Source organism: Halocynthiibacter sp. SDUM655004 (assembly GCF_026015885.1).
Taxonomy (GTDB): Bacteria; Pseudomonadota; Alphaproteobacteria; order Rhodobacterales; family Rhodobacteraceae; genus Falsihalocynthiibacter; species Falsihalocynthiibacter halioticoli.
The window spans coordinates 339,205-392,446 of the sequence record NZ_JAPDUG010000001.1; the positions used below are offsets into that span (position 1 = coordinate 339,205).

The following is a 53,242-nucleotide window of genomic DNA, read 5'->3' on the forward strand; positions in this document are numbered from 1 at the left end:
GTCCAGACGCGTCCCGCAGGGTTATGCGGAGAGCAGAGGATCAGCATTTTCTCCTTGCCCGTCATTTGAGCGTCATAGGCTTCGAAATCCATGACGTATTTATCGCCATCGCGAACCAGCGGGCACTCAACCACCGTTCTGCCTTGTGCTTTGATAACTTTTGCAAACGCGTGGTACACGGGTGTGAATAGCACTACGCCGTCGTCTTTTTCAGTAAATGTATCAAGCGCGATCGCCACCGCATTAACAAGGCCACTGGTGGTCAAAAGCCACTCTGGCTCGATTTTCCAGCCATGGCGGTTTTCCATCCACCAGCACACTGCGTCTTTGTAAGGCTTGGTGGCATCAGAATAGCCCAAAATCCCGTGATCTACTAATTTCTGCATCGCATCGAGCGCAACTTGCGGTACGCGGAAATCAGTGTCTGCGACCCACATGGCGAGACCATCGTCCGGCGACACATCGAACAAGGACTCCATTTGGTCCCATTTGTCAGAACCAGTGCCGCGGCGGTCGATAATTTCGTCAAAATTCATGATGAGGGTCCTCTGGATGTGCAACGACGGCAAGCTATCAAAATCAAAAGCGCGTGCAACAAGATTGCAACGACGCTGGAGTTGGCCTACATGACGCCTATGAGTATTCGACCGATCCTGATCCACCCCGACCCGCGCCTGAAAAAGGTTGCTGATGCTGTCGAGACTGTCACGCCTGAGCTGAAAGGCTTGGCTGAAGACATGCTCGAAACCATGTATGACGCGCCCGGCATTGGCCTTGCTGCGCCGCAAATCGGCATTCTGAAGCGGCTGATTGTGCTTGATTGCGTGAAAGAAGAAGACGCCAAGCCCGAGCCAATGGTGATGTTCAACCCAGAGGTTGTCTGGGAGAGTGAGGCGCTCAATACATATGAAGAGGGCTGTCTTTCGATCCCCGATCAGTATGGAGAGGTCGAGCGTCCGGCGGAAGTTGGCGTGAAGTGGATCGATATTGAAGGCGAGGCTCGCGAGGCAAAGTTTGATGCACTCTGGGCGACTTGTGTTCAACACGAAATCGACCACCTGAACGGCAAACTGTTTATTGACTATCTCAAGCCGCTGCGCCGCCAAATGATTACCCGCAAGATGCAAAAGCTCAAACGAGAGCGAGCCCGCGCATGACGGTTCGTCCGTTCGTTCCGTGGCCGGACAAGCGTCTGCGCACACCTGCCGAAGTGGTGAGCGAGATCACTGATGAGGTCCGTGCCATCTGGGCGGATATGGTTGAAACCATGGATGCGATGCCGGGGTATGGTCTTGCGGCGGTTCAGATCGGCGTGATGCAGCGCCTTGCGGTTGTGGATTGTAGCGAGGAGCGCGGTAAGGCAGTTTTGCTCGCCAATCCAGAAGTTCTTCATGCCAGTGCCAAGCTGCGCGAACATCAGGAAGCCAGTCCTAACCTTCCCGGCGTGTCGGCGGTCGTTTCGCGCCCGCGTGCGGTGACAGTTCGGTTTCTGAATGAGAATGGCGAGATGGAAGAGCGCGATTTTGTCGGGCTTTGGGCGACTTCGGTTCAGCATCAGATCGACCACCTGAACGGCAAGATGTATTTCGATAATCTATCCAAGATGAAGCGCGATATGCTTGTGCGCAAAGCGCGGAAGTTGCGCAGCTAAGGAGGCGTTATGCGCGTTGTTTTCATGGGAACGCCGGAGTTTTCGGTACCTGTTCTGGATGCGCTGGTTGATGCAGGTCATGAGATCGCTGCCGTCTACTGCCAGCCGCCACGGCCAGCAGGGCGCGGCAAGAAAGACCGCCCCAGCCCCGTTCATAGACGCGCAGAGGCGCTGGGCTTGCAAGTCCGTCACCCTGTTTCACTAAAGTCTGCAGAGGCGGTCGCGGAATTTGCGGCGCTTAATGCGGATATTGCTGTTGTCGTTGCTTATGGTTTGATCCTTCCGCAAGCGATTCTGGACGCGCCAAAACACGGATGTCTGAACATTCATGCGTCACTGCTTCCGCGTTGGCGGGGAGCGGCACCGATCCATCGCGCGATTATGGCGGGGGACAAGGCAACAGGCATTTGCATCATGCAGATGGATGCGGGGCTTGATACCGGAGATGTCTTGCTGCGCGAAGAATGTGAGATTGGGGAAGAGGAAACAACTGCTCAACTTCACGATCGCCTCTCAGAGCGGGGTGCAAAGCTGATCGTCGAGGCGCTTGCGCGATACTCTGAGTTAACGCCGGAGCCGCAACCCGAAGAAGGCGTGACCTACGCCAGCAAAATCGACAAAGCAGAAGCGCAAGTCGATTGGTCAGAACCTGCTGAAATTGTAGATCGAAAGATCCGCGGACTTTCGCCTTTTCCCGGTGCGTGGTGCGTGGTTGGTGAGGAGCGCCTGAAACTGCTGCAATCGCGTCTGTGTGAGGGCAGCGGAGAGGCTGGCGAGGTTCTTGGTGAGATGCGTATTGCGTGTGGGTCTGGTGCCATTGAAATCACGAAGGCGCAGCGGCAAGGCAAAAAGCCAATGACGGCCGAAGAAATCCTGCGTGGATTTACCCTCCCGGAAAAATTGACCTAAGGCGTTTCGGGGGAGAAACTCCGTCCTTTTCCCCTTCCCCTCATTCACAGTCCAAGCCATAGTGACCGCATGGTTATTTATCTTATCATTATTGGGGCTGCTGCCGGATTTATCGCGACGCGGCTCATGAAAGTCGAAGCCAATATCGTGATTACGATGGCGATCGGGATTGGCGGAGCGCTCATTGGCGGGCTGCTCCTGCGGGTTCTGCTATCGGTTCTGGGCATTGGGGCCGGCTTGGTTGGCGCAATTCTTGGCGCAGTGCTGCTGATCTGGCTATATCAGACCTATATTCAGAAAAACGGCCCGCGCTTCTAGGCTTCAGGTTTCGGCTTTTTGAACGGTTCCATGCCTTCGCGCGCCAGCTCGTCTGCCCGCTCATTCTCCGGATGCCCAGCGTGCCCCTTGACCCATTCCCAAGTGACGTCATGGCGTCGGTTGGCCTCGTCGAGCCGCTTCCAAAGGTCTTCGTTCTTAACCGGTTTCTTCTGGGCGTTCTTCCAGCCGTTCTTCTTCCAGCCGTGAATCCATTTGGTCAGCCCGTCTTTGACATAGGTGCTGTCGGTCACGATGGTGATTTTTGTTTTTCGGTCTAGAATTTCCAGCGCACTGATCGCTGCCATCAGTTCCATACGGTTGTTGGTCGTGTCTTCGGCGCCGCCGCACATCGGGCGCTCTTTGAGAACCGTTTCGCCATCGCGCGCGATCAATAAAACCCCCCATCCCCCAGGGCCGGGATTTCCGGAACAGGCTCCGTCGGTATAGGCAATAAATTCAGGCATAGGCGCGTATCATGATCCAAGGGGCGACTGTGCCATCAAGGCCTTTATCAGCGCCGGTGGCGAAATGGTTTGGGCGAAATCCGGCAGCTTTGAGCAAATCTACAAGCTCTTCCTTGCTGTAGTAAGCATAGAAGCGTCCAATCTTGTCACGCTGCTCACCTGTTCCGGTTTTCATCGAAATATGGAAGATACCGCCCGCTTTGATTGCGGTTTTGATCGCAGCGAGGTGGCGCGGAAGCTCGGCTTTTGGGGCGTGCAGAAGACTGAAGCTGGCCCAGATACCGTCATAGAGGTCGACCTTATCCAAGTCATCAAAGCTGCCAAGCGTTACATCGATATTGTAAGATTTCTTGGCCAGATCGACCATGGATTGCGAAGCATCCATTGCGTCCACAACTAGGCCGGCGTCGCGCATCGCCGCAGCTGTCCGCGCCGGGCCGCAGCCGAAATCAAGCACGCGGCCACCTTTAGGGACAAGCGCGATGAATTCATTTAGCGCGTGATAAGGGGCGTTTGGCGCGGCGAGTTTTGTATAGTCTCTTGCGCGCTCGTTGTAGGCGCTGACTGTCTCTGGATCGATACTCATTATGCCGTCCGAAGAACGCGGGGAACCTTGAACTCGACGTTTTCCTCGGCCGTTTCGATTGTCTCGACGGTCACGTCATACCGATCTTGAAAGGCGCCGATGACCTCATCCACCAGCACTTCTGGCGCGCTGGCTCCAGCAGTCAGCCCAATGGATTTAACCCCTTCGAGCGCACGCCAATCTATATCGGTGGCGCGCTGAACGAGCTGCGAATAACCACATCCCGCAGCCTTGGCGACCTCGACAAGCCTCTTCGAGTTCGAGCTGTTTGGTGCGCCGATCACGAGGATTGCGTCTGATTTCGGGGCCATCGCCTTGACCGCTTCTTGACGGTTGGTCGTGGCATAGCAGATGTCTTCTTTATGCGGTGCCTTGATCGCTGGGAAACGCTCTTTGAGGGCTTCGACGATCAGCGCCGTGTCATCAATAGAGAGTGTGGTCTGCGTGATATAGGCGAGCTTGTTTTCGTCGCGCACGTTAAGCGTGGCAACATCTTCGGGCGTTTCAACAAGCAAGACTTCGCCCTCGGGCAATTGCCCCATGGTGCCGACGGTTTCAGGGTGCCCCTTATGGCCGATCATAACCATTTGAAGTCCGTTTTCCGCGTGGCGTTCGGCTTCGATGTGAACCTTGCTCACGAGCGGGCAGGTCGCATCGACAAAAAGCATCTCGCGGGCTTCAGCAGCGGCAGGAACGGATTTGGCCACGCCATGGGCCGAGAAGATCACGGGACGATCATCTGGGCATTCCGCCAGCGTTTCGACGAAAACAGCGCCTTTTGCCCGTAAGCCGTCAACGACATATTTGTTGTGAACAATCTCGTGGCGCATATAGACAGGCGCGCCCCATTTTTCGAGCGCCATTTCTACGATCTTTATGGCGCGCACAACGCCCGCGCAGAATCCGCGCGGCGCAGCAAGGTAGAGTGTGAGGGGCGGGTGAGACATAGGGACCTCTTTTTCGCGTGCCTAAAGCATCCAGCCAAATACTTGAATTACTTTTTCGCGGCCGTGCACTTTGCTCAAACGCGAAACGTGAATTTGGATGCCCCGAGTTTTGGTCGGACGCTGTAAGAGGTAAGACTTTGACAGAGGACGGTAAAGCCCCTTGCCCGCACAAGTGGCGTTTTTGTGCGGGCAAGTTCGGCGTAGGTGGAGGCCCCAAGAGGCCTCGTCACATTAATTAGTCGTCGTCGACAGTGGCGAGCATCGGGTCAACGCCGCCAACATCTTCGCGCGGTGGGCGACCAACAACATCTTTTAACTCTTCGAGTTCGATGAAGTTGTCGGCCTGACGGCGCAGTTCATCAGAAATCATCGGCGGCTGGCTTCGGATGGTGGAAACAACCGATACCCGAACACCTTGGCGCTGTAGACTCTCGATCAGCGGGCGGAAGTCTCCGTCACCGGAAAAGAGCACGATGTGGTCAACATGCGGCGCAAGCTCCATAGCATCGACAGCAAGTTCGATGTCCATGTTGCCCTTTACCTTACGGCGACCCATTGAATCTGTGTACTCCTTGGCTGGCTTGGTCACCATGGAGAAACCGTTGTAGTGGAGCCAGTCTACGAGCGGGCGGATCGGGGAATAATCGTCGTTCTCCAGAAGCGCGGTGTAGTAGAACGCGCGAAGGAGCTTTCCGCGGCGCATGAATTCCTGACGGAGTAGTTTGTAATCGATGTCGAACCCAAGTGACTTTGCTGCTGCATAAAGGTTTGAACCATCGATAAAGAGCGCGAGGCGCTCGTCACGATAAAACATAATATGTCCTTCCTAAAACTTCGCACCCGTTTCCGTGAGTGAGTGAGTGGGGTAATGATAGATACGAAGATAATCTAAATTTAGGGATATTCGTGGATGCCGCAACCCATAGAGCGTCACAAAACGTTCACATTTGGCCTGATTTCGCTTGGATCCAATGTTTCGACGCAAGGTTACAAACCTTTAGACAGGTTGAAATCTGCTCTTTCTGACCTCCGGGACAGCGGTTTCACGATTCGTGCCACTAGCAAATATTATCACGCCCCGTTTTTCCCGCCGAATCAGGGGGCAGATTTCGTGAATGCCGTTGCAGAAGTCGCGGCGGACATCCCCGCGGAGGAGGCAATGCAGCGTTTTCATGAAGTCGAAAACAATCACAATCGCGAGAGGCCCTATCGTTGGTCTGATCGCACGTTGGATATTGATCTTTTGACTTGGACGCATGAGGGCGAAGAGTTGGTGCGGCCAGACCCGCAAAAACAGGCCGAATGGCGAAATTTGCCTTTGGAAGAACAGAAAAAACGAGCGCCAAAAGAGCTTATTCTGCCACATCCGCGCCTACAGGATCGTGCGTTTGTGCTGATTCCTCTAAGTGACATTGCGCCGGAGTTTCGACATCCCGTGACAGGAGAAACCCTGCGTCAGATGCTGGATGTGCTTCCAGAAAGTGATAAATCAGCGATATTTCCCCTGAAAACCTAGGGTTTTTGCCCTTGTCAATAGTTTCGCAAGCGCCTAAACAGACCTCTTCAAACCCCCGAATTGCTGAGGAGTCCTCATGGCCCGCGTTACGGTAGAAGATTGCGTTGATAAAGTTCCTAACCGCTTTGAGCTGGTGATGCTCGCGTCGCACCGTGCCCGTGAGATTTCATCCGGTGCAGAGATCACTGTTGATCGCGACAACGACAAGAACCCTGTTGTTTCCCTGCGTGAAATCGCAGAAGAGACACAGCTTGCCGATGACCTGCGCGAGCGCATGATCGAGAGCAACCAGACCCAGATCGAAGTCGACGAACCCGAAGCCGACGATATGGCGCTTCTTATGGGTGCAGAGACAGCTGACAAACCCGACGAAGACGAAGCAAATGACGAGATGCTCCTTCGCGCGTTGATGGAAGCTCAGGGACAACAGTAGAGGGCGCACGCGCGCCATAAAGGCGGATTGGATGATCGACGTCGACGACCTGATCCAGCTGGTCCGTAACTACAACCCCAACACCGATGCAGAGAAAATCGCCGCGGCCTATGCGTATGGCCGCGAGATGCACAAGGGGCAGTACCGCCAGTCTGGCGAGGAATATTTTACCCATCCGGTTGCCGTTGCTGCGATTCTGACCGAGCAACAGCTTGATGATGCAACAATCATCACGGCGCTCTTGCACGACACAATCGAAGACACAAAATCAACCTATACCGAGATCGCGGAGCGGTTCGGTAAAGAAGTTGCCGAGCTTGTTGATGGCGTCACGAAGCTGACCAACTTGCAGCTGTCCAGTTCGGAAACCAAGCAGTCAGAGAACTTTCGCAAGCTGTTTATGGCAATGTCGAAGGACATGCGGGTTATCCTGATCAAGCTTGCCGACCGCCTGCACAACATGCGCACGATCAAGGCTATGCGTCCGGAGAAGCAGGCTCAGAAGGCTCGCGAAACGATGGACATTTTTGCGCCGTTGGCAGGCCGTATGGGTATGCAATGGATGCGCGAGGAGCTTGAAGACCTCGCGTTCCGCGTTTTGAATCCAGAAGCGCGCAATTCTATTATCCGCCGCTTCATCATGCTTCAGCGTGAAACCGGCGATGTAATTCACAAGATTACGCACGACATCCGCGCCGAGCTAGAAGCCGAGGGCATAGACGCCGAAGTCTATGGCCGTGCGAAGAAGCCCTATTCCATCTGGCGCAAGATGGAAGAGAAAGGGATCGGCTTTTCCCGGTTGTCGGATATTTACGGGTTCCGCGTGATTACCCGTGTTGATTCCGATTGTTACCGTGTGCTGGGCGCAATTCACCGCCGCTGGCGCGCTGTGCCCGATCGGTTCAAGGATTACATCAGCCAGCCGAAGTCCAACGGATATCGCTCGATCCATACCACTGTTTCGGGTCGTGACGCTAAGCGCGTCGAAGTACAGATCCGAAGCCGCCAAATGCATGATGTGGCAGAAAGTGGCGTTGCGGCGCATTGGTCGTATCGCGACGGTGTGCGAGCTGAAAACCCATTTGCTGTTGACCCTGCGAAGTGGATTTCCGGCCTAACCGAGCGATTTGCCAATGCCGAGGATCATGACGAGTTTCTGGAGCATGTTAAGCTCGAAATGTATTCGGATCAGGTGTTCTGTTTTACGCCCAAAGGCGCGGTTGAAAAGCTGCCTAAGGGGGCGACGCCGCTTGATTTTGCCTATGCCATTCACACACGCATCGGCGACAGCTGTGTGGGCGCAAAGGTCGACGGTATCCGCGTGCCGCTCTGGACACGTTTGAAGAACGGCCAGTCGGTTGAGATTATCACAGCCGAAGGCCAACGCCCGCAACCAACGTGGCTTGATATCGTTGTTACCGGGCGAGCCAAGGCGGCTATTCGCCGAAGCCTGCGTGAAGAAGACCGTGAGCGGTTTATCAAGCTTGGCCGAGAGCTTGCGCGGGTTGCGTTCGAACATATCGGCAAGAAAGCGACGGAAAAAACTCTGTTGCGCGCGGCGAAGCAACTTGGGTTGGTCGATACGTCTGAACTACTTGCGCGTTTGGGAAGTGCAGAACTTGCTGGGCGCGATGTTGTTGAGGTTGTCTATCCCGAATTGGCCGCGCGTAGCGGTGAAGAGATCGACGAAGCACGCGCGGTCGTTGGCCTTTCGCCCGGGCAAAGCTTTCAGCGCGCGCAATGCTGTCAGCCGGTTCCCGGAGAGCGTATTGTCGGCATCACTTATCGCGGACAGGGCGTGGTTGTGCACGGCATCGATTGCCCCGTGCTCGGCGATTACGAAGAGCAAACAGAGCGTTGGGTCGACCTTCATTGGCATTCTGGTCGCCATCCTGCTGTGCATACCGTTACAATAGATGTAACGATAAGCAACGACGCAGGTGTGTTGGGTCGCATTTGCACATTGATCGGAGAACAGGGCGCGAATATCTCTGATATGCATTTCTCTGACAGGAAGCCTGATTTCTACCGCTTGATGATCGACGTTGATCTCAGGGATGCAGAACATCTTCATGCGGTCATAAATGCGCTTGAAGTTGATGAGAATGTTGCTTCAATCGAACGCCACAGGGATAAAACCCGAAAACCCGCCTAATCGGCTGTAAAGGAAGAGTACTTGGTATTTAAGCGCCGCGATAAACGCCCAATTTGGCAGGTCGTCGTGGACTTTTTCTATCCCAAGGGAGGATGGAAGCGCGCGTTTTACTATGTGCAGCACCGTCTTCACCGTCTTCCCGATCCTCCACATCGTATTGCGCGGGGTCTCTTTATTGGGGTTCTCATCAGCTTTACCCCGCTGTTTGGGATGCACTTCATCTTTGCGGCTCTTTTGGCCAAGGCCATCCGTGGAAACATCATGGCCGCGTTGCTCGGAACGTTTTTTGGTAATCCGCTGACTTTCCCGTTTATCGCGACTTTGAGCCTGCAGCTTGGGTATCTCATCATGGGGTATCCCCATGGTGACCCGCACCGAGGGAACGTGTTTGAATATTTCAAAAGCTCTGGAATAGAGATCAAACGCAATTTCGTAGCGCTGTTTACAAATGCAGACGCGAACTGGTCCAGCCTTAGCGGGTTCTACGAAAGCATCTTCCTGCCCTATCTGATTGGCGGGATCGTTCCCGGCGTTGTCTGTGGGCTTGTGGTTTACTATCTCTCTGTGCCGTTGATTACGGTGTATCAGAACCGCAGGCGCGGGCGACTTAAGAAAAAGCTGGACGAGCTTCGCAAGAAAGCCGCAAAGAAGGCTGACGGCGAGGTCTGATCCCGCTAGGTTACATTCGGAACAGATTGAGCCGCGCGATGACGGCTATGAAATAGAGGAAATGCCATGTCGACAGCAAACAAGCTGCGCCTCGGGGTGAACATTGATCACGTTGCAACGGTGCGAAATGCACGCGGAGGCAATACACCAGATCCGTTGCGCGCTGCGCTTCTGGCAGAGAAAGCAGGTGCGGATGGCATTACGGCTCATTTGCGGGAAGATCGCCGTCATATCGGTGACGCTGATATCGAAGGGCTGATGGAGGCGCTTTCGGTGCCACTCAATTTCGAGATGGCCGCCACAGAAGAGATGCAGGCCATTGCGCTTCGTCATAAGCCTCATGCGGTTTGTGTCGTGCCGGAAAAGCGCGAAGAGCGCACTACGGAAGGCGGGCTTGATGTAGCGCGCGAGGAAAACCGCTTAGCGCATTTCATCGCGCCGCTCAGTGATGCAGGATGCCGCGTTTCAATATTTATTGCCGCCGACAAACGCCAGATCGAGGCCGCGCACCGAATTGGTGCGGCAGTAATTGAATTGCACACGGGCGCTTACTGCGACGCTCATGCAGAGGGTGATTTCGCCACGCGAGACGCGGAGTTGGAAAGCTTGCGCGAGATGTCGACCTTTGCGCATTCTCTTGGGCTTGAAGTCCATGCTGGCCATGGCCTGACGTATGATACGGTACAGCCCATCGCAGAGTTTCCAGAAGTCGCAGAATTGAACATCGGTCATTTCCTCATCGGAGAGAGCATATTCCGTGGGCTAGAGCCTGCGATTGCCGAAATGCGGCGGCTTATGGATGAGGCGCGCGCATGACAGGGGCCGAGCTTGGCCTATTGTGGCTCGGTTGGGCGATTGCCGGTGCAAGCCCCGGACCAGCAACAATGGCGCTTGCGGGCACATCCATGAAACAAGGCCGCCAAGCGGGACTGGCTCTTGCGTTGGGAATCCTTGTCGGAAGCGCCACTTGGGGAATTGCGGCCGCTTTGGGAATGAGCGCGGTGATGGTTGGGAATGCGTGGATTTTCACGACCTTGCGATACGCGGGCGCCGCCTATCTCTTGTTCCTCGCATATAAGTCCATGCGCTCTGCCTTTTCGCGAAGCGATGCTAAATTACAGGCCGCAATCACGGGGACAACCAAGCAAGTTTTTCTAAAAGGCGTTCTGCTTCATCTAACGAACCCGAAGGCGATCCTTGCATGGGGCGCGATTTATGCCATCGTGCTGCCAGAGGGCGCGACAAGTGCCGAAGTGTTTAGCCTATTTGGGTTCTTGTATCTTGCATCACTCATTGTTTTTCCGAGCTATGCGATCCTGTTTTCAACGCGCGGTATGGTTAGCACCTATCAGCGCCTAAAACGGTGGTTTGAAGGGACATTTGCGGTGCTGTTTGGTGCTGCGAGCCTTAAGATTTTAACGACGAGGGGATTTGAATGAAATTATTAGCTTTTGTCGCTGCGCTGGCAGCGCCTGGAATTGCATCCGCGCAAGAGGTTCTTGATTGCGATTGGCAGGCATCGGCCCAATCGATTGCGGAACCATGGGAGGAGAACACGCGCACCTTTGCGAACGGCGATGTGCGTCTCGCATTGCTCGATACAATCGAACCTGCCGCTGGCTCAACTTATCTGCTTGTGCTTTCGCCTCCTTTTCACGAATTGGGCGATCGCCAGTGCAAAGTTATCGGCCTTTCAAGCGTCGTAGGCTTTACAAATCTAGAGTTCTCCACACTTCAGGCCGATTACGATCCTGCTGTTGGATTGGTCTTTACCATCGACGGATCAACCTACGTCCATGAGACTGGCGGCTCTGAGGGGGGCGTTCTGTCGTTTAGCCTGAACCAAGCAACAGGTGATATCAATCCAAGCTATGAGCCGGATCCGCAATGATCCTTGGCATTGGTACAGACCTTGCGAACATCGAGCGCATTCAAGGTACGCTTGATCGGTTCGGAACACGGTTCAAAAATCGTGTGTTCACCGAAACCGAGCAAGCCAAAGCCGAGCGTCGACGCGATGTTGCGGGAACCTATGCCAAGCGTTGGGCAGCCAAAGAGGCCTGCTCAAAAGCGCTGGGAACTGGGCTTGCTATGGGGATCAGTTGGAAGGATATGGCTGTTCGAAACATGCGAAGCGGCCAACCTGTAATGGAAGTCACGGGCTGGGCCAAAGAGCGGCTCGAACAAATGACACCAGCAGGCCACGAAGCGATTATCCATGTAACCCTTACCGACGATCACCCATGGGCGCAGGCCTTTGTCGTGATCGAAGCACGCCCCGCTAAGCCAGAGACACCAGCGTAAAACTTGACTCTCCCCGCCTTGCGCCTCATGTAGCGCACAACCCATATTTCAAGGAACTACAGGCGAATGAAAACGACCGAGAAAAAAGAAGACGGCATCGTCGAAACCATCAAAACAGTGGTCTGGGCGCTTGTGATCGCAGGGATCTTCCGCACGCTGTTCTTCCAGCCGTTCTGGATTCCGTCTGGCTCTATGAAAGACACGCTTTTGATTGGCGATTTTCTCTTCGTCAACAAAATGGCCTATGGCTATTCCGCCGTATCTTGCCCATTCGGAATTTGCCCGATTTCGGGGCGTATTCTTGGATCGGAACCAGAGCGCGGCGACGTTGTTGTGTTCCGGCACCCGACATCCGGTCAGGATTACATCAAGCGCGTGATCGGTCTTCCCGGTGATAAGATTCAAATGAAAAACGGTGTTCTTTTCATCAACGGTGAAGAGGCGAAACAGACTCCGGACGGCGTATTTGTTGAAGAGTACGAGCCTCAAGGTTCGGTCGGAAATATGCCGGCCTGTATGGAAAGCCGTACAGAGGCGGTGAACTCCTGTACCAAAGAAAAATTCATCGAAACCCTGCCAAATGGTGTTTCGCATTCCATTCTGAATGTGGGCAATACATTTGTGGACAACACACCGGTCTTTACTGTTCCGTTGGAGCATTACTTCTTTATGGGTGACAACCGCGATAACTCGAACGACAGTCGTCAGGGTGTTGGCTTTGTCCCGTACGAGAACCTAATCGGTCGTGCGGATCGCGTTATCTTTTCCTCCGCTGGTAAATCGCTGTTCTTCTTCTGGACGTGGCGCGGCGACCGTTTCTTTAAGGCGATTGAGTGAAGCTGGCGGCCGAACTCAAGGCCTTCTGTGGCCAGATCGGACATGAGTTTGCCGATCCCTCGCTCTTGGTGCGGGCGGTTACGCACAGCTCCATGTCCTCACCCACTCGCGCGGACAACCAGCGCGATGAGTTTCTGGGCGACCGTGTTCTTGGCCTTGTGATTGCCGAGGCGCTTCTGAAGCATGACCAAAAGGCGAGTGAAGGGTTGCTTGCGCCGCGGTTCAACGCGCTTGTCCGTAAGGAAACCTGTGCGGATGTGGCGCGAGAAATCGGGCTGGGCAGTGTTCTGAAGCTTGGTCGGTCTGAAATGATCTCTGGTGGTCGGCGTAAAGAGGCGCTTCTTGCGGATGCAATGGAAGCTCTTATCGCTGCGATCTATCAGGACGCTGGATTTGATGTTGCGCGCGATTTTGTGCTGCGGCTGTGGGGCGATCGGATCACCAAAGTTGAAGCCGATGCCCGCGATTCAAAAACGGCGCTTCAGGAATGGGCGCAGGCCCGCAAGCTTAACCCGCCAAAATACATCGAGATTTCGCGCAGTGGGCCGGATCATGCTCCGGTTTTCACAATCGAGGTCCGGCTTGAAAATGGCAAAAGCGAAAAAGCCACAGCAGGCTCCAAACGCAATGCCGAACAGGCCGCCGCAACCGCGCTCCTTGCGCGTCTGGAAGGAAAATCATGACCGACACACGTGCAGGTTTCGTCGCCCTTATTGGTGAACCCAACGCAGGGAAATCCACACTCCTGAACTATATGGTCGGGGCCAAGGTTTCGATCGTGACCCATAAGGTTCAGACAACGCGCGCCCGCATACGGGGCGTGACGGTTGAGGGGCAAAGCCAGATTGTTTTTGTCGACACTCCCGGCGTATTCCGCCCACGCCGTCGGCTTGATCGTGCGATGGTTGCCGCAGCATGGGGCGGCGCGGCGGACGCGGATGTCGTTGTGCTTCTGATCGAGGCGCATCGCGGCGTAACCGAAGGCGTTGAGCAGATCATCGAGACGCTTCAAGAGCTTGCAGACGGTCGCAGCATCGCGCTTGCGATCAACAAAATTGATCGGGTTAAGTCCGAAGTGCTGCTTGGTTTGGCCGCGAAGATGAACGAGATGTTCCCCTTTGACGAGACTTTCATGATCTCTGCGGAAAAAGGCCACGGCGTTGAAACGCTACGCCACTGGCTTGCCAAAGAGGTGCCTGCTGGCCCGTGGCTTTATCCTGAAGACCAGATCGCGGATCTGCCTCTTCGTATGATTGCAGCGGAAATTACGCGCGAGAAACTGACTCTAAGAATGCATCAGGAGCTTCCGTATCAGCTCACAGTCGAGACGGAAAAATGGGAAGACCGTAAAGATGGCTCGGTCAAGATTGACCAGCTGATTTACGTAATGCGCGACGGGCATAAGGGTATTGTGCTGGGCAATAAAGGCGAGTCGATCAAAGCGATTGGCAAGGCCGCGCGTGAGGAGCTTGAAGAGTTTCTTGGGCGTAAGGTGCATCTTTTCCTTCAGGTCAAAGTGCGGCCCAACTGGCTTGAGGAATCCGAGCGCTATGACGAGATGGGCCTGAATTTCAAAGACGGAAATTCATGAGCCGACTGACGGCGGAAATTTGGGTTTCGGCCTATCTCACGCGACTTCGTCTTGCGGATATTCCAGCGTTTGTCGTTACAAAAGGTGACCTTACGGCGGGCGCTGTGTTGGTGAAACTTAACACGCTCGATGGCAATGCCGAGGCCTTCCAAAAGAGTTTTGACCTTATGACGGGCGAGCGGACTTGGATTAGCCTGCATGCGGGCCCCGAAGCAGACGTTGACGCTTCTATCGCCAAACAACGCAGTTTTGATCCCGATCTATGGGTTATAGAGGTCGAGGATCGCGCGGGGCGGCATTTGCTCGACGAACCGGGTTTGGCCGATTAACCTCTCCTCATGGAATGGCGCGATCAAGGCACACTTCTTTCGGTACGTAGGCACGGTGAAACATCCGTGATTATCGACGTTTTCACCCCGAGCAAAGGGCGTTTTGCGGGAGTTGTCAGAGGTGGGACCAGCCGCAAACTTGCGCCAATTCTTCAACCAGGTGCAGAGCTTTCGGTTGCTTGGAGAGCGCGGCTAGAAGCGCACCTCGGCGCATTTACGGTGGAGCCAGTGCGCACCCGCGCGGCCCTTGTGATGGGAGACAGGCTCGCACTCGCAGGGCTGAACTCGATCACGGCACTTCTTGGCTTTTGCGTTCCGGAACGTGAGCCGCATCCGTCTATTCATCAATCTTCCTCCAACCTGCTTGATCTGCTCTCCAAGACAGACGCGTGGCCGCTTGCTTACCTTAGGTGGGAGGCCGATTTGCTTGAGGAAATGGGATATGGTCTCGATTTACGACGCTGCGCGGTTACCGGTAGCCGCGATAACCTCGTTTTTGTTTCGCCTAAGTCCGGCAAAGCAGTGAGCCGCGAAGGCGCGGGCGAATGGGCAGACAGGCTGCTGCCGCTACCACAGTGCATGCTCGGACAAGGCCCTGCTAGCGATGCCGACATTGTCGATGGCCTGCGCACTACAGGGTATTTTCTGGCGAATGGATTGGCCGCAAGTGTGGGCGATAGGCCGCTACCGGCAGCGCGGCAACGGCTTATCGATTTACTTGCGCGTTAGTCTTCGGTCTTGGTCGTCGCCTCGAACACCATTTCGCCACCATCCTCATTTGAGAGGATCATTGTGTCGCCGACGACTTCAGCAATTGTCATAGCATCAAGCGCGCGAAGATAAGCGGTCTCTGCTTCCAGTTCGGGACAAGCCTTTTGCGTTGCTGCGATTGGACCTGTTTCAAACCACGGGTAATCCGCCGTTTGCGTGCCGTTGTAGACGTTGCACGGAGCGTTGCCAAAGAACTTGCCTTCTTCGCCAAACTCAAGAGTTGCTTCGGCCGTAAATTCAGCGCCGTTAAGGGATGTAAGTTTCCAAACGGACCCCGCAGCGCCGTAGCCTGTGACGGTTTCGTCGCTTTCGCAAAAGGACAAACCGAATAATAGGAGAAATGAATAACGTAACATTCCCCAAATATGGGGGGATGTTTAACTTTCTGCAAGAGCGATAAAAGCAGCAAGGAGTGTGGAGATAATTGAAGCCTGATCTACATCGGATTTACCTCGGCTCTCGTTGAGGCCGATAAATGTGGCGTACATTGCCTCGGTGATTTCAGGGTTTGATAACCCAATACTACTTAACAATACGCTAGCGTATGTTTTGCGAACGCTATCCACTTCGGCGATTGCTGCCTCTGCAATCGGCTCTTCCAAAGCCCACGCACGTATCGCGCGCTCAGCACGGGCTTCTTGCGTCGGTTCTTCGATTGCGCACATGGATTTGGCGAGTTTTTCAAGTTTGCGCGGTGCGGCATTGTCTTCTTGCTTCAACTCATCCAAGTATTGAATAACGTCGCTTTTCCAATGGTCTAGAAGTGTAGACTTGTAGTCAGTTAGGACTTTGAAGTGCCAGTAGAAAGAGCCTTTGGTGGTTCCAGCTGATTTACAAAGAGACTCTGCGCGTAGGGCGGAATAGCCACTCTCAATGAGCGCGTTAAGGCCGATTCCAATCCAATCTTCTTCGGTAAAACGTTGTTTGGCCATGCTCGGACGAACCTTTTGAAGTTGTGAATGAAGTCGCTTCGATACACATAACATACGCTATCGTATGTTATGATGAAACGCAAAATGTAAGGTCTCGAAATACAGCAACAGTCGATGCAATAATGCGTTGAAAAGATATCGCAGTCTGCCGAGTTTGGCGGTTTTGCGCTTGTCTTGTGATGTTCTAATCGCACAAACTTGCCGCATGGTTTTGTTTAAACAGTTGCTTGCGTCTATCCGGCCCTATCAATGGGTGTCCCTTGCGTTTTTAGTTTGTTTCGTGGCGCTGATCCAAACGATGAAGCCAGAAAAAAACCGTACCGGAGTTAGCACCGATACGGCTGTGATTGTGTCGCAGTAATTGTAGCCCGCTTAGGGGCGTTGCAATTAGATGCCGGTTTTAACGATAGCCTCTGCCAAGACGGGAACGGTGTTTTTGTTTAGGCCTGCAATGTTCAGGCGGCTGTCAGAGACCATGTAAATGCCGTGATCCTCGCGCAGTTTTTGCACCAACTCAGGTGTGGTGCCGAGGCGAGAGAACATGCCGCGATGTTGAGCGAGGAAGCCAAAACGGTCGCTGCCCGAAAGGCGCTGAAGTTCGCTAGCCAGCTGTTCGCGCAGTCCAAGCATACCAACACGAACCTCTTCAAGCTCCGCTTTCCAGTCAGCGCGCAATGCGTCGTCCGTCAGAACCATAGTCACAAGCCGCGCGCCATGATCGGGTGGGAAGCTGAAGTTCTGGCGGTTGAGATAGGCGAGGTTGGCTTGTGTCACGCCTGTGTTCTTCGCGGTTTCGCTGATGGCCATCAGGATGCCGGTCCGCTCGCGGTATACGCCAAAGTTTTTGGAGCAACTGGCCGCGATAAGGCATTCGGGCATTTCCGAAGCAACCATACGCAGGCCGGCTGCGTCCTCTTCAAGGCCGTCGCCAAATCCTTGGTATGCGATGTCGATGAGCGGCGTTGCGCCCGTGTCTTGGAGGATCGAGATTACTTCGGCCCATTCGGCGAGTGTAAGGTTCGCGCCCGTCGGGTTGTGGCAGCAGCCATGAAGCAACACGATATCGCCCGCCTTAACACCGGCCAAGTCTTCGGCCATACCCGCGAAATCAACTGCGCGCGTTTCGCTATCGAAATAGCGGTATTCCTTAAGCGGGAGTCCGAGGTGTTTGATGATCGACAGGTGGTTTGGCCATGTCGGATGCGAAACCCAGATCGTTGCCTCGGGGCTGGCAAGCATCACCAGTTCCATCGCCTGACGGATAGCGCCTGTCCCGCCTGGGGTGGCAGCGGCAGCAATACGGTCGCGTTCCACAGAGGTTCCCAGAACCAGTTCGATCATAGCGTCGTGGAAGGCAGGTTCGCCCGCAAGGCCCGTGTAAGATTTGGTTGTTTCCGCTTCCCAGAGCTGTTTTTCGGCAGCTTTGATCGCGCGCATCACTGGGGTTACGCCCTCTGCGTTTTTGTAAACACCCACGCCAAGATCAATTTTGTTGGGGCGCGGGTCGGCGCGGTACATGCCGATCAATTCAAGGATTTTATCGGCGGGTTGCGGTTTTAGATTGGTCAACATTGTTAAGAACCTGTTTCGGCTTTGAGATAGTCAAACATCCCCCATTCGGCCCATGAGCCATCATAGAGGGAGTGGTTTCGGTGTCCGATGGATTCAAGCGCGAGCGAAAGGATCGCGGCAGTGACGCCCGAGCCGCAGCTTGTGATGATCGGTTTTGAGAGGTCAACGCCAGCAGCTTCAAAGGTCGCTTTGATTGCGGCGAGATCTTTCATCGTGCCATCGGGATTAAGAAGCGTGGCGTAATGCACGTTTTTGGCGTTGGGAATATGTCCGGCGCGCAAACCTTCGCGTGGCTCGGGAGAATCGCCGCGGAAACGAGCGGGGCCACGTGCATCGACAATTTCGTGGTCCATCAGTTTGGAGGCTGACGCAACTTGGGTCACGTCGCGCACGAGATGGTCTTGGCGATTCACAATCATGTGACGGTCGCGGATTACGGGAGGGAGGTCATCTACGGGTTTCCCCTCGGCTTTCCACTTTGCGAAACCGCCATCCAATACGGCAACATCCGTCTTGCCCATTAGCCGGAACAGCCACCAAACGCGAGCGGCAGAGAAAAGCCCCGCGCCATCATAGACGACAACTTGATGGCCATCGCCCACGCCCATCGCGCGTAGGCGGCTCATGAACTTTTCGACTGTCGGTGCCATATGAGGGAGGTCGCTGCGCTGGTCGCTGATCTCTTCGATATCAAAGAACCGTGCGCCTGGAATATGCGCTTCGGCGTATTCGGCCTTGGCGTCGCGGTTCATATCGGGAAGATACCAAGATGCGTCCAGAATCCGAAGATCAGGATCTTTCAGGTGCTGTTCAAGCCAGTCTGTGGAAACGAGCGTTTTTGGATCGTTATATGGCATAAGCTCCCCCGCGCATGTTGCCATGCCTGACTAGCGAGGGGCGCTTGTATTTGCAAGCCCTGTGCCTATCCGCGATCACGCAAGAGGCGCTGCTTTTGGCGGCCCCAATCGCGTTTGGCCTCAGTGGCGCGTTTGTCGTGGCTTTTCTTACCCTTGGCGATGCCGATTTTGATCTTCACCAAGCCTTTATGGTTGAAGTACATCACAAGCGGCACAAGCGTCATGCCCTGACGTTGTGTGGCGTTCCAGAGTTTGGAAAGCTCTCGTTTTGAAACCAGAAGCTTGCGGCGGCGCTTTTCTTCGTGTCCCCAAGTCACGGCGGGCTTGTAGGGCGCGATGTAAGAGTTAACCAGCCAAAGCTCTTCGTCCTCAACGGCGGCATAGCTTTCGGCAATATTGCTTTGGCCCACGCGCAGGGATTTCACCTCGGAGCCCATGAGCTGGATACCGCACTCGATATCGTCCTCAATCGCATAGTCATACCGCGCGCGGCGGTTTTCCGAGATGACTTTATAGTTCTTGTCTGCTGCTGTTTCTTTTTTGGCCATTGCGCTGATGTAATGAGGCAAATGGTACTTGTCTAGGGATCGGCGCGAAACATCCGCCGCTCACCAGAAGAAATTGCCCGCTACGTGGTCGCAGCGGGCAAGCTCAATTAGTTCAGGATGCCAGCGTGGCGCATCGCGGCTTTGATCTGCTCTTTTGTGTCGTCAAGCAGTCCGGTAAGTGGCGAGCGTACCTCTTCGGAGCATTTACCGATAAGTGACATGCCGTATTTCGCGCCAACAAGGCCTGGTTCGACAAAGATTGCTTCGTGTAGCGGCATCAGGCGATCTTGATACTCAAGTGCTGTCGCAAAATCGCCCTTTGCCATTGCTGCTTGGAATTCTGCACAGAGGCGCGGCGCTACGTTTGCGGTAACCGAGATACAACCAACTGCGCCGTGGGCCGTATAACCAAGCGCCATTGCGTCTTCGCCAGAAAGCTGGATGAAGTCTTTGCCGCAAGCTGCGCGTGTTTGCGAAATGCGGGCAACGTCGCCGGTGCTGTCTTTGACGCCGACGATGTTCTTGTGCTTCGCCAGTTCGCCCATAGTTTCGGGTGACATATCAACAACCGAACGGCCAGGAATGTTATAGATCACGATCGGCAGATCGGTGCTTTCCGCAACGGCCAAGAAATGCGCGTGCAATCCGCGCTGAGTTGGCTTGTTGTAATAGGGCGTCACGACAAGGGCCCCGTCCGCGCCAACATTCTTGGCGTGTTGCACAAAACGGATTGCTTCGGTTGTGCTGTTCGAGCCTGCGCCCGCAATTACAGGTACGCGGCCCGCTGCGGCTTTCACCACTTCTTCGACAACCTGCTCGTGCTCTTCGTGGCTCAGTGTCGGGCTTTCACCTGTGGTGCCGACGGGAACGAGGCCGTTGGAGCCTTCTTCGATGTGCCACTCAACAAGGTGTTTGAGCGCGTCAATATCCAGTTGGCCGTTTTTGAACGGCGTCACCAGAGCTGGGAGGGACCCCTTGAACATGACACGTCTCCTTGTAATTGAGGGCTGAGTCGCCCGTTAATCGTGTGTAATCGCGGCGGAACCTAGCCGTGTTGGAGGCGATTGCCAAGTTGTGTGTTGTCGTGATCGACGAATCCGATACAGTTTTGTCAAAACATACCCCTGAAGGAATATTTCGCATGCTTCGCGCCCTCCGAATTCTGATTTTCGCGGCTTTGGTATCTGTTACCTCATTTGTCGCCGCCAAAGCCCAAACGCAGCAGCAGGGCGAAGCGCTCGCGCGGGCGATGGATCTGGTTCGTGCGCAGGATTGGGACGGGGCAACAGCCGAGGCCCGTAAAGCAGGAAAAATTGGCGCTGCAGTAGTTGAATGGCACCGTTTGCGCGCGGGGGAAGGGGCATTCTCGGAGTATCAGTCTTTTCTTGCGGTTTATCCGGATTGGCCGGGGCTTGATTACCTTCGCAAATTCGGGGAATCGAGCTTGCCCCGCGAAGGCGCAGAAGGCCAGATCATCGGATACTTCGTACAGAAGCTCCCGCAAACTGGAACCGGCGCCTTGGCGCTTTCGCGCGCGTTGCGGTCTGGTGGAGATGGGGACGCAGCCGATGCGTTAATAGTTGATGCATGGCGCAAGATGTCGATGACCAAAGAGGAACAGGCATTATTCCTTGCAAATTTCGGCAAGCTGTTGGCGCCCCACCATGAGGCGCGGCTTGATATGTTGCTTTGGCGCGGGCTGTCCGGCGAGGCAACGGCAATGTTGCCCTATGTCGAAGATGGTTGGCAGAAGTTGGCCAAGGCAAGAATAACGCTGCGCAAGCTTGGGCAGGGTGTTGATTCATTCATCGCGGCGGTTCCCGCGCGGCTCGCTGATGATCCGGGGCTGGCCTATGAGCGGTTTGTCTGGCGCGCGCGCAAAGACCGGTATCCGGATGCGATCGAACTTATCAAAGAGCGGTCGGTTTCGGCGGAGTTTCTTGGGCAACCCGAAGACTGGGCGCGCCGTCGGGCGATCCTCGCGCGCTGGGAAATGCGCGCTGGGCGGTATGCCTCGGCCTATGAGGTTGCGGCGAACCACTACCTGACCGAGGGCAGCCACTACATCGATCTTGAATGGCTCGCAGGTTATATTTCTCTACGATATCTCAACAAACCAAGCCGAGCGGTCACGCATTTCCGCAACCTTGAAGCGGCCGTGGATACACCGATCAGCCTTGGGCGGGCGTTCTATTGGCAGGGGCGCGCCCATGAAGCGATGGCGGAGCCCGAAAAAGCCCAAGCCGCTTATCAACGCGGTGGCGCGTACCAAACAAGTTTTTATGGGCAGTTGGCCGCGGAAAAGGCAGGAATGGCTATGGATCCGGCATTGCTCGGAACAGAGCCATTTCCTAACTGGCAGAATACAAACATTGCCAACTCAACCGTTTTTCAAGCGGGCCTGCTTCTTCATGCCGCGCGTGAAGGGCGGCTGACGGCGCGGTTTATGTCGCATCTGGCCGAAACGCTCCCGCGTGAAGAACGTGGCGCGCTGGCGGCTTGGGCGATGGCAATTGATAATCCCTATGTCGCGCTGCATGTGGCCAAACGTTCGGTGCAATACGGTGATACGCTACATAGTGCATATTACCCTATGCATCCTGTTCATCAGATGCAGGGGCTTCCGGTACGGCCGGAGCTAGCCCTCGCGATTGCGCGACGGGAAAGCGAGTTTAACCCGCGGGTCATTTCGGGCGCAGGTGCGCGCGGCCTGATGCAGGTTATGCCAGGTACGGCGAGCGATGTGTCGAAGAAACTTGGTATTGGCTATGACAAGTCAAAGCTCACTGGCGATTGGCGTTATAATGCCAAGCTTGGAACAGCGTATCTTGACGGGCTGAACAAACGGTTTGATGGCAACGTCATCCTCGTTGCGGCGGGCTATAACGCTGGGCCGGGGCGCCCGAACCGTTGGCTCAAGGAATTCGGCGATCCGCGCAACAGCACCGAAGCGATGATCGACTGGATCGAACATATACCGTTTACCGAAACGCGGAACTATGTGATGCGTGTTTCCGAGGCGTTGCTTCCTTATCGGGCTCAACTTGCGGGGCAGGCCGTACCTCTTCAGCTTTCAAAGGATATCATTCAGAGATAGCCCGCCTGCGCTCGCGCCAGAACGTAAACAGCCCTGCGCAAATCACAATTGCAGCGCCAATCGCGACGTTGAGCGGTAGCGTTTCACCAAGGAATGTGATCCCGATTGCAGAGGCAAACACAAGCTGTAGATATGCAAAGGGCTGAACTGCGCTCGCCTCGGCGACTTCATAGGTGCGGATAAGAAACCAGTGCCCGAGTGCTCCAAACATGCAAAGCGATGCCATCCAAAGCCAGTCCGAAGGAGCCATCGATTCCCAAAACCAGACGCCAGCGAGCGTAGCGAAAATAGCGCCCATCGTTCCGGTCCAGAAGAAGCTGGTCGCAGTCGTATCCTTGCGCGCGACAAAGCGGGTCAGCAAGCTGTAGAGCGCAAACATCAAAGCCGCGATGAATGGCACAATTGCGGCCGGAGAGAACACAGTAAACCCGGGTTTGAGAATGATCAAAATGCCAACAAACCCAACGCCAATTGCAATGATGCGGGGCCAACCGACCTTTTCGCCGAGAATAGGGCCAGAGAGCGCTGCGATGATAAGTGGGTAGCTCGCAAAGATCGCGTGGCTTTCTACGAGCCCAAGAAGCACAAATCCAGCGACCATCACACAGATTTCCGCAGCCAAAAGGAACCCACGGGTTGCTTGCAAAAACGGCTGTTGCGTTGCCGCCGCCGCCCGAAGCCCGCCCGCTTGCCGTGCGGCCACGGTTATCACGAAAGCCGCAAAAAACCAGTAACGGATCATAACGACCATCATCACGTTGTATTCCGTCGCCAGATACCGTGAAATGCCATCCTGGATAGCGAAAATCGCGGTTGTGATGACCATGAGCAAAATGCCCAGTTTCGTATTGTTTCCTGCGCTCACGTTTTGCTTTCCAATTTTCCGATTGTCATGTGGCGTTTGCGGCCAAATCCTTTGACCCTCTCCACAGCGAAGCCGCTCTCAGCCAGCGATTTGCGGACAAATCCAGCGGCGGTATAGGTGGCGAATGTTCCGTTTGGTGCTGTGTGTTGTGCGACCTCGGCCATGAGGTGGGGCTCCCACAACTCTGGGTTTTTCGCGGGTGAAAACCCGTCGAGGAACCACGCATCAGCCGCTCCGTTCCAGTCCTTGAGCGTGGTGCGGGCGTCACCGATGATGATATCCGCAATCAGTTCCTCTGTTTCGAATTGATAATTGCCTGCGGCGATCTCCTCCAACATCGGGCCCGCAACGCTCAGCGCCTCGGGAAAGGCAGCAAGCGCGCGCTCCATATCGTCGGCTGCCATCGGGAACGCCTCAAAACTCGTGAAACGAAACCGCCCGGATTGTCCGGACTTCCGCCACGCCAAGAGCGCCGCCAAGAGGTTTAGCCCCGTGCCAAACCCGAGTTCGGCGATCTGAAAACCGTCACAAAACCGCGCGGGCAGTTCATTTCCGTCAAGAAAGACATGGGTTGTCTCGGCAAGCCCGTCATTGAGCGAGAAATAGGGATCGTCGAATTTGCGGCTAATCGGCGTCTCCCCTTCGCGCCATTCCAGTTCTGCTTGCTGGTTCTTCATTCCCAAATGTCCTACATGTGCCGCAACGGCGCGACAATGAGCAAGGTCGAGGGGATTTGCAATGGCGGAAATTACCATTATGGGCGCGGGCGCTTTTGGCCTCTCCATTGCTTTTCTTTGTGCGAAGGCTGGCGCCAAGGTGCGCGTTCTTGAGAAAGATCATATTGGCGCAGGGTCTAGCGGCGGACTTGTTGGCGCACTGGCTCCACATACACCTGAGCGGTGGAACAGTAAGAAACAGTTTCAGTTTGAGAGCCTTGTTATGGCAGAGCCGTTCTGGCGCGAGGTTGAAGAAATTTCAAACGAAGCCACGGGCTATGGCCGTATTGGGCGATTGCAACCGATCAATACAGAGCGGATGCTGGAGCTTGCCCAAGAACGCGCCGAATTCGCCAAAGACCATTGGCGCGGCAAAGCGGAGTGGCGGGTTGTTTCTGCGGCTGAGTTTGGGGAATGGGCGCCCAAGAGTGAAACTGGGCTGCTTGTTCACGATACACTCTCTGCTCGGATGCATCCGCGGCTCGCAACCCGTGCACTCGCAAGCGCCATCCAGAAGCTTGGTGGTGAGATTACCCTTGGGCAAGACACCCCACCCGCGAACGCCAAAACCGTGATCTGGGCCACCGGTGCGGCAGGGTTAGAGGCGCTGTCATCTGAGTTTGATGCCCCCATTGGCGCGGGCGAAAAGGGGCAGGCGGCCCTGCTTGGCTTGAGTATAGAGGGGAAGCCGCAGCTTTACGCCAACAGCATACACGTCATTCCACATGCCAATGGGACAACCGCAATCGGTTCCACCACGGAACGCGATTTTAACGACGCAGGCGAAACCGACGATCTGCTTGATGACCTGCTCGCCAAAACGCGCGAGACGTTTCCTGTTTTAGCAAATGCGCCGGTAATTGAGCGTTGGGCGGGCGCGCGCCCGCGGAGCCAAACGCGCGCGCCGATTGTAGGGCGCTATCCGGGGCACGACGGGCAATTTATCGCGAATGGTGGCTTCAAGATCGGCTTTGGAATGGCGCCCAAGCTTGCGCAATGCATGGCGGAATTGGTCCTTGAGGGACGTGATGCCATCCCAGACGAATTCAAGCCGGAGCGTAGTATTCCGTCTGCTTCCGCCTAGTTTACCCGCGCCACAACGTAATCCGCGATGTCTGAAAGCATGTCTCGGATCGGATCGTTGGGAAGTGCTTCAAGGGCGGATTTCGCTTTTGCGGCCCAGTTGAGTGCATCTGCTCGAGTTGCCTCTAGTGCGCCGTGCTTTGCCAGAAGATCGAGCGCGTGCTCAAGATCGCCGTCACGCTGATTACCTTTTTCAATCGTACGCTCCCAGAACGCACGCTCCTCGGAGTCTGCCTTGGCCACGGCTTTGATCACAGGAAGCGTTAGTTTGCGCTCGCGGAAATCATCGCCGATGTTTTTGCCTGTGGCGTCGCTGCCCCAGTAATCCAGCAAATCATCAACGATCTGGAAGCAAATGCCGAGTGAATCGCCATAATCAAACAGTGCTTTGGTTACGGGGTCCGGTGCGCCAGCAATAACACCGCCAACTTCGGTCGCCGCTGAAAAAAGCGCGGCGGTTTTGCCGCGCACGACCTGTAGGTAAATTGCCTCATCGGTACGCAAATCTTGCGCCGCGGTAAGCTGTAGCACTTCACCTTCTGCGATGGTGGCCGAAGCGTTGGCGAGAATATCAAGAACCCGAAGACTCCCTGTTTCGACCATCAGCTGAAAGCTGCGGGAAAAGAGATAATCGCCGACGAGGATTGACGATTTATTGTCCCATAAGAGGTTCGCCGTAGGCCGCCCGCGCCGCTGTCCGCTTTCGTCAACGACATCGTCGTGCAAAAGGGTTGCTGTGTGGATGAACTCAACCGTGGCCGCGAGGTGGATGTGATAGGGGCCGTCATAGCCGCAGATCCGTGCCGCAGCGAGCGTCAGCATCGGGCGAAGTCGCTTGCCTCCAGCTTCGACAAGATGCGCCGTTACCTCTGGGATACGTGGCGCGTGTTCTGATGCCATCCGAGTTCGGATGAGCGAATTTACTTGCGAAAGTTCTGTTGCCAGCGCGGCACTTAGCCGTTCATGCGGCTTAACTGTGGCCTCGTCCAATCCCATCACGCTCTCGTCATCCCCCTCGACAAATGGATGCTTTGGGTCTTACATCCCCGATATGAAAGAGCTTCTTAGAACAAACGATCCGACAGTCATTGCCTTCGCGCAGGCGCTCCTTCAAGGGGAGGGTATAGACTGCTTTGAAATGGACGTAAATATAAGCATCCTCGAAGGGTCCATTGGCATATTGCCGCGCCGCTTGATGGTGCGCGATCAGGATCATTTCCGCGCAAGTGCCGTGATCCGAGATAACGAAATTCCGACCGGACAAGACTAATGGGCTTTGCCTCTGTCACAAAAGATGCCTTCCTCGGCGGGAAGCTCCAGATTTTGCAACCCGAAGTGGGCTATCGCGCAGGGGCGGATCCGGTGCTTTTGGCCGCATCGGTTCCGGCGTCGAGTGGCGAAAGCGTCTTGGAGCTTGGGTGTGGTGTTGGTACCGCGCTTTTGTGTCTGGGTGCTCGGGTGAGCGGGCTTGACCTGACGGGCGTTGAGCTACAGGCGGACTACGCTGACCTTGCGCGCAAGAATGCCGAAGCAAACGGACATGTTGCAGAGATCGTTTGTGCTGACCTGCGCGCGATGCCACTCAGTGTGCGAGATCGGCAATTTCATCATGTAATCGCAAACCCTCCCTATTACGTTGAAAAGCGCCGCAAGAAATCTGGGGACGCGGGCAAGGAAACCGCATTTACAGAAGACGCGCCGCTTGGGCTTTGGATTGAAACAGCGGCCAAGCGGCTTCGGCCTAAAGGTGTGCTTTCGGTTGTTCAGGATGTGGAGCGCTTGCCCGAGTTGCTCGCCGAAACGCGGGAACATCTTGGGAGTATTGAAGTCTTACCTGTGACTGGTCGTGTTGGGCGCGGGGCGCATCGCGTATTGATGCGCGCGCGCAAAGGGGGCAGGGCAGAGTTCAAACTACATGCTCCGCTTCACCTTCATGAAGGGCGGGATCACGTTAAGGATGCAGACAGTTACTTGCCAGAGATCAGAGCGATTCTCCGCGATGGGGCCGCGTTAAACTTTCCGTGAACTCCAGAAAATTAAGGGAATTCCGAGGGTTCCGTTAGGGAAGCGAAAAATAGCGACACTTGTAACGAGAAACGTGACAATTATGTAAAATTATGCTCCTCTAGGAGCGTAGCATTTCAACAAAAAAGGAGGACGACTATGACCATGAGTTCGCATTTGCAGGAGCTCCGGAGGAAACACGAAAACCTCTCCCATGACGTCGAAGCCGCACAGCGCAGCCCCTCGACGGATGACCTTGTCGTTGCGGAACTGAAGAAGCAAAAACTCCGGTTGAAAGAAGAAATCAACAGGTTGTCCGCTCAATAGCGAACCCAAAACTATGATTTTGCGCTGGCGCGTGCCGCCAGTGCAGCCCCGCCAGCGATCAGCGCAGATGCAAGCGCAAGCGACCAGCTTGGTGCAGCAATTCCAGCGAGAATAAGCGCCAGTGTCGACAGGATCGGGGCAGCGTAAGAGGCGACGCCAAGCAATTGGACGTCGCCTTTTTTCATGCCGATATCCCAAACGAAAAAAGCTATCCCAACAGGGCCAATTCCAAGTCCGATCAATGCGAGCCAAGTGAGGGGCGTTTCCGGCCAGATGGTTTCTTCGAAGGCAAGATGTGCAGTGAATGAAAGCGCAGAGGTCAGTAGGCAAAACACAGTGACAGAGGCCGTTGGCGTTGCGCTTAACCGCCGAGAAATCACGGAATAGCTCGCCCAGACCACAGCGCAACAAAGCGCAAGCGCGTAGCCGGTTAGATGCTCTGCTTCAAATCCTGTCCCGCCCCCAAGCAAAACCGCAGCGCCCGTAAAGCCAAGGGCGGCGCCGACCAGATGCATCGCGCGCAAGTTTTCTCCTGGCAATAGCCCGCTAAACAAAACAATGAGTAGAGGCCAAAGGTAAGCGATTAACCCTGCTTCTGCTGGAGGGGCCATGCGCAATGCTGAAAAGTAAAGAAAGTGGTAACCAAACAGCCCAGCAGTGCCGAAAGCATAGATTTTCCAACTGATACCGCGCAGAGCCGAAAATTCGCCATTCATCGCAATCCAGATCAACCCGAGCGCGCCACCAATCGCAAAGGCAACTGCATTGACTTGCAATGGAGGGAGCGGCGCTGTTCCGACGGTAAAAAGTGCCAGAAGCGCCCAAAGCAAAATGGCAATACTGCCGATTGCGGTTGCTGTAGCTTTGGTCATGTTGCGAGGTCTTCTTCGTCGATGAAGTCGTGTTTGTCTGAGAATGGTTGCATTTCCTTAACCTCATTAAACAGCCAAGTCTCAAATCGTGCGAGATGGGGGCGTGTTTCCGCACCCAACGGGCAAATGTAGCGGTAACGGTGCTTCGTGCGAATTGCGAGCCGGAATGGCGCTACAAGATGGCCGTCACGAATGGCCTGTTCGGCAAGAGAGTAGCGTCCGAAAACCACACCTGATCCGGCAAGTGCAGCGGAGTGGGCGTGATCTGCATCGGCGAAGCGCGGGCCATTTTCTGGTGGGTCGGGCAAGCCCTGAGCGGCAAACCAGCTGCTCCATGCCAGGCCATCTTTGCGGAACGGATAAATATCTTGGTGCAGCAAAGTCGCGCCAAGTAAGTCGCGGGGTGTGCGATACTGTTCCGCAAGCGCGGGTGTCATCATCGGCGTAACCCACTCGTTGATTAGAGTGCGCGAGTAAACACCTTTGTCGCCGCCAGGGCCGAAACGAATAGCGGCATCAACATCGTCACGCGCGAGGTCCATCATACGCAGCGTTGCAGAAAAACGGAGTTCGATATCCGGCTCCGCTTGCACAAAACCGTATAATCGCGGCGCGAGCCATTTTGTGGTGAACGCGGGGCCTGCTGTGATGATGAGTACACTATGGTCGGCCTGTCTGCGCGCTGTGCGCCAAGCGTGGTTCAGGTGGCTAAAGCCATCCGTAAGGCTCGGGGCAAGTGCGGCGCCTGCTTCTGTTAATTCAACGGCGCGATTAAGGCGCTTAAAAACTGGTGTGCCAAGATGAGCTTCCAGCGATTTGATCTGAAAGCTCAGGGCCGCAGGCGTGACGTGAAGCTCATCGGCGGCGCGTGCAAAGCTCATGTGGCGCGCAGCCGCTTCAAAGGCTCTTAGGGCTGTGAGTGGCGGGAGTGCGTCAGACATTTCAGATAAGTAAAACTTAACTGAAGGTATGAAAAGTCTCGTTTGTCAGTTTTTTCAGGCCGACTATGTTTGTTTGCAACAGGAAAACAAACCCAAAGGAGATGCCATGTATATCGTGACCTCAGACCCGCATCACCGCGAGATCATTGAGAGAGCCCATGTCGAGCGCGCCAAAGCGTTTCGGAAATTCTTCGGGCTTCAGCGTTTTGCCGCTCGAACCGCCCAAAACGGCAAGGTCGTTACGGCATAAAAAAGGGGCCGGAGATTCCGGCCCCTCAGTCATACATCCAAGATGATTAGGTAAAGTACTGGCCGCCGTTCGCGGAGATGGTCGAGCCGGTCACAAAGCCAGCGTCATCCGAAGCGAGGAAAACAACGCAACGCGCGATCTCGCTGGCTTCGCCCAAACGACCAACCGGAATCTGCGAGATGATTGCTTCGCGTACCTTTTCCGGAACGGCCATAACCATTTCAGTGGCGATATAACCGGGGCAAATGGCGTTAACCGTGATCCCCTTGAACGCACCTTCTTGCGCGAGTGCTTTGGTAAATCCAAGGTCGCCCGCTTTGGCGGCAGAATAGTTTGCCTGACCCATCTGGCCTTTTTGGCCGTTGATCGAGCTGATGTTGATGATCCGTCCAAATTTGCGGTCGCGCATGCCGTTCCAGAGCGGATGAGTCATGTTGAAGACGCCAGAGAGGTTTGTGTCGATCACTTCCTGCCACTGTTCGCGGGTCATTTTGTGGAACATGCCGTCGCGGGTGATGCCCGCGTTGTTCACCAGAATTTCGACCGGACCAAGATCGGCTTCGACCTTCGCAATGCCTTCAACGCAGGCGTCGTAATCAGCAACCGACCATTTGTATGTTTTGATACCGGTTTCTTCGGTGAACTTGGCCGCCGCTTCGTCGTTTCCGGCGTAATTGGCGGCAACGGTGTATCCGGCCTCTTTGAGTGCTACGGCAATAGCAGCGCCTATGCCTCTGCTTCCGCCTGTGACTAGTGCAACTCTCGACATGTGGTCTCCCTGAAATTTAATTTCTAATTTTTATGTAGGGGCGCAATTTAGTTGCGCCCCTAATTCACTCTTAGTCGCGTTCGACGCAAAGAGCAACGCCCATGCCGCCGCCAATACAAAGAGTCGCAAGGCCTTTCTTGGCGTCACGGCGCTTCATTTCGAACAACAAAGTGTTGAGAACACGTGCGCCGGATGCGCCAATCGGGTGGCCAATTGCGATGGCGCCGCCATTGACGTTTACGATTGCGGGATCCCAGCCCATGTCTTTGTTAACGGCACAAGCTTGAGCGGCAAACGCCTCGTTAGCTTCAACAAGATCGAGGTCGCTCGCTTTCCAGCCTGCCTTTTCAAGCGCTTTGCGGCTGGCGTGCACCGGACCCATACCCATGATCGATGGGTCAAGACCCGCGGTTGCGTAGCTTGCGATGCGGGCGAGTGGTTCGATGCCGCGCTTTTCGGCGTTTTCTGCGGTCATAAGCAATGCGCCAGCAGCGCCGTCGTTAAGGCCAGACGCGTTTGCGGCAGTAACCGTGCCTTCGCGATCAAATGCAGGACGCAGTTTTTGCATGGCTTCGATGGTCGCGCCGTGGCGGATGTATTCATCGGCGTCCACAGTGATCTCGCCTTTGCGTGTCTTGACGATGAACGGTACGATCTCGTCAACAAACTTGCCCGCTTTCTGTGCGGCTTCGGCTTTATTCTGGCTTGCGACGGCGAATTCGTCCTGCATTTCGCGTGTGATTTCCCACTGCTTGGCAACATTTTCCGCCGTCGTGCCCATGTGGTACCCGTTGAACGCATCCCAAAGACCGTCGCGGATCATGCTGTCGATAAACTTCATGTCGCCCATTTTCTGACCTGGACGCAGGTTCGCGACGTGAGGGGACAGAGACATGTTTTCCTGACCGCCAGCGGCGACGATATCTGCATCACCAAGAAGAATGTGTTGCGCCCCAAGTGCAACCGCGCGCAGACCAGAGCCGCAAACTTGGTTAAGGCCCCAAGCGGCCGCTTCTTTGGGGAGCCCGGCGTTGATGTGGGCTTGGCGAGCGGGGTTTTGACCCTGACCTGCCGTTAGGACCTGACCGAGAATTGTCTCGGAGACTTCGGCTTTGTCGATACCGGCACGTTCAACAAGTGCTGAGAGCACGGTCGCGCCGAGGTCATGAGCCGGGGTGTTTGCGAAAGATCCACTAAAGCTGCCAACTGCTGTTCGTGCTGCAGAGGCGATAACGACATTGGTCATAAAACAGTCCTTTTCCGAATCTGAAAAAGGGACCTGCCGTATCGGAATCAGGCACGTCCCGTTCCTTGGAGAGAATCCTATGGAAAATCCCCGTCTTACTCAATGGACAGGGTGTCTCAGGTTAACGCAAGGGAAAGGTGATAAATTAGGCGATATTTTGCGATTCTGCCCGTTGCCAAGGCGGATTGATCGTAGGTGCGCCAAAATAGTAGCCCTGAAGGCAATTTACACCGATGGATTGCAAGAAGGCCAAATCCTCTTTGTTCTCTATGCTTTCGGCAACTGTGAACATTTCGAAATGCTCGGCGATGGATACGAGCGCTTTGGTCATAACCTGATTGTCGGAGTTGTTGGCGATGCCTCGGATGAACTGTCCGTCAATCTTGATGATGTCGAAGAAGAACTCTTTGAGGTAGCGGAAGGCAGTGTACCCCGCGCCGAAATCATCCAGCGCAAAGGCAATGCCGCGCGCTTGCAGGACATCCATGAAGGTGGTGACAAGCTCGGGCATGAGCATTGCCGAACTTTCTGTAATCTCAAGGATAAGACGTTCGCCGACAGTTGGATTTTCGTCTAGCCCCTGTTCGAGCGTTTTCATCCAGCGTTGATAACCAATCGAGCGCGCCGACATATTGATCGATAAGCGTAAACCCGGTTCGGACGCCAAGGCTTTAAGACCCATTTCAAGCGCAAGGCAATCGATGATGCGGCCCAGCTCTGTGTTCTCGATAGTGCCGATGAATTCATGGGCAGGAATAATGCGCCCAGTTTCGTCAAGAACGCGGACAAGCCCTTCGTAAAACGCAACTTTGCCAGGGTTGTTTGCTTGTACGACGGGTTGATAGGCGAGCACGGTTTGTTTGCGGTCAAGGGCACGGCGCACCATCGCAAGAATGTTCCGCTCTTGCTCTGCCATAGCTGCGGAAAACGGGCTATCCAGTCCGTCTTCGATATTGCGAATTGACCCTGACTCGTCTGAAATCATGTTTGCCTCCGTAGGGGAACGCTACTTTGGCATGCATTTCTTTAATAGCTGGTGAATGTTTTCATTTTGTTCTAGATTTTAATTGTTTCTGCAAGCGGGGGTGAAATGACAAAGCGTTGCGATTGGGTCGGTTCCGAATACATCTACATTACCTACCATGACGAGGAATGGGGGGTGCCCGTTTATGATAGCCGCGCTTTGTGGGAAAAGCTCATCCTTGATGGCTTTCAGGCGGGGTTAAGCTGGATCACGATCCTCAAAAAGCGCGAGAATTTTCAAGAGGCTTTTCAAGGGTTTGATCCAAATGTGATCGCTCAGTGGGGTGCGCCTGAAGTAGAGCGCCTGTTACAGAACGAAGGCATCATTCGTCATCGCGGCAAGATCGAAGCGACCATCTCCAACGCTCGCGTATGGCAGGAGATCGAGGCCGAGCAGGGGTTTTCCACCTACCTTTGGAATTACGTCGGCGGCACGCCAATTCAGAACAAATTTAACGAGATTTCCGAAGTCCCAGCATCTACGCCGCTCTCAGCCGAGATATCCAAAGACCTTAAGAAGCGCGGGTTCAAATTTTGCGGTCCGACAATTGTTTATGCGTTCATGCAAGCTGTTGGAATGGTCAATGATCATCTGACCGACTGCCCTTGCTACGAAAGAGTTCGCAAATCTGCCCAGACGTAATTATTCCGCGACCAGCGCGTTAAAGATTGCAAGGGCGCTTTCGGTATCCCATTCCGCGCCCCCTGTCAGCCGCGCGATCTCCTGACCGTTGCGATCAAGTACGACGGTGACTGGAAGACCCTCAACACCCATATCTTTGGCAAGTGCGCTTTTGGGATCGAGCAGGATCGGTAGTTCCTCTAACCCTTCTTCGGCAAAGAACTTTTCAATCATCGGAAGCCGGTTGCGGCCGGTTGCAATGGTGACAACCTCAAGATCACTGCGATCAAAGGCTTTCTGAAGGTGATCAAGGCTTGGCATTTCTACGCGGCATGGCGCGCACCATGTGGCCCAGAAATTCACAACGGCTATTTTCCCTTCATACTCAGCGAGCGTGTGTTCGCCATCGTCGGGGTCAAAGTAGATAGCTTGCGAAGCGGCGATGGGGGCGTCGTGGATTTGGAGCTTTTCCAACATACCTTCGCGCAGGTCCGCAATATTTGCCAAGGCAGCATTTGCGCTTAGGGCTGCGCCCGCGTATAGGGAAGCTAACCAAAGTAACCGCATGTTTTCCCTCCAAAGGGCCAAGGATTATGACAAACAAGACCTCGAACCAAATGTGGGGCGGCCGTTTTGCTGCCGGACCAGACGCTATCATGGAAGCGATCAACGCATCGATCGGATTTGATAAACGTATGGCTTCCCAAGACATCGAGGGGTCTCGTGCCCACGCCGCAATGCTGGCAAGCGCAGGCATCATCACAGATAGCGATGCCGAAGCGATCAGGGAAGGCCTTCTCACCGTTTTGTCAGAGATCGAGACAGGAGAGTTTCCGTTTTCTACCGCGCTCGAAGATATCCATATGAATGTGGAAAGCCGTTTGAAAGAAATCATTGGCGAGCCAGCGGGCCGTTTACACACGGGTCGGAGTCGTAACGATCAGGTTGCGACCGATTTCCGCCTTTGGGTCCGTGATCAGGTTGATGCGGCAATCGAGGGCCTCGAAGCTCTTATCCGTGCTCTATTGAAACAGGCAGAAGCAGGCGCAGATTGGGTCATGCCAGGATTTACGCACCTTCAGGTGGCGCAGCCGGTGACATGGGGGCATCACATGATGGCCTATGTCGAGATGTTCGGCCGCGATCTGAGCCGTTTCCGCGATGCACGGAAGCGGATGAATGAAAGCCCGCTTGGAAGTGCAGCACTTGCGGGTACGTCCTTTCCGATTGATCGCCACATGACGGCAGAGGCGCTGGGCTTTGATCGCCCCGCCGCCAACTCGCTTGATGCGGTGGCGGATCGGGACTTCGCACTGGAATTCCTCGCGACCTCCTCGATCACCGCAATGCATCTCAGCCGTTTTGCCGAGGAATTGGTCATCTGGTCCTCTGCGCAATTCCGGTTTGTGGCTTTGTCGGATCGCTTCTCAACCGGCTCCTCTATCATGCCGCAAAAGAAAAACCCCGATGCCGCCGAACTTATCCGCGCCAAAATTGGCCGTATCCTCGGGGCGATGGTTGGTTTGTTTACTGTGATGAAGGGCTTGCCGCTGACCTATTCGAAGGACATGCAGGAAGACAAAGAGCAGGTTTTTGACGCCGCCGATAGCCTGATGCTCGCGCTTGCGGCTATGACCGGTATGGTAGCCGATATGACGGCGAACCGCGAAAACCTCGAGATTGCGGCCGCTACAGGGTTCTCCACCGCGACGGACCTCGCGGATTGGCTGGTGCGTGAGCTGAATATGCCCTTCCGTGATGCACATCACGTGACAGGTACACTGGTTGCCCTGGCCGAGAGCAAATCTTGCGATCTGCCGGACCTGACCCTATCTGATATGCAATCCGTCCACGAACATATCACCGAAGATGTGTTTAACGTGCTTGGTGTACACAATTCTGTGGCGTCCCGCACATCCTATGGCGGCACCGCACCAAGTCTCGTGCGGGCGCAGATCGAACGTTGGAACACGACGCTGGATAACGGCGACGCATAAACAAAGGGTAGCGGATGAGAATCCTTGCTTTTCTTGCTGTGACTGCAACACTGTCTGCCTGTGGTGTGGACGGTCGCCCTACGCCACCCCCGTCGGTCAACGATAACCCGCCACCGGGGATTTCGATTTCGGGCGAGGCACGAATTGGCGTTGTGATGCGCTAGACGGCGCGTGCCGGTTGCGGGAAAGGAGCAAGGATGAAACAGGCTATTGTTGTGCTGCTTTGTGCTGCTGCGCTTGCCTCTTGCACGCGGCCTGATCCCTATCCTTATCCGGTAAACCCTGAAGACCCCTATATTCCTGATCCTTATTATGATGCGAACCGGCCAGTTGTCGGCGGTGACCTTTATATCGGTTCCGGCGGTATGGGCGGACGTGTCGGCATCTCTTCGGGGAATTTTGGCCTGTCGATCGGCTTCTAACACGCTCTCTTTGCTTTGTTTCAATTGAATTCCGTGCCGACTCTGCTAAGAGCGGCGCAAGGGCCCGATGATACAATCGTATGGGCAGGCAAAGGAAAGGCGCGACATGGATCATTTTCTCTATCGTAACGGCGAGCTCTACGCCGAAGACGTTCCGGTATCCGAGATAGCCAAATCTGTCGGTACACCTTGCTATATCTATTCTGCCGCAACGCTAACGCGCCATTTCAAGCTGTTTGACGAAGCGCTCGAAGGCACAGACCACCTCGTCTGTTTCGCGATGAAATCAAACTCCAACCAAGCGGTGTTGAAGCTCCTGGCGGGCCTTGGCGCTGGCATGGATGTGGTATCTGGCGGCGAATATGCGCGCGCTCGGGCCGCTGGTGTGTCGGGAGACAAGATTGTTTTTTCCGGTGTTGGGAAAACCCGCGAGGAAATGAGTGCGGCGCTAACGGGCGGCATCCGTCAGTTCAACGTCGAGAGCGAGCCAGAGATGTTGGCGCTGAACGAGGTGGCGCTTTCTCTTGGAACCGTCGCGCCGATTGCGATCCGTATCAACCCTGATGTCGACGCCAAGACCCATGAAAAAATCGCCACCGGTAAAAGCGAAAACAAGTTCGGCATTCCGATTTCACGAGCGCGGGAAGTCTATGCGCTGGCAGCTTCGCTGAAGGGGCTGAAAATCATGGGCATTGATGTTCATATCGGCTCGCAGCTTGTGGAGCTTGAGCCATTCGAACTGGCCTATCAAAAGGTGCGTGAGTTGACGGAAGTATTGCGCGCGGATGATCATGAAATCACGCGACTTGATCTTGGGGGTGGGCTAGGCATTCCTTACGAGCGCTCGAACGAAGCGCCGCCGCTGCCAATTGAATACGGTGAACTGATCAAGCGCACCCTCGGTGATTTGGGCTGTGAGATCGAGATCGAACCCGGGCGGCTTATCTCTGGCAATGCGGGGATTATGGTGAGCTCGGTGATTTATGTGAAATCTGGCGAGGACCGTGATTTCCTGATTATTGACGGTGCGATGAATGATCTCGTGCGCCCGTCTATGTATTCCGCGCACCATGATATTATCCCGCTGAAGGAGCCAGCAGCAGGAGCAGAACAGCAGCCTTATGATATTGTCGGCCCAGTCTGCGAAAGCGGTGATACCTTCGCGAAAGGGCGTAACATGCCCGTGCTAGAGGCAGGTGACGTTGTCGCGTTTCGCTCGGCGGGGGCCTATGGCGCTGTAATGGCGAGCGAGTATAATTCGCGCCCCCTGATCCCAGAGGTGCTCGTCTCGGGCGATCAATTCGCTGTCATTCGGTCCCGCCCGACCTTCCAAGAAATGATTGCGCGCGATACAGTTCCGGAGTGGCTCTAGGCTATTCGCGGAATTTAGGCGCGATGCCGCATGATTTCGGGCCACGAAGTTATTGCGGGAGCGATTGGTTTTGAAACAATCCCATGCGCCCAAACGCGCGCAACATTCCGTTCTGAAAGCCCTGCGTTGGCGGCTGCGCTGGACGTGGGTTGGAATGTGCGCCGATGCATTGCTGCAGGCGTTTTGGCCTTTGGTGTCGCTCGTTCTATTGGTGACGGGGCTTGGATTGCTCGGCGTTTCGGCGATGTTACCGGAAACGGTGTTTTTGATTGGCGCTGGTATCGTTGCTTTGCTTGGCCTCATCTTGTTGGTGGTCGGTGTTAGGGCATTCAAACCGCCAAGCCGCCGCGCCGCACTAGATCGGCTTGATGAAACTTTACAAGGTAGGCCACTCGCCGCTCTGACTGATAGTCAAACAATTGGTGCCGATGATCCTGCGTCCAAAGCCGTTTGGCAAACCCACCTTGCGCGCATGTCGATAGTTGCAAGGCAGGCCCGCGTGCCGCTCCCCGATCTTCGATTGGCGGATAAAGACCCATACGCGTTGCGCCTCATTGCTGTCCTTGTGTTTGCGGTTGCTGTGTTTTTCGGATCATTCGGAAACTTGACCACGGTTCCTGTAACGCGCGGTGCAATGGTGTCAGGGCCAATCGCATCCGGCGCGAAGTGGGAGGGGTGGATACAGCCGCCGCGCTACACAGGGCTTCCCAATCTCTATCTTAACGACCTTATCGGAGAAGAAGCGCTCGAAGTGGCGCAGGGGAGCCTTATCCAATTGCGTCTTTATGATCAGGACGGTGGGGTTCGCATCACCCATTCGCTTGATGAAACCGGACAGGATGGTGCGACGGAAAATAGCGATTTCGTTGTCAGCCGGTCCGGTTTGCTAGAGGTCTACGGCGATTTTCCAGCGCGATGGGACATCACAATGTTGCCCGATCAGACGCCAATTATCATTCTGCCGGAAACCGCAGAAACCACACTTGATGGTGAACTCGCCCAAACGTTTCACGGGATAGACGACTTTGGCGTTCTGCGCGGAAGCGTTGATGTCGAGCTTGATCTCGCGGCTGTGGATCGGCGCTATGGGCGCATGGTTGAGCCGGATCCGTTCGAGATTGAAACCTATGATCTACCGATGCCGTTGACGCGTTGGCGCGACGACTTCGAAGATGTTTTTGCCGAAGACTTCGCAGCGCACCCGTGGGCGGGGCTTCCGGTTCGGCTGGCGTATTCAGTTGAGGACGGCCTTGGTCAGCTTGGCCAAGAATTCGTTGCCATGAGCCTGCCGAAGCGAACGTTTTTCAATCCACTTGCGAGCGCGGTTGCAGAGTTGCGCCGCGATTTGCTTTGGGCGCGAGTCAACGGGCCGATGGTAGCGCAGGTTTTGCGCGCCGTGAGCAACCTTCCAGAAGAAATGGACGTTGATAGCAGCGGTTTTTTGATGCTCAAGGCGGCGCTGGCCGAGCTTGAAACCGCAAATGCGGATGGGCTTGATGAGGCCGAGCAGGAGAGTATTGCTAGTGCGCTTTGGGATGTTGCCCTTCGCCTTGAGGAAGGTGGATTAGATGATGCCAAGGCGCGCCTTGAACGTGCGCGGCAGCGGCTATCCGAAGCAATGGAACGCGGCGCGGGCGAGGAAGAGATCGCCGAGTTGATGGAGGAACTTCGCGACGCGATGGACGATTACATGCGCCAGTTGGCGGAGAATGCTCCAAATGCCGAAGATCAGCAGACTGCGCAGAACGATCAAGGCCAGGAAGTCACCCAAGACGAGATAGATGCCCTACTGGAGCAGATCGAGGCGCTCATGGAAGAGGGCCGCATGGCAGAGGCGCAGCAGCTCCTCGATATGTTGCTGGAGATGATGGAGAACATGCAAATCGCGCAGGGCCAAGGCGAAGGACGCGGCCAGACTCCAAGCGACCGTGCCATGGATGCACTCGAAGATACATTGCGCGAACAGCAGGAACTTTCTGACGAGGCTTTCCGAGAATTGCAGGAATCCTACAACCCATCCAACCCGAACGGTCAGCAGCAGGGCCAATCCGAGCAGCAAGGCCAAGCGCCGGGAGATGGTGGCGGAGAGTCGCGTTCCGAAGGCGGAGACTCTGATGACGGCGAGGCCGGTTCACGAGACGGTGGCGGCGGTGAGGGCGATGACCGTGGACAAGGTGGAGGATCGCTCGAAGACCGGCAACGTGCGTTGACAGATGCACTGCGCGATCAACAAAGCGGTGGCGCAGGCAGTGGTAACGATACGGTCGAGGATGCCATGCGAAGAGCAGAGCGCGCGATGGATGAAGCTGGCGATGCGCTCGGAGAGTCGAACATCCCCGGCGCTCTAAACCGTCAAGCCGAAGCGATTGATGCGCTTCGTGACGGTCTACGCGAATTGGGTGAAGCCCGCGCGGAAAATGGGCAAGGGTCTCAAAATGGGCAGGCCGGACGCTCTGCTCAGAACGAAGGGAACAACTCTGGTGATCCGCTTGGGCGCACGCCTGGAACGCGTGGTGGGGTCGGGAGTGATGGTGAGTTCGCCAATGATCCAGATGCCTACGAACGTGCGCGCGATCTCATGGACGAAATCCAGCGCAGGTACCAAGATCAGTCACGCCCACAGATCGAGCGGGATTACTTAGAGCGTTTGTTGGATGATTTCTAAAGCGATGCTCCGCTGAAACTTATTCGCTTGCAGGGGCGGCGTCAGAGCTTTCTGTTGCTTCAGTATTCTCGGTTGAGCTATCGGCCTCTGGCTCTGCGCCGAGCGTGACTTCTGGCTCTTCTTTCAACTTGCGAATGACCGCTTCCATAGCCTGATCAAGCTGCACACGTCCGGCATCAACCGTGCGGACGTAAACTTTGAGAGTGCCGTCAATTGCAGGAACGCTCTGGCCAAGCTGCGGCGCGAGAACATAGACGCCGAACAGGATACCGACCAACATGATCACAATGCTGAACCCATAATTAAACCCACTGCGGTTCGCGGCTTCTTCATCGCTGTCTGCGGTTTCGGTTGTCTTGCGATCGGATTCCGCGCGCAACGTTGAGTTGATCTCGTCAATGTCCGGAAGCAGCCCACTTCGGGAAGCCGCGACATCATCTGCGGGCTCTGCGGCTTCTATTTCTGGCAAACTGGCGATGGCTTCGGCAACGTCGCGCTCTGCGGGAGCTTCTTGCTCCTCAAGGCCCATGTCTGTCTGAATATCGAGGTTTGCCGTGCCTTCTTCTTCGCGTGCGCGGGTTTCAAGCTCCGCTTCCTGACGCAGAACATCAAGAACAGCCGCGTCGAGTTCGGGACGCTCAAGCTCGGCAGATGCGGAGGCCTCCTCTTCGGGCTCTGTTGGCTCTTCTTCCTCAACTTCTTCGTAGAAATTTGCAACTTCGTCGTCTTCGAGGGCCGTTTCTTCGGCGTTCGAAGGGCTTTTATCAAAGAAGGATTCGTCAATATCCGCTGTTGCATCATCTTCGGCGGCGTCCGCAGGCTCGTCTTCAATGATGCCGTCAATCTCCGCAATATTCTCGTGTGCTTCAGCAGGAGAGTCTTCAGCAATTTCTGTAGTATCGGCCTGTGCTTCGGCGGCCTCTTCGTCCAGCATTGCTTGTGATTTCTGGAACCATGTATCGCCACAGCTAGAGCACTGAACATCGCGGCCCTCGTCAGGGATTAACCGCGCTTCGACCTCGTATTGTGCTTCGCAATTGGGGCAAACCAGACGCATAGCATCATCTTTCCTGTGGAGCGCATTGACCGCGCTTGTTTTTCTACTCTTGCGGTAACTATTAACACCCACACAAGAAAAAACAAAGGTTTTGCCGCGAGCCATTGAATCCTTTCACCACCTTAGGCAAAACTGTGGCAGTTTAATCGATAGGGAATTCGCAGTGATCGAGCTTAAAAATGCGGCCTACAACTATGGCGGAAGAGACCTGTTGTCTGGCTTGTCGCTCAAACTCTCTCCGGGTTCGTTCCACTTTCTGACTGGTCCTTCGGGCGCGGGGAAAACGACTTTTCTCAAACTGTGCTACATGGAATTACAGGCCACCGCGGGGCAGGTTAATGTCTTTGGTAAAGACGTAACCACGCTTTCGCGCGACGAGATCGCCAAGACCCGAAGTCGTATTGGGGTGGTTCATCAGGAGTGTAAATTCCTTGATCACCTGCCGCTGACGGCAAATGTCTGTTTGCCACTCACCGCGACAGGGCGTGAAGTGAATCCTGATGACCTTCGTGATCTGTTGGCATGGGTGGGGCTTGATGGTCATGCTGATAGCTTGCCGCCGCAGCTTTCGGGCGGGGAGCGTCAGCGCGCGGCATTGGCACGGGCGGTGATTATGGCGCCAGACATCATTCTTGCAGACGAGCCCACAGGGAACGTTGATTGGGAGATGTCGCAGCGCCTGTTGCGTTTGCTTGTCGAGCTTAACAAGATGGGCAAGACGATTATGATCGCCACCCATGATCTCAACCTCATTCGCGCGGCCAAAAATCAAGTAAATTCAAGAGTTTTGCGGATTTCTAACCACAAACTCCAACTGGCGGGAGCAGACCTGTGAACGCATTTCTTTCCCGTATTCGGGCGCTGTTCGATGGTGATCGCGCGTCTCACAGCGTTGTGCCGCCCTCTGGATATACCGCCAATCTTACGGTCTTTACCGCAGCGGCTATGAGCTTCCTTGCGGTCTTTGCGATCGCTCTTTCTGTGGCCACAGACCGCCTTGCAGATCATTGGGCTGGCGAGCTTGCACGAACGGCAACGGTGCGAATTTCTGCGCCTGCTGATCAGGTGGCCGCGCAAACCCAAGCCGCCCTTCGCGTGTTGGAAACCACACCAGGTGTTGCCGAGGCGCGCGCCTTTGAAGCCGAAGAGCAAATGGCGCTGTTAACGCCATGGTTCGGGCCGGATCTTCCTGTCGAAACTTTGCCGATCCCACAATTGATAGAGGTCGTCGAGGATGAGCAAGGTCTGGATGCTGAGGGGCTCAAGCTGCGTCTCGCGGCTGAAGTCCCTGGCGCGATTTTTGATGATCACACCCGCTGGCGGCGCCCCCTTGTTGCCGCGGCGTCTCGTCTCCAAACGCTTGGACTTGTGTCTATTGTGATCATCGCGGGCGCAACGGCGGCCATGATCACGCTGGCGGCAAATTCGGCTCTCGCGGCGAATGCACAAATAATAGGCGTTCTGCGCCTTGTCGGGGCGCGTGACATCTTTATCGCCCGTGCTTTTGTTCGGCGCTTTACCTTTCGCGCCTTCGCCGGAGGTGTGCTTGGCGCGGTTCTGGCGACCATTGCGCTGCTGTTCCTGCCAAACACGGAAGAAGCGGGCGGCTTTCTGACGGGGTTGAGTTTTGTCGGCTGGAATTGGCTCTTACCGCTTGCGGTTCCGTTCCTCGCAGGGTTTGTTGCCTATGCAGCCACGCGCTTTGCGGCGTTGCGCGTTTTAAAAGGACTTACGTAATGCGGTATGCCATTCAATGGGTGCGGTCTCTTGTGTTTAGTGGCCAGATGTATCTGATGATGCTTGTGCTGGCGATTTTCTTTACGCCGCTTGCTATTTTTAATCGCGAGTATGCGTTTAAAGCGGTGCATACCTATTGTAGATACGTGCGCTGGAGCGCGTCGTGGATGATAGGTCTGAAAACCGAAATCCGCGGAGAGATACCACAAGACGAAGTTCTGATCGCGGCAAAACACCAGAGTTTCCTTGATATCATCATGATCGTGTCGGTCGTTCCGCGCCCGAAATTCATCATGAAGGCCATTTTGAAATACGCGCCTATTTTGGGGTGGTATGGGATGCGGATTGGTTGCGTTCCGGTAAACCGCGGACAGCGAGGCGCGGCGATCAAGCAGATGGTCGAAGATGTGAAATCAGGTGTGCAGCAAGCTGGCCAGTTGATTATCTATCCGCAAGGTACACGCGTCGCGCCTGGTGCAAGTTTGCCGTACAAGGTTGGTGTCGGCGTGCTTTATAACCAAACGGGTCAGCCTTGTGTGCCCGCTGCTGCAAACGTGGGCGTGTTCTGGCCCCGCCGAGGAATTTACCGCAAACCGGGTACTGCTGTTGTCGAGTTTTTGCCACGGATCGAGCCTGGCCTTGATACGAAATCCTTTATGGCAAAACTTGAAACCGCAATTGAACCGGCGTCTAACGCGCTCATGAAGGAAGCGGGCTTTGACGTTGCTGCGGGCCAAGGTAAGGCATAGCGCGCTACTTCGCTAAGTCTAGCGAGATAGAACCCCATTACAGGAGCAAGACATGAGCCGCGCCGAACGCCTTGCTCTATACGTCGCGCTCACCGCGCTTACGGCATTTGCGATTGATGGTGTATTGCCGGTGATGCCGGCGATTGATGCGGAATTCTCGCCGGAGTTACCGTTTTCAGTCGGGCAGATAATCACCGCCTTTGTGCTTGGTATGGCCGTTGGTGAATTGGCCATCGGTCCGATCAGTGATGCAGTCGGCAGACGCCCATCGGTCATCGCAGGGCTCGCCATTTTCGTGATTGGATCGGTTTTGGCTGCCATCGCAACTTCGTTTGAAGCTTTGATCCTTGGTCGCTTCCTTCAGGGAGTGGGGGTCGCGGGGCCGAAAATCGGAACGCGCGCGATGATCAGAGACCAGTTTGAAGGCGCGGATATGGCCAAGGTCATGTCGATGATATTCACGCTGCTGGTCTTCGTACCGATGATTGCGCCCGCTCTTGGGGCCGCTCTCGCTGCAATCACAGGATGGCGTGGTGTGCTTTGGGGGTATCTGGTGCTGGCGGCAATCCTTGGAGCTTGGCTTTGGGCGCGCCACCCGGAGACTCACCCGAAGGCAAATCGCGTGCCGCTCAAGCCCGGACCGCTTCTGCGCAATTTCGCGATTATTGTGAGTAGGAGAGATGTGTTTCCTATCATCGTTGCGATAGGTTTTGTGTTCGGCGGGCAGCTTGCCTATTTCGCCGTTGCTGCTGAATTGTTTGGCGAATTTTACGGGAAACAGTCACAAATGCCTGCACTCATCGCTTTGCTAGCCACAGGAATGGGCGCGGCCTTGATGTTGAATGTGCGGTTTGTTGGTCAAACAGGGTTAGAGCGACCAATTTGGATTGGGCTGCTGCTGATGGGCGGCGCCGGTAGCGCGCTGTTGATTACCGCACTGGGTTTTGATGGGCAGCCGCCGCTTGGCTTGCTTCTTGCTTTGGCGTGGGTCGCCTTTTTCGCGCTCGGCCTGTTGTTTGGAAACCTTGGAGCACTCGCGATGCGCCCGCTTGGCGAGTTGGCAGGGCTGGGCTCTTCGCTCATTGCGTCTGTGTCGAGCGTGGTTGCGTTTGTTTTTACAACTGTGATTAAGAGCGCGGTCAATGGCCCTGTTTGGACGATCGCTTGGGGGTTTACATTGGCAGCGGTCGCGTCCTCAGTTCTGTTCCGTCATACGCTTACCCCGACAAACGCCCAAAACTGATTGCACAAAAAAAGGCGGGCCACATGCGGGCCCGCCTTAAATAATACTGATTTGGCTTTCTTAAGCCGCGAGCCCCTTGGAGCCAAGATCAAGGAACTTCTTGCGACGTTCTTTGATGAGCGTTTCAGGCTTTTTCTTAGACAGGTCCTTGAGGTGCTTCTCAATCGCGGCCCCAACAGATTTGATTGTTGTTTGCGGATCGCGGTGCGCGCCGCCGATGGGTTCCGGAATGATCTCATCTGCCACGCCAAGCGCCGAAAGATCTTGGGCCGTTACGCGCAGCGCTTCTGCGGCTTCGCGCATACGGGAGGCGTCTTTCCAAAGGATCGAAGCGCAGCCTTCTGGCGAAATCACCGAGTAAACTGAATGTTCCAGCATCACGAGCTTATTGCCAGCCGCCAGCGCAACCGCACCACCAGAGCCGCCTTCGCCGATCACGACCGTGATAAGCGGAACACCGATCTGCAGGCATTTCTCTGTGCAGCGGGCAATCGCTTCAGACTGGCCGCGCTCCTCCGCGCCTTTACCCGGAAACGCGCCTGTTGTGTCTACCAGCGTGACAACAGGAAGCTTGAAGCGGTGCGCAAGGTCCATCAAACGGATCGCTTTGCGGTACCCTTCAGGGCGGGCCATGCCGAAATTGCGCTCAACGCGAGATTTCGTGTCCGAGCCCTTTTCCTGCCCGATCACAACAACAGCTTGATCGCCGATCCGCGCGAGGCCGCCGACAATCGCGAGATCGTCAGCAAAGTTGCGGTCCCCTGCGAGCTGGGTGAAATCTGTGAACAACTGGTTGATATAATCAAGGCAATGGGGGCGGTCCGGATGGCGGGCCACCTGACATTTGCGCCATGCGGTCAGGTCAGAATACAGATCCTTGAGGAGCGCCTCGGCTTTCTTGTCGAGAGCAGAGGCCTCTTCCTCTACGTCCATCTCTTCATTCGACCGCGCCAGAGCGCGCAATTCTTCGGCTTTGCCTTCGATTTCTGCGAGTGGTTTTTCAAACTCGAGATAATTATTCATCGGGGTCTCCGTGCCAATTTGACACGATATATGACGATGAAATGCGCGGTTTGCAATGACCGAGGGGCAGGCTTTGCCCGACTTTTGGCTCCGAAAGCCGAAAATTCGCGCTCGCTCGGGCTATGCCGCTGAATTGGCGATCATTTCGGATTGCCGCACAATCACCTCGGCCTGTTTGATGCTGGCGATATCCACAAGCCGCCCCTTATAGACGGTTGCCCCTTCACCGTTGGCCTTGGCGGTTTCCATCGCAGCGAGGATTTCACGGGCTTCGGTGATTTGCGCATCCGAGGGTGTGAATACCTCGTTGGCAAGGGCGATTTGTTTTGGATGAATGGCCCACTTGCCGACCATTCCAAGCGTGGCCGAGCGCCGCGCCTGTGCGCGATACCCTTCGTCGTCGCTGAAATCGCCGAAGGGGCCGTCAACGGGCAGAACACCATGGGTGCGGCAGGCAGCAACAATTGCGGCCTGTGCCCAATGCCAAGGATCGGAGTAGTGACGCGCTTCGCCGTGCTGCATGTAATAGTTTTCTTGAGTTCCGCCGATGCCGGTTGTCTGCATACCCATAGAGGCCGCAAAATCAGCAGCGCCGAGGCTCATGGCAACTAGACGCGGGCTGCTGGCCGCAATCTCTTCGACATGCGAGATGCCAGCGGCACTTTCGATAATAACTTCAAAATCGATCCGTTTTTCGCGCCCCTTAGCAGACTCGATGGCAGTCACAAGCGCATCGACCGCATAAATATCCGCCGCGCAGCCGACTTTGGGGATCATGATCTGGTCGAGCCGTTCGGAGGCATTTTCGAGAAGGTCCACAACGTCGCGGTACCAATAGGGCGTATCAAGCCCGTTGATCCGCACCGAAAGTGTTTTGCTGCCCCAATCCACGTCGCCGATGGCTTTGATGATATTGGCGCGTGCGGCGTCCTTGTCGCTGGGGGCAACGCTGTCTTCGAGGTCGAGGTTTATGACATCGGCCGCACTTGCGGCCATTTTCTCAAATAGCGCAGGACGAGAGCCGGGGCCGAATAGCTGACAGCGGTTCGGGCGGGCTGGGGCAGCGGGTTGCAATTTGAAACTCATGTGGACCTCGTTGGGAATTATGCGAGCAAGTAAATTACGAATTTGTTATTAATGTTGGTATAATCTTGCGCGACTGATGGCAAGAACTATTGTGCAGGCGCAGAAAATAGGCCCCTAGTTGGACGGGTATTCTTGCGTTTTTGAGTTATAGGTTGGCAGATTATTCGATGAAATATCAGTTGTACGCCGAAACATTCGAAAATTTACGCGCAAATCGGTGAATTCGCAAACAATGCCCAATGCAATGTCGTCATAGTACGCAAAGCAAAGGAGCACAGTATGATTCCCACACCTTATCTTCTCTTTTTAGGCGATGCGCCCGATCAACTCGCCGCCAAAGTTGCGCAGGGCATCAAGGATTGGCGTCCTGAAAACGCTGTTGGTCAGATGCGGCTTGAGGGGTGTAAGGCGGATCTCGGGCTGACCGATATGTCGCTTGAAGATGCTAAGGCGGCGGGCGCAAAAACGCTTGTCATTGGTGTGGCCAATCGCGGTGGCGTAATTTCCGAAACATGGAAAAAGGTGCTCATAGAAGCGATCGAAGCGGGTTTTGACATTGCCAGCGGGCTACATAACTTGCTCCGCGACGAGGCCGATCTTGTTGCTGCGTCCATGGCGCATGGCACAAGCCTGCATGACGTGCGTGTTCCAGGCATTGATTACCCTATTGCGAACGGAAAGAAGCGCAGCGGCAAACGGGTTCTGGCTGTTGGAACGGATTGCTCGGTCGGGAAAATGTACACTGGTCTTGCGATTGACGCGGAGATGCGTGCACGTGGGATGAAGTCTGATTTCCGCGCGACCGGTCAGACCGGCATTCTAATCACGGGCCAAGGTGTTCCGCTTGACGCGGTGATCGCTGATTTCATGGCGGGTGCGGTTGAATATATCTCGCCGGACAATGATGCAGACCATTGGGATGTAATCGAGGGGCAGGGCAGCCTGTTCCATGTGTCGTATTCCGGTGTGACCTTGGCGCTTATCCACGGTGGGCAGCCCGATGCGATCATCCTGTCTCACGAGCCTACGCGTCAGCATATGCGCGGACTGCCCGACTATGCCATTCCATCGCTGGAAGCGCTGCGCGATATGTGCATGCCGCTGGCCAAAGTGGCAAATCCGGATTGCAAAGTTGTTGGCATTTCGGTGAACACCGCCGCGATGTCGGATGATGAAGCAAACGCATATCTAACTGAAGTAGAGGAGCGGATGGGGCTTCCGGCGGTTGACCCGTTCCGCCATGGCGCTGGACGTCTGGTGGATGCGTTGGCCGCGATATAGGGTGGCCTCATGAAGCTGAATGTTACAACCGATGTGTTCCCGCTTGCCGAAGTTTTCACCATCTCGCGGGGGAGCCGAACGCATGCGCATGTCCTGACCGTTCGGATCACCGATGGCGCGCACACTGGGTGGGGCGAATGCGTTCCTTATCCGCGCTATGGGGAGAGTATCGAGTCTGTTTCGGAAGCGATACTGGCCTTACCGATGCCGCTTGATCGTGCGCGCTTACAAGAGCTGTTGCCGTCCGGCGCGGCGCGCAACGCGGTGGACTGCGCGCTCTGGGATCTAGAAGCGAAACGCGCAGGAAAACGCGTGTGGGAACTGGCAGGGCTTGCTGCGCCGCACCCAGAGATAACCGCCTTTACGCTATCGCTCGACTCTCCGCAGCAAATGGGGATCGCCGCAGCAAAACAGGGGCATCGACCGTTGCTCAAAATCAAACTCGGCACGCCCGATGATATGGCGCGGCTTGAGGCCGTTCGGCACGGCGCGCCGAAATCGCGCATTATCGTTGATGCGAATGAAGGATGGAGTGCTGAGGTTTACCAAGAGCTCGCGCCGCATCTCATTCGGTTGGGCGTTGATCTTGTCGAGCAGCCGCTTCCTGCAGGTGAGGATGAGATGCTGTCTGAAATCGAGCGTCCCTTGCCGGTGTGCGCCGATGAAAGTGCTCATGACTGCGCGACCCTTCCTGAGCTGGCGGGGAAATATGATGTTGTGAATATTAAGCTGGATAAAACCGGTGGCCTTACAGAAGCGCTTTCCTTGAAGCAAGCAGCGTTGGCTGAGGGGTATAAGGTGATGGTCGGCTGCATGGTCGGAAGTAGCCTCGCAATGGCACCCGCCACACTGGTTGCTCAAGGTGCGATGGTAACAGACCTTGACGGCCCGCTTTTGTTGGCGCAAGACCGTGACAACCCATTGCAATTTGATGATCTCGGGGTGCATCCGCCGCGCGCAGCACTCTGGGGCTAAGGAGTGATTATGACCCGCACTGTTTACGTCAACGGTGAATATCTGCCGGAAAATGAAGCGAAAATCTCGATATTTGATCGTGGTTTTTTGATGGCGGACGGGATCTATGAGGTTACGAGCGTTCTTGATGGCAAGCTGATTGATTTTGCTGGTCACGCTGCGCGGCTTGAGCGTTCTGCAAACGAGCTTGATCTGGCGCTTCCTGTTGATATGGACGAGTTGATTGAAATTCACCGCAAACTGGTCGAGCTGAATGGAATTGAAGAGGGGATGGTTTATCTCCAAGTCACCCGCGGCGCGCCAGCGGACCGTGATTTCGCATTCCCTGATCCGGATGAGGTTCCGTCTTCAATCGTGCTGTTCACGCAAAACAAGCCTGGCCTCGCAGAGTCTCCTGCCGCCAAAACAGGCATTAAGGTCATTTCGATCGAAGATGTACGCTGGGGCCGCCGTGACATCAAAACAGTGCAGCTTCTCTATCCGTCTATGGGGAAGATGATGGCCAAGAAAGCTGGCGTCGATGACGCATGGATGGTCGAAGAGGGCAAGGTTACCGAAGGCACATCCAATAACGCCTATATCGTAAAGAACGGCACTATCATTACGCGCCACCTTGGCAACGAAATTCTCGCTGGGATTACCCGCAACGCTGTGCTGCGGTTTGCCCAAGAGGCGCAGATGAAGGTCGAAGAGCGCAGCTTCACGATCGACGAAGCCAAGGATGCTGACGAAGCATTCGTTACCTCGGCCTCAACATTCGTGATGCCAGTTGTTGAAATCGACGGCGCGCAAATCGGTGAAGGAACACCGGGCCCCGTTGCGAAGCGCCTTCGCGAGATTTATCTCGAAGAGAGCCGCAAGGCCGCCGTTTAAGTTTGACAGCGGCGCTTGATATAAAGCGCCGCTAACCGCATTCGATTAGCCCTTGTCGCTGACATTCTCGGCAAAGGATTTTTTGAACTCTTCTTGCTTCTGCGGGCTGGCATCGGTCTGGAATTCAGACTTCCAGCGTTCCATCGTCATGCCGTAATAGGCTTCCCGCGCTTCTTCCTTGCCAATCTCGATTCCGCGTTCAGCAGCGGCTTCCTGAACCCAACGCGACAGGCAGTTGCGGCAAAAGCCGGCGAGGTTCATCATATCGATGTTTTGCACGTCTGTTCGCTTTTCCATCAGGTGTTCGCGTAGGGTCCGAAAGGCGGCAGCCTCAAGTTCCAGTTGCGTCTGGGCGTCAATGTCGGGGCGGTTGAAATCCATGATGACCTCGTTTGTGGAAGTTCCTGCGCATAGTCTAAGGGAATGGTGACGGGTTGCAATGCGCCGCCTGTTTCGTCGCAAAGGCGTGACAATTGCGGTTTACACCCTTCGATAGGAATGGTGCGCTGACCGTTGTGTTTACCTATGAATTGGGGCATATAGCAGGCGGCCCACCGGAAAAGACATATATAACCTGAGGAATCGACGCCGAATGACACGCGCTCGCAATGTAAAAATCGTGGCCACACTGGGGCCAGCATCCAACGACTACGATATGATCCGGGCGCTTTTCGAAGCTGGGGCCGATGTGTTCCGTTTGAACATGAGCCACGGTGACCACAGTGAAATTCGTGTCCGTCATGAAATTATCCGCAAGATCGAAGCCGACCTTGATCGTCCGATCGCGATTCTGGCGGACCTTCAGGGGCCAAAACTGCGCTGCGGTGTGTTTGCCAATGACGAGGGCGAAGAGCTTGAGGTGGGTCAGAAGTTCCGCTTTGACCTTGATAAAGCCGAAGGTGACTCCACGCGCGTTTGCCTCCCGCACAAAGAGATTTTTGACGCGCTCGAAGTTGGTGCGACCCTTCTGGTGAATGATGGTAAGATTCGTGTTCGCGTTGAGGAATGCGGCGCGGACTTCGCAAACTGTGTTGTTGAAGTTGGCGGCACAATCAGCAACCGCAAAGGCGTGAACGTTCCTGATGTTGTTCTGCCTCTCGCCGCACTTTCGGAAAAAGACCGCCGCGACCTTGAGTTTGTATGCGAACTCGGTGTGGATTGGTTGGCGCTGTCGTTTGTACAGCGCCCAGAGGACGTTGCCGAAGCTCGCGAATTGGCCAAAGGCCGCGCGGCTGTTCTCTCCAAAATTGAGAAGCCCGCAGCGGTGACTGCGTTTGACGATATTCTAGAGGTGTCCGACGGGATCATGGTTGCGCGCGGTGACCTTGGTGTTGAGCTTCCTGTTCAAAACGTGCCGCCGATTCAGAAACAGTTGATCCGCAAGTGTCGCCTTGCCGCGAAACCTGTGATCGTTGCGACGCAGATGCTCGAGAGCATGATCGATAGCCCCGTGCCTACACGCGCCGAGGTTTCAGATGTTGCGACAGCGATTTACGAAGGTGCGGACGCGATCATGCTGTCTGCTGAATCTGCTGCTGGTAGCTTCCCGATCGAAGCGGTCACAACCATGAACAACGTTGCGATTGAGGTCGAGAGTGACTCGACTTATCGCGATGTGATCGAAGCCAGCCGCAATTCCAAAGGCGTAACTGTTGCCGACGGTATCGTCGCTGCGGCGCGGGAAATCGCGGAAACAACAGACATCAAGGCGATCTGCTGCTTTACGCAATCTGGTACAACTGCGCTGCTCGTGGCGCGCGAGCGTCCGCGCGTTCCGATTATTGCGCTGTCTCCTGTGAAAGCAACGCTGCGCCGTCTTTGCCTGAGCTGGGGCACAAACTGTTATAATTCCGATGATGTTGAGCGCTTCAAGATGGCGGTTATTGGTGCGGCACGTGCAGCCTTGGATAGCGGTCACGCGACGAAGGACGACTTTATTGTTGTGACTGCCGGTGTGCCATTCAATGTACGCGGTACAACCAACATTCTGCGGGTTGCGCCTTGTGATGAACGCTTGATTCTGAACATCGATCCTGAATAATTGGTGTCGTAACTCATCCCAAAGGGGGACGTGTGGACGCTGATTTGTTCTTTGTAATTGGTTTAGGGGTAGGTGTTCTGACTGTTCCGCCGATCCTTGGTGCGATGTTTGATGGCCGGTCGCCGCGCACAGCGGCGATCATGGTGCTGATTTCCGGCGGAATGATTGCCTTGGCCTCAAGCCAGAAGCCAGGTGGATATACGATCAACGAAATCCCTGAAGTGGTTTCGCGCGTGGCGAATAAATACATAGGATAAGGCTTTTTGCTCTTGTCACTATGGGGTTTCCAGCCTATACGACGCGCTCTAATTGCACGACCGGCCCTGAGTGGCATGCCGAGTCGCGCTTAAACCGAACCCAGATAGGAGACGGAAATGCCCAAGATGAAGACAAAATCGAGCTGCAAAAAGCGGTTCAAAGTGACGGCTTCCGGCCGTGTTGTTGCGGGTCAGGCTGGCAAACGCCACGGCATGATCAAACGCACCAACAAATTCCTGCGCAACGCGCGCGGCACAACCACGCTCACCGCACCTGATGAGAAAATCATCAAGTCGATGATGCCCTATTCACGCTAAGGAGAGGTTGATATGTCCCGCGTTACTTCCGGTAAAGTCACTCACGCCCGTCACAAAAAAGTCGTCAAGGCCGCCAAAGGTTACTATGGCCGCCGCAAGAACCTGTTCCGTACTGCGGCGCAGGCTGTTGACAAGGCGAACCAATACGCCACACGCGACCGCAAGGCCCGCAAGCGCAATTTCCGTGCGCTCTGGATCCAGCGGATCAACGCTGCTGTGCGCGCACATGACGAATCCCTGACATACTCCCGCTTCATCAACGGCCTTTCGCTGGCTGGTATCGAAGTGGACCGTAAAGTGCTTGCTGATCTGGCCGTTCACGAGCCAGAAGCCTTTACAGCGATCGTAGAAAAAGCTCAGGCCGCACTCGCAGCCTAAGCGACTCGCTCGCGATACTCTAACAGAGTAGAAATTTTTGAAGCCGCGGGCCCCCGTAAGGGTCCGCGGCTTCTTGTGTTTAACCTCTGATGTGATAGCACAGCGGGGATTGAAAATAAGGGGCCGCGCATGGACGATCTAAGGCAGAAATATCTTGAGGCAGTTGCCTCTGTCACCGACGAGGCCGCACTTGAGGATGTGCGCCTTGCTGCTGTCGGTAAAAAGGGTGAAATCGCGCTGAAGATGCGGGAGTTGGGCAAGATGACGCCCGAAGAACGGCAAGTGGCCGGACCTGCGCTCAATGCGCTGAAAGACGAGATCAACTCGGCCCTCGCCGCCAAGAAAGAGGCGCTTGCGGATGCGGCCCTTGATGCGCGCCTAAGCGAAGAATGGCTTGACGTGACGCTGCCGGCGCGCGGTCGTCCGCAAGGTACGATCCATCCGGTGAGCCAAGTGACCGAAGAGGTCGTTGCGATCTTTGCCGACATGGGCTTTGCCGTGGCCGAAGGCCCCCAGATCGAGAATGATTTCTACAATTTCGACGCGCTGAACATCCCGCCGCAC

65 protein-coding genes (2 of these 65 running past the window's edge) are annotated in these 53,242 nt (G+C 55.2%); 41 read left to right on the forward strand and 24 right to left on the reverse strand.

Features of this window, described 5'->3' with window-relative positions:
• Positions 1 to 536 carry the 5' portion of a MalY/PatB family protein gene (locus tag N9C89_RS01645; protein ID WP_263952083.1) on the reverse strand. 634 nt of this gene lie to the left of the window's left edge, so the window shows 536 of its 1,170 coding nt (coding positions 1-536); the start codon lies at positions 534 to 536; its stop codon lies beyond the left edge, outside the window.
• A gap of 99 nt (positions 537 to 635) precedes the next feature.
• Between N9C89_RS01645 and def (N9C89_RS01650) the strand changes: the two genes are divergently transcribed.
• The 4 genes from def (N9C89_RS01650) (at position 636) to N9C89_RS01665 (ending at position 2,878) form a co-directional block, all read left to right on the forward strand.
• Positions 636 to 1,157: a peptide deformylase gene (gene def / locus N9C89_RS01650; RefSeq protein WP_263953261.1), complete on the forward strand. Its 522-nt coding sequence runs from the start codon at positions 636 to 638 to the stop codon at positions 1,155 to 1,157.
• Complete coding sequence (gene def / locus N9C89_RS01655) at positions 1,154 to 1,651, forward strand: peptide deformylase (protein ID WP_263952084.1); 498 nt, start codon at positions 1,154 to 1,156, stop codon at positions 1,649 to 1,651. Before def (N9C89_RS01650) ends, def (N9C89_RS01655) begins: the two co-directional genes overlap by 4 nt.
• Positions 1,652 to 1,660: 9 nt before the next feature.
• Positions 1,661 to 2,560 (forward strand): methionyl-tRNA formyltransferase, encoded by a 900-nt coding sequence (fmt, locus tag N9C89_RS01660; RefSeq protein ID WP_263952085.1) that lies wholly within the window; start codon positions 1,661 to 1,663, stop codon positions 2,558 to 2,560.
• A gap of 69 nt (positions 2,561 to 2,629) precedes the next feature.
• Complete coding sequence (locus tag N9C89_RS01665; protein ID WP_263952086.1) at positions 2,630 to 2,878, forward strand: GlsB/YeaQ/YmgE family stress response membrane protein; 249 nt, start codon at positions 2,630 to 2,632, stop codon at positions 2,876 to 2,878.
• On the opposite strand, the gene rnhA is transcribed toward N9C89_RS01665, so the two are convergent.
• The 4 genes from rnhA to N9C89_RS01685 all read right to left on the reverse strand — a co-directional run bounded on the left by rnhA (position 2,875) and on the right by N9C89_RS01685 (position 5,689).
• Positions 2,875 to 3,342, reverse strand: a complete 468-nt coding sequence (rnhA, locus tag N9C89_RS01670; protein ID WP_263952087.1) for a ribonuclease HI — start codon at positions 3,340 to 3,342, stop codon at positions 2,875 to 2,877. The two genes, N9C89_RS01665 and rnhA, sit on opposite strands and share 4 nt — an antisense overlap.
• Positions 3,335 to 3,928, reverse strand: a complete 594-nt coding sequence (locus N9C89_RS01675; protein ID WP_263952088.1) for a class I SAM-dependent DNA methyltransferase — start codon at positions 3,926 to 3,928, stop codon at positions 3,335 to 3,337. Before N9C89_RS01675 ends, rnhA begins: the two co-directional genes overlap by 8 nt.
• Entirely contained in the window at positions 3,928 to 4,875 is a 948-nt protein-coding gene (ispH, locus tag N9C89_RS01680) for a 4-hydroxy-3-methylbut-2-enyl diphosphate reductase (RefSeq protein WP_263952089.1), read from the reverse strand. The genes N9C89_RS01675 and ispH overlap by 1 nt, the downstream gene beginning before the upstream one ends.
• A gap of 235 nt (positions 4,876 to 5,110) precedes the next feature.
• Entirely contained in the window at positions 5,111 to 5,689 is a 579-nt protein-coding gene (locus N9C89_RS01685; RefSeq protein ID WP_263952090.1) for an NYN domain-containing protein, read from the reverse strand.
• Positions 5,690 to 5,785: 96 nt separating this feature from the next.
• On the opposite strand from N9C89_RS01685, the gene folK reads away from it, so the two are divergent.
• The 13 genes from folK to recO all read left to right on the forward strand — a co-directional run bounded on the left by folK (position 5,786) and on the right by recO (position 15,438).
• Entirely contained in the window at positions 5,786 to 6,391 is a 606-nt protein-coding gene (gene folK / locus N9C89_RS01690; RefSeq protein ID WP_263952091.1) for a 2-amino-4-hydroxy-6-hydroxymethyldihydropteridine diphosphokinase, read from the forward strand.
• Positions 6,392 to 6,467: 76 nt separating this feature from the next.
• Positions 6,468 to 6,824: a DNA-directed RNA polymerase subunit omega gene (gene rpoZ / locus N9C89_RS01695; RefSeq protein ID WP_263952092.1), complete on the forward strand. Its 357-nt coding sequence runs from the start codon at positions 6,468 to 6,470 to the stop codon at positions 6,822 to 6,824.
• 31 nt (positions 6,825 to 6,855) lie between these two features.
• A complete protein-coding gene (locus N9C89_RS01700; RefSeq protein WP_263952093.1) occupies positions 6,856 to 8,979 on the forward strand; it encodes a RelA/SpoT family protein in 2,124 nt (707 codons plus the stop codon).
• Between the two features lie 21 nt (positions 8,980 to 9,000).
• The gene (locus tag N9C89_RS01705) at positions 9,001 to 9,648 is read left to right on the forward strand and encodes a DUF2062 domain-containing protein (protein ID WP_263952094.1); all 648 of its coding nucleotides are present in this window, start codon (positions 9,001 to 9,003) and stop codon (positions 9,646 to 9,648) included.
• 66 nt (positions 9,649 to 9,714) lie between these two features.
• Positions 9,715 to 10,464, forward strand: a complete 750-nt coding sequence (locus N9C89_RS01710) for a pyridoxine 5'-phosphate synthase (RefSeq protein ID WP_263952095.1) — start codon at positions 9,715 to 9,717, stop codon at positions 10,462 to 10,464.
• Positions 10,461 to 11,087, forward strand: coding sequence for a LysE family translocator (locus N9C89_RS01715; protein ID WP_263952096.1), 627 nt, complete (start codon positions 10,461 to 10,463; stop codon positions 11,085 to 11,087). Before N9C89_RS01710 ends, N9C89_RS01715 begins: the two co-directional genes overlap by 4 nt.
• The gene (locus N9C89_RS01720; protein WP_263952098.1) at positions 11,084 to 11,539 is read left to right on the forward strand and encodes a hypothetical protein; all 456 of its coding nucleotides are present in this window, start codon (positions 11,084 to 11,086) and stop codon (positions 11,537 to 11,539) included. Before N9C89_RS01715 ends, N9C89_RS01720 begins: the two co-directional genes overlap by 4 nt.
• Positions 11,536 to 11,952 (forward strand): holo-ACP synthase, encoded by a 417-nt coding sequence (gene acpS, locus N9C89_RS01725; protein WP_263952099.1) that lies wholly within the window; start codon positions 11,536 to 11,538, stop codon positions 11,950 to 11,952. The genes N9C89_RS01720 and acpS overlap by 4 nt, the downstream gene beginning before the upstream one ends.
• A gap of 66 nt (positions 11,953 to 12,018) precedes the next feature.
• Positions 12,019 to 12,789: a signal peptidase I gene (gene lepB, locus N9C89_RS01730; RefSeq protein ID WP_263952100.1), complete on the forward strand. Its 771-nt coding sequence runs from the start codon at positions 12,019 to 12,021 to the stop codon at positions 12,787 to 12,789.
• The gene (gene rnc / locus N9C89_RS01735; protein WP_263952101.1) at positions 12,786 to 13,472 is read left to right on the forward strand and encodes a ribonuclease III; all 687 of its coding nucleotides are present in this window, start codon (positions 12,786 to 12,788) and stop codon (positions 13,470 to 13,472) included. Before lepB ends, rnc begins: the two co-directional genes overlap by 4 nt.
• The gene (gene era, locus N9C89_RS01740; RefSeq protein ID WP_263952102.1) at positions 13,469 to 14,380 is read left to right on the forward strand and encodes a GTPase Era; all 912 of its coding nucleotides are present in this window, start codon (positions 13,469 to 13,471) and stop codon (positions 14,378 to 14,380) included. The genes rnc and era overlap by 4 nt, the downstream gene beginning before the upstream one ends.
• Positions 14,377 to 14,709, forward strand: coding sequence for a DUF1491 family protein (locus N9C89_RS01745; protein ID WP_263952103.1), 333 nt, complete (start codon positions 14,377 to 14,379; stop codon positions 14,707 to 14,709). Before era ends, N9C89_RS01745 begins: the two co-directional genes overlap by 4 nt.
• 9 nt (positions 14,710 to 14,718) lie before the next feature.
• Entirely contained in the window at positions 14,719 to 15,438 is a 720-nt protein-coding gene (gene recO, locus N9C89_RS01750) for a DNA repair protein RecO (RefSeq protein ID WP_263952104.1), read from the forward strand.
• On the opposite strand, the gene N9C89_RS01755 is transcribed toward recO, so the two are convergent.
• The 6 genes from N9C89_RS01755 to dapA all read right to left on the reverse strand — a co-directional run bounded on the left by N9C89_RS01755 (position 15,435) and on the right by dapA (position 20,372).
• Positions 15,435 to 15,836, reverse strand: coding sequence for an META domain-containing protein (locus tag N9C89_RS01755; protein ID WP_263952105.1), 402 nt, complete (start codon positions 15,834 to 15,836; stop codon positions 15,435 to 15,437). The two genes, recO and N9C89_RS01755, sit on opposite strands and share 4 nt — an antisense overlap.
• Before the next feature lie 21 nt (positions 15,837 to 15,857).
• On the reverse strand, positions 15,858 to 16,412 hold the full coding sequence (locus N9C89_RS01760) for a TetR/AcrR family transcriptional regulator (RefSeq protein WP_263952106.1): 555 nt from the start codon (positions 16,410 to 16,412) through the stop codon (positions 15,858 to 15,860).
• A 387-nt stretch (positions 16,413 to 16,799) separates the two neighbouring features.
• Entirely contained in the window at positions 16,800 to 17,984 is a 1,185-nt protein-coding gene (locus N9C89_RS01765) for an aromatic amino acid transaminase (RefSeq protein WP_263952107.1), read from the reverse strand.
• A 2-nt stretch (positions 17,985 to 17,986) separates the two neighbouring features.
• Complete coding sequence (gene sseA / locus N9C89_RS01770) at positions 17,987 to 18,841, reverse strand: 3-mercaptopyruvate sulfurtransferase (RefSeq protein WP_263952108.1); 855 nt, start codon at positions 18,839 to 18,841, stop codon at positions 17,987 to 17,989.
• A gap of 65 nt (positions 18,842 to 18,906) precedes the next feature.
• On the reverse strand, positions 18,907 to 19,389 hold the full coding sequence (gene smpB, locus N9C89_RS01775; protein ID WP_263952110.1) for an SsrA-binding protein SmpB: 483 nt from the start codon (positions 19,387 to 19,389) through the stop codon (positions 18,907 to 18,909).
• Positions 19,390 to 19,496: 107 nt separating this feature from the next.
• Positions 19,497 to 20,372, reverse strand: coding sequence for a 4-hydroxy-tetrahydrodipicolinate synthase (gene dapA, locus N9C89_RS01780; protein WP_263952111.1), 876 nt, complete (start codon positions 20,370 to 20,372; stop codon positions 19,497 to 19,499).
• A gap of 158 nt (positions 20,373 to 20,530) precedes the next feature.
• Here dapA and N9C89_RS01785 point away from each other — a divergent pair, with 158 nt between their 5' ends.
• Positions 20,531 to 22,486 (forward strand): lytic transglycosylase domain-containing protein, encoded by a 1,956-nt coding sequence (locus N9C89_RS01785; RefSeq protein ID WP_263952112.1) that lies wholly within the window; start codon positions 20,531 to 20,533, stop codon positions 22,484 to 22,486.
• On the opposite strand, the gene N9C89_RS01790 is transcribed toward N9C89_RS01785, so the two are convergent.
• Positions 22,473 to 23,351: a DMT family transporter gene (locus tag N9C89_RS01790; protein WP_263952113.1), complete on the reverse strand. Its 879-nt coding sequence runs from the start codon at positions 23,349 to 23,351 to the stop codon at positions 22,473 to 22,475. The genes N9C89_RS01785 and N9C89_RS01790 overlap by 14 nt on opposite strands.
• Positions 23,348 to 24,028, reverse strand: coding sequence for a tRNA (5-methylaminomethyl-2-thiouridine)(34)-methyltransferase MnmD (gene mnmD, locus N9C89_RS01795; protein WP_263952114.1), 681 nt, complete (start codon positions 24,026 to 24,028; stop codon positions 23,348 to 23,350). The genes N9C89_RS01790 and mnmD overlap by 4 nt, the downstream gene beginning before the upstream one ends.
• A 61-nt stretch (positions 24,029 to 24,089) precedes the next feature.
• Between mnmD and N9C89_RS01800 the strand changes: the two genes are divergently transcribed.
• Entirely contained in the window at positions 24,090 to 25,151 is a 1,062-nt protein-coding gene (locus N9C89_RS01800; RefSeq protein WP_263952115.1) for an NAD(P)/FAD-dependent oxidoreductase, read from the forward strand.
• On the opposite strand, the gene N9C89_RS01805 is transcribed toward N9C89_RS01800, so the two are convergent.
• Positions 25,148 to 26,146: a polyprenyl synthetase family protein gene (locus tag N9C89_RS01805; RefSeq protein WP_263952116.1), complete on the reverse strand. Its 999-nt coding sequence runs from the start codon at positions 26,144 to 26,146 to the stop codon at positions 25,148 to 25,150. The two genes, N9C89_RS01800 and N9C89_RS01805, sit on opposite strands and share 4 nt — an antisense overlap.
• Before the next feature lie 55 nt (positions 26,147 to 26,201).
• Between N9C89_RS01805 and N9C89_RS01810 the strand changes: the two genes are divergently transcribed.
• From N9C89_RS01810 to N9C89_RS01820, 3 genes are all read left to right on the forward strand, one after another.
• Positions 26,202 to 26,420, forward strand: coding sequence for a DUF2007 domain-containing protein (locus tag N9C89_RS01810; protein ID WP_263952117.1), 219 nt, complete (start codon positions 26,202 to 26,204; stop codon positions 26,418 to 26,420).
• On the forward strand, positions 26,420 to 27,175 hold the full coding sequence (locus tag N9C89_RS01815; RefSeq protein WP_263952118.1) for a tRNA1(Val) (adenine(37)-N6)-methyltransferase: 756 nt from the start codon (positions 26,420 to 26,422) through the stop codon (positions 27,173 to 27,175). Before N9C89_RS01810 ends, N9C89_RS01815 begins: the two co-directional genes overlap by 1 nt.
• Before the next feature lie 138 nt (positions 27,176 to 27,313).
• A complete protein-coding gene (locus tag N9C89_RS01820) occupies positions 27,314 to 27,481 on the forward strand; it encodes a YdcH family protein (RefSeq protein WP_263952119.1) in 168 nt (55 codons plus the stop codon).
• Positions 27,482 to 27,492: 11 nt separating this feature from the next.
• Here N9C89_RS01820 and N9C89_RS01825 read toward each other — a convergent pair whose 3' ends face one another.
• Both N9C89_RS01825 and gcvA read right to left on the reverse strand, forming a co-directional pair.
• The gene (locus N9C89_RS01825; protein WP_263952120.1) at positions 27,493 to 28,353 is read right to left on the reverse strand and encodes a DMT family transporter; all 861 of its coding nucleotides are present in this window, start codon (positions 28,351 to 28,353) and stop codon (positions 27,493 to 27,495) included.
• Entirely contained in the window at positions 28,350 to 29,294 is a 945-nt protein-coding gene (gene gcvA, locus N9C89_RS01830; protein WP_263952121.1) for a transcriptional regulator GcvA, read from the reverse strand. The genes N9C89_RS01825 and gcvA overlap by 4 nt, the downstream gene beginning before the upstream one ends.
• A gap of 106 nt (positions 29,295 to 29,400) precedes the next feature.
• Between gcvA and N9C89_RS01835 the strand changes: the two genes are divergently transcribed.
• The gene (locus N9C89_RS01835) at positions 29,401 to 29,544 is read left to right on the forward strand and encodes a hypothetical protein (protein WP_263952122.1); all 144 of its coding nucleotides are present in this window, start codon (positions 29,401 to 29,403) and stop codon (positions 29,542 to 29,544) included.
• A gap of 46 nt (positions 29,545 to 29,590) precedes the next feature.
• Here N9C89_RS01835 and N9C89_RS01840 read toward each other — a convergent pair whose 3' ends face one another.
• The 3 genes from N9C89_RS01840 to N9C89_RS01850 form a co-directional block, all read right to left on the reverse strand.
• Positions 29,591 to 30,313, reverse strand: coding sequence for a beta-ketoacyl-ACP reductase (locus N9C89_RS01840; RefSeq protein ID WP_263952123.1), 723 nt, complete (start codon positions 30,311 to 30,313; stop codon positions 29,591 to 29,593).
• A 70-nt stretch (positions 30,314 to 30,383) separates the two neighbouring features.
• Complete coding sequence (locus N9C89_RS01845) at positions 30,384 to 31,559, reverse strand: acetyl-CoA C-acetyltransferase (RefSeq protein ID WP_263952124.1); 1,176 nt, start codon at positions 31,557 to 31,559, stop codon at positions 30,384 to 30,386.
• Positions 31,560 to 31,704: 145 nt separating this feature from the next.
• Positions 31,705 to 32,544: an EAL domain-containing protein gene (locus N9C89_RS01850; protein ID WP_263952125.1), complete on the reverse strand. Its 840-nt coding sequence runs from the start codon at positions 32,542 to 32,544 to the stop codon at positions 31,705 to 31,707.
• A 105-nt stretch (positions 32,545 to 32,649) separates the two neighbouring features.
• Between N9C89_RS01850 and N9C89_RS01855 the strand changes: the two genes are divergently transcribed.
• Positions 32,650 to 33,225: a DNA-3-methyladenine glycosylase I gene (locus tag N9C89_RS01855; RefSeq protein WP_263952126.1), complete on the forward strand. Its 576-nt coding sequence runs from the start codon at positions 32,650 to 32,652 to the stop codon at positions 33,223 to 33,225.
• On the opposite strand, the gene N9C89_RS01860 is transcribed toward N9C89_RS01855, so the two are convergent.
• The gene (locus N9C89_RS01860; protein WP_263952127.1) at positions 33,226 to 33,771 is read right to left on the reverse strand and encodes a TlpA disulfide reductase family protein; all 546 of its coding nucleotides are present in this window, start codon (positions 33,769 to 33,771) and stop codon (positions 33,226 to 33,228) included.
• A 26-nt stretch (positions 33,772 to 33,797) separates the two neighbouring features.
• Between N9C89_RS01860 and argH the strand changes: the two genes are divergently transcribed.
• From argH to N9C89_RS01885, 5 genes are all read left to right on the forward strand, one after another.
• Positions 33,798 to 35,201 carry an argininosuccinate lyase gene (argH, locus tag N9C89_RS01865; RefSeq protein ID WP_263952129.1) on the forward strand — a complete coding sequence of 468 codons (1,404 nt, stop codon included), beginning with the start codon at positions 33,798 to 33,800 and terminating at the stop codon, positions 35,199 to 35,201.
• A 14-nt stretch (positions 35,202 to 35,215) separates the two neighbouring features.
• Positions 35,216 to 35,365 carry a hypothetical protein gene (locus N9C89_RS01870; protein ID WP_263952130.1) on the forward strand — a complete coding sequence of 50 codons (150 nt, stop codon included), beginning with the start codon at positions 35,216 to 35,218 and terminating at the stop codon, positions 35,363 to 35,365.
• Between the two features lie 33 nt (positions 35,366 to 35,398).
• Complete coding sequence (locus N9C89_RS01875) at positions 35,399 to 35,623, forward strand: hypothetical protein (protein ID WP_263952131.1); 225 nt, start codon at positions 35,399 to 35,401, stop codon at positions 35,621 to 35,623.
• A 106-nt stretch (positions 35,624 to 35,729) separates the two neighbouring features.
• Positions 35,730 to 36,995 (forward strand): diaminopimelate decarboxylase, encoded by a 1,266-nt coding sequence (gene lysA, locus N9C89_RS01880; RefSeq protein ID WP_263952133.1) that lies wholly within the window; start codon positions 35,730 to 35,732, stop codon positions 36,993 to 36,995.
• Positions 36,996 to 37,065: 70 nt separating this feature from the next.
• Positions 37,066 to 39,660, forward strand: a complete 2,595-nt coding sequence (locus N9C89_RS01885) for a DUF4175 domain-containing protein (protein ID WP_263952134.1) — start codon at positions 37,066 to 37,068, stop codon at positions 39,658 to 39,660.
• A 19-nt stretch (positions 39,661 to 39,679) separates the two neighbouring features.
• Here the strand turns inward: N9C89_RS01885 and N9C89_RS01890 are convergent, their stop codons facing one another.
• On the reverse strand, positions 39,680 to 40,717 hold the full coding sequence (locus N9C89_RS01890) for a zinc-ribbon domain-containing protein (RefSeq protein ID WP_263952135.1): 1,038 nt from the start codon (positions 40,715 to 40,717) through the stop codon (positions 39,680 to 39,682).
• A 163-nt stretch (positions 40,718 to 40,880) separates the two neighbouring features.
• Here N9C89_RS01890 and N9C89_RS01895 point away from each other — a divergent pair, with 163 nt between their 5' ends.
• The 4 genes from N9C89_RS01895 to N9C89_RS01910 are packed head-to-tail and all read left to right on the forward strand — an operon-like array spanning position 40,881 to position 44,446.
• Complete coding sequence (locus N9C89_RS01895; RefSeq protein WP_263952136.1) at positions 40,881 to 41,552, forward strand: cell division ATP-binding protein FtsE; 672 nt, start codon at positions 40,881 to 40,883, stop codon at positions 41,550 to 41,552.
• Positions 41,549 to 42,454 carry a cell division protein FtsX gene (locus N9C89_RS01900; protein ID WP_263952137.1) on the forward strand — a complete coding sequence of 302 codons (906 nt, stop codon included), beginning with the start codon at positions 41,549 to 41,551 and terminating at the stop codon, positions 42,452 to 42,454. Before N9C89_RS01895 ends, N9C89_RS01900 begins: the two co-directional genes overlap by 4 nt.
• Positions 42,454 to 43,203, forward strand: coding sequence for a lysophospholipid acyltransferase family protein (locus N9C89_RS01905; RefSeq protein WP_263952138.1), 750 nt, complete (start codon positions 42,454 to 42,456; stop codon positions 43,201 to 43,203). Before N9C89_RS01900 ends, N9C89_RS01905 begins: the two co-directional genes overlap by 1 nt.
• A 52-nt stretch (positions 43,204 to 43,255) precedes the next feature.
• Positions 43,256 to 44,446: an MFS transporter gene (locus N9C89_RS01910; protein WP_263952139.1), complete on the forward strand. Its 1,191-nt coding sequence runs from the start codon at positions 43,256 to 43,258 to the stop codon at positions 44,444 to 44,446.
• A gap of 60 nt (positions 44,447 to 44,506) precedes the next feature.
• Here the strand turns inward: N9C89_RS01910 and N9C89_RS01915 are convergent, their stop codons facing one another.
• The gene (locus N9C89_RS01915; RefSeq protein ID WP_263952141.1) at positions 44,507 to 45,469 is read right to left on the reverse strand and encodes an acetyl-CoA carboxylase carboxyltransferase subunit alpha; all 963 of its coding nucleotides are present in this window, start codon (positions 45,467 to 45,469) and stop codon (positions 44,507 to 44,509) included.
• A gap of 120 nt (positions 45,470 to 45,589) precedes the next feature.
• Entirely contained in the window at positions 45,590 to 46,555 is a 966-nt protein-coding gene (locus tag N9C89_RS01920; RefSeq protein WP_263952142.1) for an L-malyl-CoA/beta-methylmalyl-CoA lyase, read from the reverse strand.
• Between the two features lie 279 nt (positions 46,556 to 46,834).
• Between N9C89_RS01920 and dgcN the strand changes: the two genes are divergently transcribed.
• The 3 genes from dgcN to N9C89_RS01935 are packed head-to-tail and all read left to right on the forward strand — an operon-like array spanning position 46,835 to position 49,684.
• Complete coding sequence (gene dgcN, locus N9C89_RS01925) at positions 46,835 to 47,836, forward strand: N-acetyltransferase DgcN (protein ID WP_263952143.1); 1,002 nt, start codon at positions 46,835 to 46,837, stop codon at positions 47,834 to 47,836.
• A 9-nt stretch (positions 47,837 to 47,845) separates the two neighbouring features.
• On the forward strand, positions 47,846 to 48,811 hold the full coding sequence (gene dgcA / locus N9C89_RS01930; protein WP_263952144.1) for an N-acetyl-D-Glu racemase DgcA: 966 nt from the start codon (positions 47,846 to 47,848) through the stop codon (positions 48,809 to 48,811).
• A 9-nt stretch (positions 48,812 to 48,820) separates the two neighbouring features.
• Positions 48,821 to 49,684 carry a D-amino-acid transaminase gene (locus N9C89_RS01935; protein WP_263952145.1) on the forward strand — a complete coding sequence of 288 codons (864 nt, stop codon included), beginning with the start codon at positions 48,821 to 48,823 and terminating at the stop codon, positions 49,682 to 49,684.
• A 45-nt stretch (positions 49,685 to 49,729) separates the two neighbouring features.
• Here the strand turns inward: N9C89_RS01935 and N9C89_RS01940 are convergent, their stop codons facing one another.
• Entirely contained in the window at positions 49,730 to 50,065 is a 336-nt protein-coding gene (locus N9C89_RS01940) for a DUF1244 domain-containing protein (protein ID WP_263952146.1), read from the reverse strand.
• Between the two features lie 211 nt (positions 50,066 to 50,276).
• Here N9C89_RS01940 and pyk point away from each other — a divergent pair, with 211 nt between their 5' ends.
• From pyk to pheS, 5 genes are all read left to right on the forward strand, one after another.
• Positions 50,277 to 51,725: a pyruvate kinase gene (gene pyk / locus N9C89_RS01945; protein ID WP_263952147.1), complete on the forward strand. Its 1,449-nt coding sequence runs from the start codon at positions 50,277 to 50,279 to the stop codon at positions 51,723 to 51,725.
• A gap of 32 nt (positions 51,726 to 51,757) precedes the next feature.
• On the forward strand, positions 51,758 to 51,982 hold the full coding sequence (locus tag N9C89_RS01950) for a hypothetical protein (RefSeq protein WP_263952148.1): 225 nt from the start codon (positions 51,758 to 51,760) through the stop codon (positions 51,980 to 51,982).
• Between the two features lie 117 nt (positions 51,983 to 52,099).
• Positions 52,100 to 52,300, forward strand: a complete 201-nt coding sequence (gene rpmI, locus N9C89_RS01955; protein WP_263952149.1) for a 50S ribosomal protein L35 — start codon at positions 52,100 to 52,102, stop codon at positions 52,298 to 52,300.
• Positions 52,301 to 52,312: 12 nt separating this feature from the next.
• Positions 52,313 to 52,678 (forward strand): 50S ribosomal protein L20, encoded by a 366-nt coding sequence (gene rplT / locus N9C89_RS01960; protein ID WP_263952150.1) that lies wholly within the window; start codon positions 52,313 to 52,315, stop codon positions 52,676 to 52,678.
• 129 nt (positions 52,679 to 52,807) lie between these two features.
• Positions 52,808 to 53,242: the start of a phenylalanine--tRNA ligase subunit alpha gene (pheS, locus tag N9C89_RS01965; RefSeq protein ID WP_263952151.1), read on the forward strand. The gene runs 639 nt beyond the window's last position; only the first 435 of its 1,074 coding nucleotides appear in the window; its start codon is at positions 52,808 to 52,810; the stop codon falls past the right edge of the window.

What these genes read in the sequence shown, in the direction of transcription:
- rpoZ (WP_263952092.1), top strand. Translation starts at nt 6,468, where the DNA reads ATGGCCCGCGTTACGGTAGAAGATTGCGTTGATAAAGTTCCTAACCGC.
- acpS (WP_263952099.1), top strand. Translation starts at nt 11,536, where the DNA reads ATGATCCTTGGCATTGGTACAGACCTTGCGAACATCGAGCGCATTCAA.
- N9C89_RS01710 (WP_263952095.1), top strand. Translation starts at nt 9,715, where the DNA reads ATGTCGACAGCAAACAAGCTGCGCCTCGGGGTGAACATTGATCACGTT.
- N9C89_RS01745 (WP_263952103.1), top strand. Translation starts at nt 14,377, where the DNA reads ATGAGCCGACTGACGGCGGAAATTTGGGTTTCGGCCTATCTCACGCGA.
- N9C89_RS01785 (WP_263952112.1), top strand. Translation starts at nt 20,531, where the DNA reads ATGCTTCGCGCCCTCCGAATTCTGATTTTCGCGGCTTTGGTATCTGTT.
- gcvA (WP_263952121.1), bottom strand. Translation starts at nt 29,294, where the DNA reads ATGTCTGACGCACTCCCGCCACTCACAGCCCTAAGAGCCTTTGAAGCG.
- N9C89_RS01685 (WP_263952090.1), bottom strand. Translation starts at nt 5,689, where the DNA reads ATGTTTTATCGTGACGAGCGCCTCGCGCTCTTTATCGATGGTTCAAAC.
- dapA (WP_263952111.1), bottom strand. Translation starts at nt 20,372, where the DNA reads ATGTTCAAGGGGTCCCTCCCAGCTCTGGTGACGCCGTTCAAAAACGGC.
- N9C89_RS01665 (WP_263952086.1), top strand. Translation starts at nt 2,630, where the DNA reads ATGGTTATTTATCTTATCATTATTGGGGCTGCTGCCGGATTTATCGCG.
- dgcN (WP_263952143.1), top strand. Translation starts at nt 46,835, where the DNA reads ATGATTCCCACACCTTATCTTCTCTTTTTAGGCGATGCGCCCGATCAA.
- N9C89_RS01935 (WP_263952145.1), top strand. Translation starts at nt 48,821, where the DNA reads ATGACCCGCACTGTTTACGTCAACGGTGAATATCTGCCGGAAAATGAA.
- N9C89_RS01715 (WP_263952096.1), top strand. Translation starts at nt 10,461, where the DNA reads ATGACAGGGGCCGAGCTTGGCCTATTGTGGCTCGGTTGGGCGATTGCC.
- N9C89_RS01675 (WP_263952088.1), bottom strand. Translation starts at nt 3,928, where the DNA reads ATGAGTATCGATCCAGAGACAGTCAGCGCCTACAACGAGCGCGCAAGA.
- smpB (WP_263952110.1), bottom strand. Translation starts at nt 19,389, where the DNA reads ATGGCCAAAAAAGAAACAGCAGCAGACAAGAACTATAAAGTCATCTCG.
- N9C89_RS01870 (WP_263952130.1), top strand. Translation starts at nt 35,216, where the DNA reads ATGAGAATCCTTGCTTTTCTTGCTGTGACTGCAACACTGTCTGCCTGT.
- dgcA (WP_263952144.1), top strand. Translation starts at nt 47,846, where the DNA reads ATGAAGCTGAATGTTACAACCGATGTGTTCCCGCTTGCCGAAGTTTTC.
- lepB (WP_263952100.1), top strand. Translation starts at nt 12,019, where the DNA reads ATGAAAACGACCGAGAAAAAAGAAGACGGCATCGTCGAAACCATCAAA.
- N9C89_RS01765 (WP_263952107.1), bottom strand. Translation starts at nt 17,984, where the DNA reads ATGTTGACCAATCTAAAACCGCAACCCGCCGATAAAATCCTTGAATTG.
- N9C89_RS01805 (WP_263952116.1), bottom strand. Translation starts at nt 26,146, where the DNA reads ATGGGATTGGACGAGGCCACAGTTAAGCCGCATGAACGGCTAAGTGCC.
- recO (WP_263952104.1), top strand. Translation starts at nt 14,719, where the DNA reads ATGGAATGGCGCGATCAAGGCACACTTCTTTCGGTACGTAGGCACGGT.
- N9C89_RS01910 (WP_263952139.1), top strand. Translation starts at nt 43,256, where the DNA reads ATGAGCCGCGCCGAACGCCTTGCTCTATACGTCGCGCTCACCGCGCTT.
- N9C89_RS01825 (WP_263952120.1), bottom strand. Translation starts at nt 28,353, where the DNA reads ATGACCAAAGCTACAGCAACCGCAATCGGCAGTATTGCCATTTTGCTT.
- argH (WP_263952129.1), top strand. Translation starts at nt 33,798, where the DNA reads ATGACAAACAAGACCTCGAACCAAATGTGGGGCGGCCGTTTTGCTGCC.
- N9C89_RS01835 (WP_263952122.1), top strand. Translation starts at nt 29,401, where the DNA reads ATGTATATCGTGACCTCAGACCCGCATCACCGCGAGATCATTGAGAGA.
- N9C89_RS01860 (WP_263952127.1), bottom strand. Translation starts at nt 33,771, where the DNA reads ATGCGGTTACTTTGGTTAGCTTCCCTATACGCGGGCGCAGCCCTAAGC.
- rnhA (WP_263952087.1), bottom strand. Translation starts at nt 3,342, where the DNA reads ATGCCTGAATTTATTGCCTATACCGACGGAGCCTGTTCCGGAAATCCC.
- N9C89_RS01800 (WP_263952115.1), top strand. Translation starts at nt 24,090, where the DNA reads ATGGCGGAAATTACCATTATGGGCGCGGGCGCTTTTGGCCTCTCCATT.
- N9C89_RS01850 (WP_263952125.1), bottom strand. Translation starts at nt 32,544, where the DNA reads ATGATTTCAGACGAGTCAGGGTCAATTCGCAATATCGAAGACGGACTG.
- N9C89_RS01920 (WP_263952142.1), bottom strand. Translation starts at nt 46,555, where the DNA reads ATGAGTTTCAAATTGCAACCCGCTGCCCCAGCCCGCCCGAACCGCTGT.
- N9C89_RS01810 (WP_263952117.1), top strand. Translation starts at nt 26,202, where the DNA reads ATGAAAGAGCTTCTTAGAACAAACGATCCGACAGTCATTGCCTTCGCG.
- N9C89_RS01820 (WP_263952119.1), top strand. Translation starts at nt 27,314, where the DNA reads ATGACCATGAGTTCGCATTTGCAGGAGCTCCGGAGGAAACACGAAAAC.
- N9C89_RS01815 (WP_263952118.1), top strand. Translation starts at nt 26,420, where the DNA reads ATGGGCTTTGCCTCTGTCACAAAAGATGCCTTCCTCGGCGGGAAGCTC.
- sseA (WP_263952108.1), bottom strand. Translation starts at nt 18,841, where the DNA reads ATGCCATATAACGATCCAAAAACGCTCGTTTCCACAGACTGGCTTGAA.
- ispH (WP_263952089.1), bottom strand. Translation starts at nt 4,875, where the DNA reads ATGTCTCACCCGCCCCTCACACTCTACCTTGCTGCGCCGCGCGGATTC.
- N9C89_RS01720 (WP_263952098.1), top strand. Translation starts at nt 11,084, where the DNA reads ATGAAATTATTAGCTTTTGTCGCTGCGCTGGCAGCGCCTGGAATTGCA.
- N9C89_RS01890 (WP_263952135.1), bottom strand. Translation starts at nt 40,717, where the DNA reads ATGCGTCTGGTTTGCCCCAATTGCGAAGCACAATACGAGGTCGAAGCG.
- pyk (WP_263952147.1), top strand. Translation starts at nt 50,277, where the DNA reads ATGACACGCGCTCGCAATGTAAAAATCGTGGCCACACTGGGGCCAGCA.
- mnmD (WP_263952114.1), bottom strand. Translation starts at nt 24,028, where the DNA reads ATGAAGAACCAGCAAGCAGAACTGGAATGGCGCGAAGGGGAGACGCCG.
- N9C89_RS01700 (WP_263952093.1), top strand. Translation starts at nt 6,856, where the DNA reads ATGATCGACGTCGACGACCTGATCCAGCTGGTCCGTAACTACAACCCC.
- rplT (WP_263952150.1), top strand. Translation starts at nt 52,313, where the DNA reads ATGTCCCGCGTTACTTCCGGTAAAGTCACTCACGCCCGTCACAAAAAA.
- lysA (WP_263952133.1), top strand. Translation starts at nt 35,730, where the DNA reads ATGGATCATTTTCTCTATCGTAACGGCGAGCTCTACGCCGAAGACGTT.
- def (WP_263952084.1), top strand. Translation starts at nt 1,154, where the DNA reads ATGACGGTTCGTCCGTTCGTTCCGTGGCCGGACAAGCGTCTGCGCACA.
- N9C89_RS01760 (WP_263952106.1), bottom strand. Translation starts at nt 16,412, where the DNA reads ATGGCCAAACAACGTTTTACCGAAGAAGATTGGATTGGAATCGGCCTT.
- N9C89_RS01875 (WP_263952131.1), top strand. Translation starts at nt 35,399, where the DNA reads ATGAAACAGGCTATTGTTGTGCTGCTTTGTGCTGCTGCGCTTGCCTCT.
- rpmI (WP_263952149.1), top strand. Translation starts at nt 52,100, where the DNA reads ATGCCCAAGATGAAGACAAAATCGAGCTGCAAAAAGCGGTTCAAAGTG.
- fmt (WP_263952085.1), top strand. Translation starts at nt 1,661, where the DNA reads ATGCGCGTTGTTTTCATGGGAACGCCGGAGTTTTCGGTACCTGTTCTG.
- folK (WP_263952091.1), top strand. Translation starts at nt 5,786, where the DNA reads ATGCCGCAACCCATAGAGCGTCACAAAACGTTCACATTTGGCCTGATT.
- N9C89_RS01755 (WP_263952105.1), bottom strand. Translation starts at nt 15,836, where the DNA reads ATGTTACGTTATTCATTTCTCCTATTATTCGGTTTGTCCTTTTGCGAA.
- N9C89_RS01840 (WP_263952123.1), bottom strand. Translation starts at nt 30,313, where the DNA reads ATGTCGAGAGTTGCACTAGTCACAGGCGGAAGCAGAGGCATAGGCGCT.
- N9C89_RS01845 (WP_263952124.1), bottom strand. Translation starts at nt 31,559, where the DNA reads ATGACCAATGTCGTTATCGCCTCTGCAGCACGAACAGCAGTTGGCAGC.
- N9C89_RS01915 (WP_263952141.1), bottom strand. Translation starts at nt 45,469, where the DNA reads ATGAATAATTATCTCGAGTTTGAAAAACCACTCGCAGAAATCGAAGGC.
- N9C89_RS01905 (WP_263952138.1), top strand. Translation starts at nt 42,454, where the DNA reads ATGCGGTATGCCATTCAATGGGTGCGGTCTCTTGTGTTTAGTGGCCAG.
- def (WP_263953261.1), top strand. Translation starts at nt 636, where the DNA reads ATGAGTATTCGACCGATCCTGATCCACCCCGACCCGCGCCTGAAAAAG.
- N9C89_RS01940 (WP_263952146.1), bottom strand. Translation starts at nt 50,065, where the DNA reads ATGGATTTCAACCGCCCCGACATTGACGCCCAGACGCAACTGGAACTT.
- era (WP_263952102.1), top strand. Translation starts at nt 13,469, where the DNA reads ATGACCGACACACGTGCAGGTTTCGTCGCCCTTATTGGTGAACCCAAC.
- N9C89_RS01855 (WP_263952126.1), top strand. Translation starts at nt 32,650, where the DNA reads ATGACAAAGCGTTGCGATTGGGTCGGTTCCGAATACATCTACATTACC.